The sequence below is a fragment of the Chroococcidiopsis sp. [FACHB-1243] genome (assembly GCF_014696895.1).
Taxonomy (GTDB): domain Bacteria; phylum Cyanobacteriota; class Cyanobacteriia; order Cyanobacteriales; family Chroococcidiopsidaceae; genus Chroococcidiopsis.
Window position 1 is genome coordinate 57,672 of the sequence record NZ_JACJQX010000003.1, and the last position, 56,614, is coordinate 114,285.

59 protein-coding genes, 1 tRNA gene and 3 pseudogenes (1 of these 63 running past the window's edge) are annotated in these 56,614 nt (G+C 44.5%); 34 read left to right on the forward strand and 29 right to left on the reverse strand.

Annotated features, from left to right (window positions below):
• Together H6G17_RS02895 and H6G17_RS02900 are read left to right on the forward strand one after the other, a co-directional pair.
• A protein-coding gene (locus H6G17_RS02895; RefSeq protein ID WP_192154290.1) for an NINE protein crosses the window boundary here: on the forward strand, nt 1-180 show its end. 258 nt of this gene lie to the left of the window's left edge; 180 of the gene's 438 nt are visible here — the last part of the coding sequence; the start codon falls outside the window, past its left edge; its stop codon occupies nt 178-180.
• A gap of 134 nt (nt 181-314) precedes the next feature.
• Nucleotides 315-830, forward strand: a complete 516-nt coding sequence (locus tag H6G17_RS02900) for a ComEA family DNA-binding protein (RefSeq protein WP_015153158.1) — start codon at nt 315-317, stop codon at nt 828-830.
• A gap of 17 nt (nt 831-847) precedes the next feature.
• On the opposite strand, the gene H6G17_RS02905 is transcribed toward H6G17_RS02900, so the two are convergent.
• The 3 genes from H6G17_RS02905 to H6G17_RS02915 all read right to left on the reverse strand — a co-directional run bounded on the left by H6G17_RS02905 (nt 848) and on the right by H6G17_RS02915 (nt 4,074).
• Nucleotides 848-2,254, reverse strand: coding sequence for a cytochrome P450 (locus tag H6G17_RS02905; protein ID WP_192153985.1), 1,407 nt, complete (start codon nt 2,252-2,254; stop codon nt 848-850).
• A gap of 296 nt (nt 2,255-2,550) precedes the next feature.
• Nucleotides 2,551-3,642, reverse strand: a complete 1,092-nt coding sequence (locus H6G17_RS02910; RefSeq protein ID WP_192153987.1) for a spore photoproduct lyase family protein — start codon at nt 3,640-3,642, stop codon at nt 2,551-2,553.
• A 75-nt stretch (nt 3,643-3,717) separates the two neighbouring features.
• Nucleotides 3,718-4,074: a hypothetical protein gene (locus tag H6G17_RS02915; protein WP_015153152.1), complete on the reverse strand. Its 357-nt coding sequence runs from the start codon at nt 4,072-4,074 to the stop codon at nt 3,718-3,720.
• A 215-nt stretch (nt 4,075-4,289) separates the two neighbouring features.
• Here H6G17_RS02915 and H6G17_RS02920 point away from each other — a divergent pair, with 215 nt between their 5' ends.
• The 3 genes from H6G17_RS02920 to H6G17_RS02930 are packed head-to-tail and all read left to right on the forward strand — an operon-like array spanning nt 4,290 to nt 6,857.
• Nucleotides 4,290-5,516 (forward strand): acyl-CoA dehydrogenase family protein, encoded by a 1,227-nt coding sequence (locus H6G17_RS02920; RefSeq protein WP_192153989.1) that lies wholly within the window; start codon nt 4,290-4,292, stop codon nt 5,514-5,516.
• A complete protein-coding gene (locus H6G17_RS02925; RefSeq protein WP_192153991.1) occupies nt 5,500-6,276 on the forward strand; it encodes a PIG-L deacetylase family protein in 777 nt (258 codons plus the stop codon). The genes H6G17_RS02920 and H6G17_RS02925 overlap by 17 nt, the downstream gene beginning before the upstream one ends.
• Nucleotides 6,273-6,857: an SAM-dependent methyltransferase gene (locus H6G17_RS02930; protein ID WP_192153993.1), complete on the forward strand. Its 585-nt coding sequence runs from the start codon at nt 6,273-6,275 to the stop codon at nt 6,855-6,857. The genes H6G17_RS02925 and H6G17_RS02930 overlap by 4 nt, the downstream gene beginning before the upstream one ends.
• 108 nt (nt 6,858-6,965) lie before the next feature.
• On the opposite strand, the gene H6G17_RS02935 is transcribed toward H6G17_RS02930, so the two are convergent.
• From H6G17_RS02935 to H6G17_RS02950, 4 genes are all read right to left on the reverse strand, one after another.
• Nucleotides 6,966-8,633, reverse strand: coding sequence for an alpha-amylase family glycosyl hydrolase (locus tag H6G17_RS02935; protein WP_192153995.1), 1,668 nt, complete (start codon nt 8,631-8,633; stop codon nt 6,966-6,968).
• A 160-nt stretch (nt 8,634-8,793) separates the two neighbouring features.
• Nucleotides 8,794-9,684, reverse strand: coding sequence for a cyanophycinase (locus H6G17_RS02940; RefSeq protein WP_192153997.1), 891 nt, complete (start codon nt 9,682-9,684; stop codon nt 8,794-8,796).
• 198 nt (nt 9,685-9,882) lie between these two features.
• Nucleotides 9,883-10,086 (reverse strand): hypothetical protein, encoded by a 204-nt coding sequence (locus tag H6G17_RS02945; RefSeq protein ID WP_192153999.1) that lies wholly within the window; start codon nt 10,084-10,086, stop codon nt 9,883-9,885.
• 147 nt (nt 10,087-10,233) lie between these two features.
• Nucleotides 10,234-10,398, reverse strand: coding sequence for a hypothetical protein (locus H6G17_RS02950; RefSeq protein WP_199316419.1), 165 nt, complete (start codon nt 10,396-10,398; stop codon nt 10,234-10,236).
• Between H6G17_RS02950 and H6G17_RS02955 the strand changes: the two genes are divergently transcribed.
• Nucleotides 10,383-12,293 carry an acetate--CoA ligase family protein gene (locus tag H6G17_RS02955; protein ID WP_192154001.1) on the forward strand — a complete coding sequence of 637 codons (1,911 nt, stop codon included), beginning with the start codon at nt 10,383-10,385 and terminating at the stop codon, nt 12,291-12,293. The two genes, H6G17_RS02950 and H6G17_RS02955, sit on opposite strands and share 16 nt — an antisense overlap.
• A 161-nt stretch (nt 12,294-12,454) precedes the next feature.
• Complete coding sequence (locus H6G17_RS02960; protein ID WP_192154003.1) at nt 12,455-13,312, forward strand: SDR family oxidoreductase; 858 nt, start codon at nt 12,455-12,457, stop codon at nt 13,310-13,312.
• Nucleotides 13,313-13,517: 205 nt separating this feature from the next.
• Here H6G17_RS02960 and H6G17_RS02965 read toward each other — a convergent pair whose 3' ends face one another.
• The gene (locus tag H6G17_RS02965) at nt 13,518-14,906 is read right to left on the reverse strand and encodes a hypothetical protein (RefSeq protein ID WP_192154005.1); all 1,389 of its coding nucleotides are present in this window, start codon (nt 14,904-14,906) and stop codon (nt 13,518-13,520) included.
• A gap of 57 nt (nt 14,907-14,963) precedes the next feature.
• On the opposite strand from H6G17_RS02965, the gene H6G17_RS02970 reads away from it, so the two are divergent.
• The 5 genes and pseudogenes from H6G17_RS02970 (at nt 14,964) to H6G17_RS34490 (ending at nt 20,928) form a co-directional block, all read left to right on the forward strand.
• Nucleotides 14,964-15,557, forward strand: coding sequence for a chromophore lyase CpcT/CpeT (locus H6G17_RS02970; protein ID WP_192154007.1), 594 nt, complete (start codon nt 14,964-14,966; stop codon nt 15,555-15,557).
• A 177-nt stretch (nt 15,558-15,734) separates the two neighbouring features.
• Nucleotides 15,735-15,806: transfer RNA gene (locus H6G17_RS02975), tRNA-Cys, on the forward strand.
• 166 nt (nt 15,807-15,972) lie between these two features.
• The gene (locus tag H6G17_RS02980; protein WP_192154009.1) at nt 15,973-17,190 is read left to right on the forward strand and encodes a site-specific integrase; all 1,218 of its coding nucleotides are present in this window, start codon (nt 15,973-15,975) and stop codon (nt 17,188-17,190) included.
• A gap of 180 nt (nt 17,191-17,370) precedes the next feature.
• On the forward strand, nt 17,371-17,625 hold the full coding sequence (locus H6G17_RS02985; RefSeq protein WP_199316422.1) for a DUF1349 domain-containing protein: 255 nt from the start codon (nt 17,371-17,373) through the stop codon (nt 17,623-17,625).
• Between the two features lie 191 nt (nt 17,626-17,816).
• Nucleotides 17,817-20,928, forward strand: a pseudogene (locus H6G17_RS34490) (HAD-IC family P-type ATPase).
• Nucleotides 20,929-20,931: 3 nt separating this feature from the next.
• Here H6G17_RS34490 and H6G17_RS02995 read toward each other — a convergent pair.
• Nucleotides 20,932-21,222, reverse strand: a pseudogene (locus H6G17_RS02995) (phosphate ABC transporter ATP-binding protein); the annotation flags it as partial.
• A 44-nt stretch (nt 21,223-21,266) separates the two neighbouring features.
• Here H6G17_RS02995 and H6G17_RS34495 point away from each other — a divergent pair.
• Nucleotides 21,267-21,518 carry a zinc ribbon domain-containing protein gene (locus H6G17_RS34495; RefSeq protein ID WP_192154010.1) on the forward strand — a complete coding sequence of 84 codons (252 nt, stop codon included), beginning with the start codon at nt 21,267-21,269 and terminating at the stop codon, nt 21,516-21,518.
• A gap of 245 nt (nt 21,519-21,763) precedes the next feature.
• A complete protein-coding gene (locus H6G17_RS03005; RefSeq protein ID WP_192154012.1) occupies nt 21,764-22,090 on the forward strand; it encodes a DUF1825 family protein in 327 nt (108 codons plus the stop codon).
• Here H6G17_RS03005 and H6G17_RS03010 read toward each other — a convergent pair.
• The gene (locus tag H6G17_RS03010) at nt 22,078-22,332 is read right to left on the reverse strand and encodes a hypothetical protein (RefSeq protein ID WP_192154014.1); all 255 of its coding nucleotides are present in this window, start codon (nt 22,330-22,332) and stop codon (nt 22,078-22,080) included. The two genes, H6G17_RS03005 and H6G17_RS03010, sit on opposite strands and share 13 nt — an antisense overlap.
• A 59-nt stretch (nt 22,333-22,391) precedes the next feature.
• Between H6G17_RS03010 and H6G17_RS03015 the strand changes: the two genes are divergently transcribed.
• Complete coding sequence (locus tag H6G17_RS03015; RefSeq protein ID WP_192154016.1) at nt 22,392-23,366, forward strand: isoaspartyl peptidase/L-asparaginase; 975 nt, start codon at nt 22,392-22,394, stop codon at nt 23,364-23,366.
• A gap of 52 nt (nt 23,367-23,418) precedes the next feature.
• Here the strand turns inward: H6G17_RS03015 and glmU are convergent, their stop codons facing one another.
• Complete coding sequence (gene glmU, locus H6G17_RS03020; protein ID WP_192154018.1) at nt 23,419-24,801, reverse strand: bifunctional UDP-N-acetylglucosamine diphosphorylase/glucosamine-1-phosphate N-acetyltransferase GlmU; 1,383 nt, start codon at nt 24,799-24,801, stop codon at nt 23,419-23,421.
• Nucleotides 24,802-24,997: 196 nt separating this feature from the next.
• Here glmU and H6G17_RS03025 point away from each other — a divergent pair, with 196 nt between their 5' ends.
• Nucleotides 24,998-27,085 carry a heavy metal translocating P-type ATPase gene (locus H6G17_RS03025; RefSeq protein ID WP_192154020.1) on the forward strand — a complete coding sequence of 696 codons (2,088 nt, stop codon included), beginning with the start codon at nt 24,998-25,000 and terminating at the stop codon, nt 27,083-27,085.
• Between the two features lie 493 nt (nt 27,086-27,578).
• On the opposite strand, the gene H6G17_RS03030 is transcribed toward H6G17_RS03025, so the two are convergent.
• The 8 genes from H6G17_RS03030 to H6G17_RS03060 form a co-directional block, all read right to left on the reverse strand.
• Nucleotides 27,579-27,866, reverse strand: a complete 288-nt coding sequence (locus H6G17_RS03030; protein ID WP_192154022.1) for a hypothetical protein — start codon at nt 27,864-27,866, stop codon at nt 27,579-27,581.
• A 34-nt stretch (nt 27,867-27,900) separates the two neighbouring features.
• Nucleotides 27,901-28,641 (reverse strand): DevA family ABC transporter ATP-binding protein, encoded by a 741-nt coding sequence (locus H6G17_RS03035; protein WP_192154024.1) that lies wholly within the window; start codon nt 28,639-28,641, stop codon nt 27,901-27,903.
• A gap of 17 nt (nt 28,642-28,658) precedes the next feature.
• Nucleotides 28,659-29,174, reverse strand: a complete 516-nt coding sequence (locus H6G17_RS03040; RefSeq protein ID WP_192154027.1) for a DUF2721 domain-containing protein — start codon at nt 29,172-29,174, stop codon at nt 28,659-28,661.
• A gap of 13 nt (nt 29,175-29,187) precedes the next feature.
• Complete coding sequence (gene devC, locus H6G17_RS03045; protein ID WP_192154294.1) at nt 29,188-30,348, reverse strand: ABC transporter permease DevC; 1,161 nt, start codon at nt 30,346-30,348, stop codon at nt 29,188-29,190.
• A 182-nt stretch (nt 30,349-30,530) separates the two neighbouring features.
• Nucleotides 30,531-30,656 carry a hypothetical protein gene (locus H6G17_RS33860; protein WP_277875918.1) on the reverse strand — a complete coding sequence of 42 codons (126 nt, stop codon included), beginning with the start codon at nt 30,654-30,656 and terminating at the stop codon, nt 30,531-30,533.
• A gap of 22 nt (nt 30,657-30,678) precedes the next feature.
• Nucleotides 30,679-31,842 (reverse strand): ABC exporter membrane fusion protein, encoded by a 1,164-nt coding sequence (locus H6G17_RS03050; protein WP_192154029.1) that lies wholly within the window; start codon nt 31,840-31,842, stop codon nt 30,679-30,681.
• A gap of 59 nt (nt 31,843-31,901) precedes the next feature.
• A complete protein-coding gene (locus H6G17_RS03055) occupies nt 31,902-32,462 on the reverse strand; it encodes a TetR/AcrR family transcriptional regulator (protein ID WP_192154031.1) in 561 nt (186 codons plus the stop codon).
• Between the two features lie 232 nt (nt 32,463-32,694).
• Nucleotides 32,695-33,897 carry a phosphoglycerate kinase gene (locus tag H6G17_RS03060; RefSeq protein WP_192154033.1) on the reverse strand — a complete coding sequence of 401 codons (1,203 nt, stop codon included), beginning with the start codon at nt 33,895-33,897 and terminating at the stop codon, nt 32,695-32,697.
• Between the two features lie 90 nt (nt 33,898-33,987).
• Between H6G17_RS03060 and H6G17_RS03065 the strand changes: the two genes are divergently transcribed.
• Together H6G17_RS03065 and ylqF are read left to right on the forward strand one after the other, a co-directional pair.
• Entirely contained in the window at nt 33,988-34,386 is a 399-nt protein-coding gene (locus tag H6G17_RS03065) for a universal stress protein (RefSeq protein WP_192154035.1), read from the forward strand.
• A gap of 119 nt (nt 34,387-34,505) precedes the next feature.
• Complete coding sequence (gene ylqF / locus H6G17_RS03070) at nt 34,506-35,363, forward strand: ribosome biogenesis GTPase YlqF (protein ID WP_192154037.1); 858 nt, start codon at nt 34,506-34,508, stop codon at nt 35,361-35,363.
• Between the two features lie 97 nt (nt 35,364-35,460).
• On the opposite strand, the gene H6G17_RS03075 is transcribed toward ylqF, so the two are convergent.
• A complete protein-coding gene (locus tag H6G17_RS03075) occupies nt 35,461-35,592 on the reverse strand; it encodes a photosystem II reaction center protein Ycf12 (protein ID WP_199316430.1) in 132 nt (43 codons plus the stop codon).
• A gap of 231 nt (nt 35,593-35,823) precedes the next feature.
• Here H6G17_RS03075 and H6G17_RS03080 point away from each other — a divergent pair, with 231 nt between their 5' ends.
• The 10 genes from H6G17_RS03080 (at nt 35,824) to H6G17_RS03125 (ending at nt 45,244) form a co-directional block, all read left to right on the forward strand.
• Entirely contained in the window at nt 35,824-36,177 is a 354-nt protein-coding gene (locus H6G17_RS03080; protein WP_192154039.1) for a YkgJ family cysteine cluster protein, read from the forward strand.
• A 185-nt stretch (nt 36,178-36,362) separates the two neighbouring features.
• Entirely contained in the window at nt 36,363-36,797 is a 435-nt protein-coding gene (locus H6G17_RS03085) for a TMEM165/GDT1 family protein (protein WP_192154041.1), read from the forward strand.
• A gap of 162 nt (nt 36,798-36,959) precedes the next feature.
• A complete protein-coding gene (locus tag H6G17_RS03090; RefSeq protein ID WP_039715780.1) occupies nt 36,960-37,262 on the forward strand; it encodes a TMEM165/GDT1 family protein in 303 nt (100 codons plus the stop codon).
• A gap of 155 nt (nt 37,263-37,417) precedes the next feature.
• Nucleotides 37,418-38,614, forward strand: coding sequence for a Coenzyme F420 hydrogenase/dehydrogenase, beta subunit C-terminal domain (locus H6G17_RS03095; protein WP_192154043.1), 1,197 nt, complete (start codon nt 37,418-37,420; stop codon nt 38,612-38,614).
• A gap of 227 nt (nt 38,615-38,841) precedes the next feature.
• Complete coding sequence (locus H6G17_RS03100; RefSeq protein ID WP_192154045.1) at nt 38,842-39,558, forward strand: sigma-70 family RNA polymerase sigma factor; 717 nt, start codon at nt 38,842-38,844, stop codon at nt 39,556-39,558.
• Complete coding sequence (locus H6G17_RS03105) at nt 39,494-40,486, forward strand: DUF1822 family protein (RefSeq protein WP_192154047.1); 993 nt, start codon at nt 39,494-39,496, stop codon at nt 40,484-40,486. Before H6G17_RS03100 ends, H6G17_RS03105 begins: the two co-directional genes overlap by 65 nt.
• A gap of 66 nt (nt 40,487-40,552) precedes the next feature.
• Nucleotides 40,553-42,931, forward strand: a complete 2,379-nt coding sequence (locus tag H6G17_RS03110; RefSeq protein ID WP_192154049.1) for a CHASE2 domain-containing protein — start codon at nt 40,553-40,555, stop codon at nt 42,929-42,931.
• Between the two features lie 9 nt (nt 42,932-42,940).
• On the forward strand, nt 42,941-43,726 hold the full coding sequence (locus H6G17_RS03115) for a DUF928 domain-containing protein (protein WP_192154052.1): 786 nt from the start codon (nt 42,941-42,943) through the stop codon (nt 43,724-43,726).
• A 118-nt stretch (nt 43,727-43,844) separates the two neighbouring features.
• Nucleotides 43,845-44,366, forward strand: coding sequence for a MarR family transcriptional regulator (locus tag H6G17_RS03120; protein WP_192154054.1), 522 nt, complete (start codon nt 43,845-43,847; stop codon nt 44,364-44,366).
• Nucleotides 44,363-45,244 carry a DMT family transporter gene (locus H6G17_RS03125; RefSeq protein WP_192154056.1) on the forward strand — a complete coding sequence of 294 codons (882 nt, stop codon included), beginning with the start codon at nt 44,363-44,365 and terminating at the stop codon, nt 45,242-45,244. Before H6G17_RS03120 ends, H6G17_RS03125 begins: the two co-directional genes overlap by 4 nt.
• Here H6G17_RS03125 and H6G17_RS33865 read toward each other — a convergent pair.
• Nucleotides 45,231-45,359 (reverse strand): hypothetical protein, encoded by a 129-nt coding sequence (locus H6G17_RS33865; protein ID WP_277875919.1) that lies wholly within the window; start codon nt 45,357-45,359, stop codon nt 45,231-45,233. The genes H6G17_RS03125 and H6G17_RS33865 overlap by 14 nt on opposite strands.
• 24 nt (nt 45,360-45,383) lie before the next feature.
• Here H6G17_RS33865 and H6G17_RS03130 point away from each other — a divergent pair, with 24 nt between their 5' ends.
• A complete protein-coding gene (locus H6G17_RS03130; protein WP_192154058.1) occupies nt 45,384-46,181 on the forward strand; it encodes a PhzF family phenazine biosynthesis protein in 798 nt (265 codons plus the stop codon).
• Nucleotides 46,182-46,305: 124 nt separating this feature from the next.
• On the opposite strand, the gene hypA is transcribed toward H6G17_RS03130, so the two are convergent.
• From hypA to rpmB, 5 genes and pseudogenes are all read right to left on the reverse strand, one after another.
• Nucleotides 46,306-46,647 carry a hydrogenase maturation nickel metallochaperone HypA gene (hypA, locus tag H6G17_RS03135; RefSeq protein WP_192154059.1) on the reverse strand — a complete coding sequence of 114 codons (342 nt, stop codon included), beginning with the start codon at nt 46,645-46,647 and terminating at the stop codon, nt 46,306-46,308.
• Nucleotides 46,629-47,108: a hydrogenase maturation protease gene (locus tag H6G17_RS03140; RefSeq protein ID WP_192154061.1), complete on the reverse strand. Its 480-nt coding sequence runs from the start codon at nt 47,106-47,108 to the stop codon at nt 46,629-46,631. The genes hypA and H6G17_RS03140 overlap by 19 nt, the downstream gene beginning before the upstream one ends.
• A gap of 81 nt (nt 47,109-47,189) precedes the next feature.
• A pseudogene (locus tag H6G17_RS34500) lies at nt 47,190-48,641 on the reverse strand (Ni/Fe hydrogenase subunit alpha).
• 166 nt (nt 48,642-48,807) lie between these two features.
• Nucleotides 48,808-49,353, reverse strand: coding sequence for an oxidoreductase (locus H6G17_RS03150; protein WP_192154063.1), 546 nt, complete (start codon nt 49,351-49,353; stop codon nt 48,808-48,810).
• A 307-nt stretch (nt 49,354-49,660) separates the two neighbouring features.
• Entirely contained in the window at nt 49,661-49,897 is a 237-nt protein-coding gene (rpmB, locus tag H6G17_RS03155) for a 50S ribosomal protein L28 (protein WP_192154065.1), read from the reverse strand.
• A 101-nt stretch (nt 49,898-49,998) separates the two neighbouring features.
• On the opposite strand from rpmB, the gene H6G17_RS03160 reads away from it, so the two are divergent.
• Nucleotides 49,999-51,354: an inorganic phosphate transporter gene (locus H6G17_RS03160; RefSeq protein WP_192154067.1), complete on the forward strand. Its 1,356-nt coding sequence runs from the start codon at nt 49,999-50,001 to the stop codon at nt 51,352-51,354.
• Here the strand turns inward: H6G17_RS03160 and H6G17_RS03165 are convergent.
• Entirely contained in the window at nt 51,317-52,333 is a 1,017-nt protein-coding gene (locus H6G17_RS03165) for a hypothetical protein (RefSeq protein ID WP_192154069.1), read from the reverse strand. The two genes, H6G17_RS03160 and H6G17_RS03165, sit on opposite strands and share 38 nt — an antisense overlap.
• A gap of 213 nt (nt 52,334-52,546) precedes the next feature.
• Complete coding sequence (tsaD, locus tag H6G17_RS03170; RefSeq protein ID WP_192154298.1) at nt 52,547-53,602, reverse strand: tRNA (adenosine(37)-N6)-threonylcarbamoyltransferase complex transferase subunit TsaD; 1,056 nt, start codon at nt 53,600-53,602, stop codon at nt 52,547-52,549.
• Between the two features lie 352 nt (nt 53,603-53,954).
• On the opposite strand from tsaD, the gene H6G17_RS03175 reads away from it, so the two are divergent.
• From H6G17_RS03175 to H6G17_RS03190, 4 genes are all read left to right on the forward strand, one after another.
• Nucleotides 53,955-54,458, forward strand: coding sequence for a Photosystem I reaction center subunit III (locus tag H6G17_RS03175; RefSeq protein ID WP_192154071.1), 504 nt, complete (start codon nt 53,955-53,957; stop codon nt 54,456-54,458).
• Nucleotides 54,459-54,498: 40 nt separating this feature from the next.
• The gene (locus H6G17_RS03180; protein WP_132866728.1) at nt 54,499-54,633 is read left to right on the forward strand and encodes a Photosystem I reaction center subunit IX; all 135 of its coding nucleotides are present in this window, start codon (nt 54,499-54,501) and stop codon (nt 54,631-54,633) included.
• Between the two features lie 219 nt (nt 54,634-54,852).
• Nucleotides 54,853-55,008 carry a photosystem I reaction centre subunit IX / PsaJ gene (locus H6G17_RS03185; protein WP_015153889.1) on the forward strand — a complete coding sequence of 52 codons (156 nt, stop codon included), beginning with the start codon at nt 54,853-54,855 and terminating at the stop codon, nt 55,006-55,008.
• 360 nt (nt 55,009-55,368) lie between these two features.
• A complete protein-coding gene (locus H6G17_RS03190; RefSeq protein ID WP_192154073.1) occupies nt 55,369-55,902 on the forward strand; it encodes a photosystem I reaction center subunit XI in 534 nt (177 codons plus the stop codon).
• Between the two features lie 71 nt (nt 55,903-55,973).
• Here the strand turns inward: H6G17_RS03190 and gmk are convergent, their stop codons facing one another.
• Complete coding sequence (gene gmk / locus H6G17_RS03195; protein ID WP_192154075.1) at nt 55,974-56,588, reverse strand: guanylate kinase; 615 nt, start codon at nt 56,586-56,588, stop codon at nt 55,974-55,976.
• Nucleotides 56,589-56,614: the final 26 nt, after the last annotated feature.

A 56,614-nucleotide genomic window follows, 5' to 3' on the forward strand; every position in this document is an offset into this window, starting at 1 on the left:
AGCGTGACTAATCTTGCCAATTTTTCCATTTTATCTAAGCGCCCCTCAACTACAGTCATGCCAGCCCGAGTGAGCGCGATCGCATCTGCTATGAGAGAATTAGACGATCTCCGCCAAGAGGGGTTAATCTCCGAATACGAATTTGAGCAAAAACGTCGCCAGTTATTAGAGCAAATATAATTTTATTGGTAATGGGTAATGGGTAATGGGTGATAAGCAAACCCGACTCCTGTACGGGCGGGTTCAATTATAGGACTATTTATTCCAGTACAGTTATCTTCAAAAAACCCGCCCCTACAACTCCCGACTCCCCAATGCTCAGTTGGCTGCAAATTCAAACGATCCGCAATCGATTGCTAAACGATCCCTATTATCGGTTGCAATCATTAGAAGAAATTGCTGTGGCGGTGTCTTTAGGAATTCAGATTGATGTCAACCAAGCAACGGTAGATGACTGGTTAAGGCTACCGGGACTTTCCATACATCAAGCGCGATCGCTCGTTCAACTCAGCCATGCTGGGGTACAGTTTTATTGTATTGAAGATATTGCCGCTGCTTTGAGCGTTCCCGTACAACGCCTCGCACCCTTGACACCAATCCTCAAATTCTGTTACTACGATGCAGAGACTTCTCCTCTGATTCGCCTCAATCCCAATACAGCGACAGTAGAAGATTTAATCCAAATTCCCACTATGGATTTGGCATTAGCGCAAGCAGTTGTAGAAAATCGTCAGATGGCTGGTGCTTATCGAAATTTAGTTGATTTTCAAAAACGATTGTCCCTTCCAGGTCAGATTATTTCTCAGTTAATGCATTATTTAAGTTTTTGAGTCTCATCTTAAGTCACTTAGCGATTGCTCGTCAGCAATACTTTTGAATTTTGACTTTCCACTTTTGACTTTTGCTCCACAATCATTTTCATATTAGCTGGAGGAGCAACTGTTAAACCGCGACGAGTTGGTTTGACAGGACGGTTACTTGCTAATTTGAGATCGTAATTTGAAAGGATATTTGCTAATACTAATTTCATTTCAAATAAGGCAAAAGCTGCACCGATACAGCGGCGATTACTACCACCAAATGGCAAATACTCGTAAGGAGAAAATTGCCGTTCTAAAAACCGTTCTGGAATGAATTGTTTAGGTTGAGGATAGAGATCCTCGCGCTGATGGGTGAGATAAATAGAAATCACCACAATCGATCCCAATTCAAATTGATAGCCACCAATGTCCATTGGGACTTTCAAAATGCGCGGGAAAGGACTAATCGCAATTGGATAAATGCGGAGGGTTTCGCAACAAACAGCATTCAAGTATGGTAGTTTAGCGATCGTACTCGGATCGGGATTGTCTCCTATCGAGTCAATTTCTGATTGTAACTTTTCTTTGACTTCCGGCAGGCGATCGAGCCAATATAATGCCCAGGCAAGTGCTGAAGCAGTTGTTTCGTGTCCGGCAAATAATAAAGTTAGCAGTTCGTCGCGCAATTCTTCATCGGTCATAGGTTGACCTGCTTCGTCTCGCGCTGCTAGTAGTAAAGAAAGAATATCATCGCGCTGTGGAGACGTTGAATGCGAAATTTCTGCACGTCTTTGTTGAATTTCTGCAATTAGCAAGTCATTAATTTGCTGTTTCATTTGCAAAAACAGTCCCCAAGGACTCCACTTTCCCCAATCTTTTTGTAGGGAAGGGAAGAATAGTACCATCGAACTTACAGGGGAACTGACAGTTTCTAACAGAGAGGTTAGCAGTTTTCGTAGGCGATCGCAGCGTTCCCCGCCATCCAAACCAAAAACAGCGCTGAGGATGACGCGCATCGAGATTTCTTGTGTCGCAGCACGAACGGTTATCGATTGTCCTACTTGCCACTGACTGGTAACTTGTGTAGTAATATCCCAAATAGTTTGTCCGTAAGTTCGCAAGCGATCGCCGTGAAAGGGTGGCATTAATAACTTACGCTGACGCTGATGTTTCATCCCGCCGAGTAAAATCAGCGAATTAGCTCCTAATAACGGTAGTAAAATATCATTACCGCTATTAGTATCAAAAAACTCTGGATTTGCACCTAAAACTTGCTCGATCGCGGCTGGATTGCTCAAATATACCATCGACGGTGAGGCATTCTTGGCGATCGCAAAAATATCTCCATACTTTTTCGCCCGTGCCTCCATCACCTCAAACGGGCGTAAGATCCAATTAATAAATCTCAGTCTCCGCAGCCAAGGCGAACCACTGGGACCATCGGGTAATCGCATACTAGGGGTTAGGGGTTAGGGGGACAAGGAAGACAAGGGGGACAAGGAAGCTATTCTAACCATCAGTCACCAATCACTGTTTTATTCTAATGCTCTTATAGCTGTAGCAGTTAGCTCATCTAAGGCGATCGCACCTCATACACAATTGACTCCAATTACAATACACTTCTAGCAGAAGAAGTGAGTAGCGAGCAGTGATGAATATTGACTAGTGCGCGATAGCAGTGGTGCATGACAGCTCCAACCCTAAATCTTGCGTCAAAACCCACCCGTACAGAAGTCTCACAAATGACAAATTAAGTCCAATACAAAACTTTTGCTTGAGGAAAACGCTGTTGAATCTGGCGCTCGAAAAATCTGCGTAACTCTCTCATCGTGTCGGTATCGTATACGTATTTCGTGCCACCAAACTTATTGCGCTTGACGCTGCGCTTTGACTCGTCCATGTCTAACTTGGTTTGAGGATACCAAGAAAGCAAAACCTCTTTGGAACCTGGAGTAAAGCGGTGAGAAATCAACTCAAAAGTTAAGTCGCAATCGAAATCTAATGCTGCGCTAATCGCATCAAATAACTGAGTGTAATGCGATTCCCAGTCTTCCATATCCATAATGGGTGCAATGACTAACCCCACAGGATAACCGCCACCACCTTGCGATCGCGGTAATGCTAGCTTTCTTAACGCCTGCAATCTCGCGCCTACAGAAGCCGTACCACCCTCAAATCTTCCCGATATAGGTGCGGCGTTAACGCTGACACGACAGCGCGTATGACCGTTGTGAGGCAGCTCTAACAAGCTATCTACATTATCAAATTTCGATACCCAACGCAAATATCCATCTTGGCGCGTCCCGAAGTGGCGGATGCACTCAGCCAAACTACCCGTGAGATGCTCGATTCCCAGAGGATCGGTGTAGCAACTCACCTCAAAACTAGTCGCTTTACTTTGCTGCTCGTATGATGCAGTATTGGCTAAAATCTGCGGTAAATTGGCAAAAACGCGAATGACTGGTGGACCTTGCAAGCTTCCAGCTAAATAACAATATTGACAATGTGCTGGACAACCTTCAGCCAGATGAAACTGCCAGTCAGCCGAAGGAGGAATAGGACTGAGTTTCAAAGCACTTGGTGGTGCGGTGACAACGGCGAGGGTGCGCTTGGCAATATCGTAGGTTTCGCGATCGCTCTCTCCTCTCAAATTTGTCAAACGGTTGCGCGGTAATTCTTCTACTGGTAGGTTGAGCGCCTGTACCCGTGCTAAAATTTGCTGAGCGTAGGGTTCCGCTAAAGCTGCGGGAGTAAATATGACCCGTTCTGGCATCCACAATCGCGCCGAACGGACTTGCATTTGCGCAGACGGTTGATTGAATTTGTCTTGTGCGATCGTCATGCGAGAAAAATCACGATATAGTTTGCATCTTGTAGAGACGTTACATGTAACGTCTCTACACGAGGTTGAATGTGTCTATTCTTCGATCGCTCCCTTAATCCGTCGTTCTAAGCGATCGAGATCTAACTCACCTTCATCGCGGACAATCCGACGAATCGTCGGGTTGATGTTTTGCAGATCGATGAGTAAATCCTGCAAAATCTCTTGTTGCTGGCGAGACTGGGTAATGTCGCGTGGCTCTTGGACTAAATCCCGTACGATCGAGTCTTCTGCACGCGAAGCCACAACCGGATCGACTTGCCCTTCAAGGTGTACGAATGTCCGCCGTCCTGGTCCCCGATCTTCCTCAATCGGTACAATCGATGTCACTTGGTCGGAACGGACGTACTTGCCATAGCCGAGGTGTACTAACACCGATGACTGTATTTTCATGTAGTGGATCTAAAGCTGTCTGATGTGATATATCTATTATGACAAAGGTAGGATGTGCCTTATCTGTACCTATAGAGCGGGTTTTACGAGTTTTTAGTAGTATTAGCCGTTAAGCAATAATTCTTACTTAAGTCACTGACAAAGCGTGTCAGAAGACAGATGTTTTCTCATAAAATTGCCAACATCATCGTTATAGATGTTTGCAGAAAGAGCCAGTGAGGAAAGTAGATACGATCGCGTCACTATCAACCCAAGAAATCAGCCCCCAAAAATTATCTCTGGCTGAGTTACTGGTACGGGCTGAGGAAATTGCCGATTTCTGTGCAAGTAACGCTGCGGCAATTGATGTCAATGGAGCCTTTCCAGTCAAAGAATTTGAGTCGATCGCCCAAGCTGGTTTACTAGCAGCACCTTTACCACCAGAATTAGGTGGACTGGGGTTAGGAATTGACTCTAGCCGCACTTGGGAAACGTTGCAATTGCTCAAACAGATCGGACGCGGGAATCTTGCCGTGGGGCGAATCTATGAGGGACACGTTAACGCCTTACAATTAATTCAAACATTTGGGACGAAAGCACAAATCGAAGCATATGCCAGCGATGCCCGCGATCGCCACAAAATATTTGGCGTATGGAATGCTGAAGCTAGCGATGGCGTGAAAATCTTCCCAATGGGAGATGGCAAGTATCAGTTGCAAGGGTCGAAAACCTTTGCTTCTGGTTCTGGCTACGTAGAACGTCCTTTTGCTAGCGGTGCTTTGCCAGATGGCAGCTGGCAAATGTGTATCGTCCCGATGGAAGAAGTTGCTACAGTCAGCGATCCGGCTTGGTGGCAACCTTCAGGAATGCGGGCAACAGCAAGCTTTAAGGTAGATTTCAGTGGGGTAGAACTGGATGCTGGGGTGCTAATTGGCAAACCAGGAGACTACTACAGACAACCTTGGCTGACAACAGGAGTGATTCGGTTTGCTGCCGTACAGCTAGGTGGGGCAGAGGCATTATTTAATGAAACCCGCAAGTATCTCGACAAATTAGGCAGAACTCTCGATCCGTATCAACAGACGCGGGTGGGGCAAATGGCGATCGCCATTGAAAGCGGTAATCTGTGGTTGCGTGGCGCAGCAGATTTAGTCAAAGCATACGCCCCTACTTTTGCTGGTGATGCCAATACCTCCAACGAACAAGCAGATAAGTTAGTTGCCTATGCCAATATGGTACGCACGGCGATCGAGCAAACCTGCATGGATGCAATTCAACTGTGCGAACGCTGTGTTGGGACGCGGGGTTTACTACCACCAATTCCAATGGAACGGATTATTCGAGATCTGACATTGTATCTGCGTCAACCTGCATTTGATGCAGCGATCGCTAATGTCGGACAGTATGCCCTATCTGAATCCTCACCTGCAAATTCTCTCTGGTGTTATGAGTCAGACGACTAATCAATCGCTATTTAGCAACCCGACTATTTTACCTTGGCGTAGCGTGGCTGAAATTGCCACAGGGTCTATTTTAGTCATCGCACCCCATCCCGACGACGAAACTTTAGGTTGTGGGGGTGCGATCGCCCTATTAAAGTCTTTAGGCAATCGGGTAAACGTATTAGTTATCAGCGATGGTACGATGTCTCACCCGCGATCGCGCCAGTATTCCACAGCCAAATTGCGATCGCTGCGCGAAGCCGAAACCCGCACTGCTACAGCGACTTTAGGCGTAGAGGCATCTGCGGTAGATTTTCTTAGATTACCAGATGGGGCAGTACCCACTCCAGAAATACCCGATTTTGCAGCAGCAGTTGAAATGTGTCGCGATCGCATCACAGCCATAAAACCCGATATAGTGTTCCTACCCTGGCGATTCGATCCTCACTCCGATCACCGCGCTACTTGGCAGATCGTTCATTATGCCATCGTGGGGGCGCACGGCTATGCGCCCCCACATCCCCAAAATTCGCCTCGATTCATTGAATATCCGATTTGGGATTGGGATGAAACGCAAAGAAGAGATCTAGCAACAAGCGATCGCATTACAGCATGGCGGTTAGATATCAGCGATGTTGTCGAAGTGAAAAAACAGGCGATCGCGGCGTATCGTTCTCAGACAACGAATCTAATTGACGACGATCCAGAAGGCTTTCGTCTCACGCCAGAAATGCTGGCAAATTTTACCCGTAATTGGGAAGTGTATGTGGAAGAACTATGAAACAATCCTTACCAGCCAGTTACTTTGACAATCTTTACACCGCCGATCCCGACCCATGGAAATTTGAAACCAGCGAATACGAAGCAAATAAATACGCTGCCACGATCGCCGCTTTATCCAGATCGCGCTATCATTCTGCATTTGAAATTGGCTGTTCGATTGGAGTCTTAACCGCAAAATTAGCCAATCGTTGCGATCGCCTGCTATCTGTAGACTTATCGCAACCAGCCTTAAACCGTGCTATAAAACGTTGCGAATCTCTCCCAAATGTCCGCTTGCAACTGATGGGAGTACCGCAAGAATACCCCGATGAAACCTTCGATCTAACTCTAGTTTCCGAAGTCGGATATTACTGGTGTTGGGAAGACTTGAGAAAAGCACAACAACTGATTCTGTCTCACCTAGAACCAGGCGGACATTTACTTTTAGTTCACTGGACTCTCTACGCCAAAGACTATCCACTCAGCGGCGATGAAGTCCACGAAGCATTTTTAGAACTAGTCCCTACTCAACTACGCCATCTCAAAGCACAAAGAGAAGAACAATATCGGCTCGATTTATTTGAGAAAGTTGGTAGTTGATAGTTGGTAGTTGGTAGTTGGTAGTTGCTCATTTGTGAGTTATCAGTCGATCTATGACTTGTGACTTGTCTTCCTGATATGACTTTCCTTCTGCCCTCTCCCATAGAATTAGCTCGACAAGATAAATACTTTCGCTGCATATTCTGCTAGATCGACAGTCGCACCCTTATCGGTGGCTTCAATCTCATAATTATGAGTCCACTCGTACCACTTACCCGTAGCGGGAAACTTGGTAACTTGATAACCAGCTAAAAACTGGTTAGAAAAGTTAGCTACAACTACAACTCGATCGCCTGCATCGTTCCAACGCACGTAAGCCAAAACTTTCGCATCTGAGTTTTCATGAAAAAATTCGATATTGTTACTTTGGACGGCAGGATGTTCTTTGCGTAAGGCAATTAAGCGCTTGTAGTATGACAATAAATCTTGATTGCGATCGCTCTCTAATAAAGACCAGTCCAGTTTATTCGGTCGATTAGGGGTTTGACGAGAAGGCATCCCGAATTCTTCCCCCATCCAAATCATCGGTATGCCTACTGCTGTCATGAGTAAAACTGCTGCCAATTTCACCCGTTTAAACGCAGCATCATCAAATATACCGCGATCGCCTAACTCTGCCATTAGATGGTTGCGATCGTGACTGGCAAGGTAATTTACCATATTGGTAGCATCTTCATAACCTTGGGGCTTGCCATCCAATACTTCTTTGAGTTTGTTTAAATCGAACTGTTCGCCACTAATGTAAGGCACAATAAAATAACGAAAACTTTCGTGCCAACAGCCATCCATTGGTCCCTTTAAGCCAACAAGATCGGGCGATTCGGGAATGCGTTCGCCCACGTTGTAAAAAGGTTTTGAACTAGCAACGTTTCTAGCTTCCTGAGTAATCCAATGAAAAAAATCGTTGTTATTTAACTGGGCGACGGCATCAAACCGAATACCATCAAGGTGAAACTCTTGAACCCAGTAGCGCACCACATCGCCGATAAATTTCCAAGCCGGACGAAGATCTAAATTGTCGTCGGATTTTTCGTAATTAAACTCGGGTCCCCAATAATTACTAGAATCGTTAGGATTTTTCGCTGAGGGGTAATACCAGTAATTGCGATCGATGAGTAATAACGGACATTCTTCATCAGAATGGTTGTAAATGCCATCCATGAGAACGCGCATACCTCTAGCATGGCATTCATCAATTAACTGCTTGTATTCATAACTAGAGCAATAACTAGATTCGGTAGCGAAGAAATGGCGGACTTTATAACCCCAGCTATAATCCCCAGGAAATTCATTCACAGGCATGAATTCAATTGCATTGATTCCCAGTTCGCTGAGATAATCTAGCTTTTCCATGACATCTTGAAATTTACCGTGATTTTGTTCGTCACCTTCTCCCCCGGAAAAATCAGCAATATGAAGTTCGTAAATAATTAATTCGCGATTGGTTGGTAAAGGTCGATCGTCGTGTTGCCAGACGTAATCATCGACAATTTTTTTCCCGTCTTTAATCCGTACGATACTATTATGGTTGTCGCGATCGACATCTGTAGCGTAAGGATCGACCGCCTCTATCCATTCATCAGGTTCAAAGTTAGGACTTTTGGTTTGCAGGCGAAATTTATATTGATACACCCCGTCTTCTAATTCTACTTGGGTGCGGAAATATCCGTCCTCGCCCTTCGTCATGGGAATCTCTTGCCAGTTGGAGAAAGACCCAATTAAATTTGCTGCATTATTGTAGGGAGCAAAGAGCGAGAATTCTTGATGATTTTTCATTACCTTGCCCGATTAACTGCTGCGGATGACAAAATACGACAATTTTCTCTACATATATCGGGCGATCGCCTCATACCAGAGAAGGAATGAGGTACGTACATATGTAGGGGCGCACAGCTAGCTGTGCGCCCCTACATATGTATTACACCTACATATAATTTTAGACAGTTGCCTGACTAGCTGCTACGTTGCCATTAGTCACCCCGTTATTCGAGGTTGAACTTTCCAAAGTTGAGTTATTCGAGGTGAAATTTTCCAGAATTGGCTTACGAGTTTTCAGATCGAACTTGTAACCGTGGGGCAGAATGTGCAATCTTGAGCCACATATTGCCAGCGGTTCATCTTTTAAGATCTCGCTTACGTTAGTGTAGGTTGCTTCTGATTCATCAACTATAGTGACAGAACCTTCGCCAATCACTTCAAATTGACTATCGGTTACTACCATAGCAGTATTTTCGTCAATCCCAAATCCTAGAACGGCTGGTTGCTGTGCTAAGGCAGAAATTAAGCGCCCTAACCGTCCCCGTTGAGAAAAATGCTGATCTATCACCACTCCTGGTAAAAATGCCATTCCTGGTCCCAATTCCACCGTATCCATGCGGGGATGAGTTTCTCCGTCTCCTTCAACAATCATCACATCTGGCATCACCGCTGCACCCGCACTCGTACCTCCTACGACTACTCCTTCGCCAAAACGCTTGTGAATCAGTGCATCTATATCTGTATCTTTGAGAATATCGGTGATCCGGGCTTGGTCGCCGCCAGTAAAAAAGATTCCCGTAGCTTTTTCGATCGCTTCTAGGGCAGTAGAGGATCTAGCATCTTCACGGGTTTCGGTGTCAATTATACGAGCATCTTCCGCGCCCAGACGCTCAAATACTCTGATATAGTTTTCTCCTACATCTCTCGGTAATTCCGTGGCTGCCGTCATAATCACAATTCGTGCTTTTGTTCCCCCAGCGCGGCGGACGAATTCCCTTAAAACTTGGCATTCACCTTCTTTGTCTTCTGCACCGCCAATAATGACTAGCGCCCCCCGATTGTTACTCATACTCGTATCCATATCATACTTTAAGTGAGTATTCTCAAGAAAACACAACAAATATTCTAGTTAAAACCGTCTTCTGGTAGATTCCGATACAGAATTATAAAAATTAACATAGTAAGCAGATTTGGGTGCGATCGCCACGGACAAAAAAAGACCCCTCGTAAAGGGTCTACGTCCAGTAATGTAATTTAGTACTTAGTTTTAATTGCGATCGCACCGAGCGACTAAATCGCTGAGAAAAGAGAGTGCTTGTGCCAGAGAAAGATGTCGAGGCTTACCATTAAATACAATTTGGTACTCTTTTTCATTCGCACCGTCACCATAGCCGGAAATCAATTTGCGGTGAAAAGCTTCCTCCGCCAGATATCGGACTTCGTTTCTTAGATCGGTTACTGTACCTTTCATATGTCAACGATTCCAAACAATTTATTTATTCTTTTAGTTATATAAAATTTCTGCTTGCCCTCACACCTTTCCAAAGTTGTATTTTTCGCTACCGTATTATTTGCTATAAATGGCAAGTGGGAGTATACCAATCGGATGATACTGTGGTTATTTGTCATTGGTAATTGGTAGTTGGTAGTTGGTAGTTGGTAGTTGGTAATTGGTAGTTGGTATTTTCTCCCCCATCCTCCTCTGCTCCCTGCTCCCTGCTCGTCCCTGCTCCCTGCTCCCTAATAACTGAAAAAAGGAGGATAAAAATGGTAATAGATACAAGTACTGATGTCGTGCGCGTTAATGCTAGAAAGACCGATATATTCGATCTATTCAACTTCAAACATTCCATTGGTTCTAATCCCGATTTAAATAGGGCAGCATGTACTTTTGATTTTGCTTTGACGGGATATCGAGAACCACTAGAAATTGCAGATTACATAGAAAAAATAAGCGATCGCTATCCTCACCTGCGCGAGGAAAAATATGAATCTCACGCTCATTTGTTTGCACGGACATTATCAGAAGTTAGCAAACTAGATATGGGTTTGCACTTCCACTGTTGGAACGTAAAACCGTTAGAACGAGGGGCAAGAATTAGCGTTCAGTCGCTCCATACTAGAACGACGCGATCGGTCATTTACTTCGTCTGGGACTGGTTTGAAGCCATGACATTAGATGAAGAAATTGCGTTTGACGAACAGATGCGTAATCTACAAAATATCTTTCGTCGGTCTGTTTATGGTGGTCCTACCGTCTACTCGCTCTTGCGCAAAGCTAACGAAAAAGGTATTCCTGCTTTTTATTTGTGGGATGAAGGACTGATGCAATACGGCTACGGTCGCAAGCAAGTGCGTGGCATAGCAACCACATTTGACGGTGACAGTCATATAGACTCGGACTTTACCACCCGTAAAGATGACTGTAAAGCTTTTCTAGCCACCCTTGGCTTTCCAGTTCCAGGCGGAGAAATCGTCACTAGTCGCGAGGGAGCTTTAGATGCAGCGGAGGATATTGGCTATCCCGTCGCTATCAAGCCTGTTGTCGGTCATAAAGGGATTGGCGTAACCGCCGATGTCAGAGACTCTGAGGAGCTAAGAGCTGCTTTTAATCGCGCTGTCAAAGCAGTTCCAGAAGAACAGCCAATTCGGATCATTGTCGAAAAAAGTATTTCTGGTGCTGATTTCCGCTTGCTGTGCGTCAACGGTCGATTTGTCGCGGCAACCGAACGCCGTCCCGCTTCAGTAGTTGGGGATGGATATTCAATGATTTCAGAACTGATCGATCGCGAAAACCGTTCCGATGCACGTAGAGACACGCCAACTTCTGCCATGAGTAAAATCCAGTTGGATGAAGCAATGGATATGTATTTGGAGGAGCAAGGCTTATCTCTTGACAGCGTTATTAAAGAGGGACGGAGAGTGTATTTGCGTAAAGTTGCCAACCTTTCCTCTGGTGGTGTAAGTATTGATGCCACACCTACAGTTCATCCTGATAATATGATTCTGGCGCAAGATGTCGCCCAGCATTTTCGCCTCACTTGTTTGGGAATCGATGTCATTTCTGAAGATTTGGCAAAATCTTGGAAAGATAGCAGCTTTAGCATTCTCGAAATTAATGCTGCGCCTGGGATTTTTATGCACCTTAACCCCGCCGTAGGCGAGAGTGTTGACGTACCTGAAAAGATTTTAGAAACCTTTTTTGACGGAGGAACTGAAGCGAGAATACCGATAGTTACCTTTAACCGAATTAAGGTAGCGGAACTACAAACAACTATCGATCAAATTTTATCTCACCACCCCGATTGGGTCATTGGTGCTGCGTGTCGAGATGGCGTTTATATCAATCGTGCAGAAAAGATTTTGCATCGAGATTACAATACAAACGTTCAAAATTTGTTGCGCAATCCCAAACTCGATCTATTAATAGTTGAGTATGAGGAAGATGTTTTAGCAACTCAAGGGATGTTTTATTACGGCAGTAATATGGTTGTTTTAGATAATCCCACAGAAATTGAAATGATGTTGGCGCGAGATGTTTTTGAAGATTCTACCATAATCATCAAGCAGGGAAATAATGTTTCAATTCGCCGCCAGGGATTACTCGAACAATATACTTTGGGTGTAGATGAACCATTTAGCCGAGTCTATTTGAAGGAGATTCCGACAATTTTGTAGTCGATCGCTGATGCTAATTTACTTTTTGACTGCGAAGAAGATCCCCCAACCCCCTTAAAAAGGGGGCAATAGTTTACTCCCTTAAAAAGGAAAGTTGGGAGACTATTCTGAATTAGAAAGTTTTATACTGGAAGCGATCGCCTGCTGATTCGGAAGCATAAATGAAATCTATCGTCATTACAGGAGTTTCTACAGGGATTGGGTTTGGTGCAGCAAAAGAATTTGTGACTCATGGCTATCACGTATTTGGTAGCGTGCGACGAGAAGCCGATGCTACAAGGTTAAAAGCTGACTTAGGGGATAATTTCACGCCGCTGATTTTTGATATTACTGATATAGACGCTGTACGATCTACGGCTTGCCAAGTAGAAAAAATTCTTGGCGATCGCAATTTGAATGGATTAATTAATAATGCGGGAATGGCTACGAGTGGTTCTTTAATGCATCAACCACTCGAAGAAATTCGGTTGCAGCTTGAAGTTAATGTTGTCGGGCAAATTGGCGTGACTCAAGCCTTTTTACCTTTATTGAGAGCAAGAGAAAATAACGGTTATAAACACCAACCTGGTAGAATTATTAACATCAGTTCTGTGTTGGGAAAATTAGCCGTTCCTTTTCTTGGTGCATATGTTGGGAGCAAACACGCCTTTGAAGGAATTTCCCATAGCTTACGCCGAGAATTACAATTATATGGTATAGACGTAATTATTATTGCGCCTGGAGCAGTTAGCACAGCAATTTGGGATAAAGAATCAGCCCAAGATATTAGCAAATATCTGACGACTGACTATGCGGAATCAGTAACGACTTTTCAAAAGCATTTCGTCCAACAAGGTAAAAAAGGTTATCCTCCAGAGGTCTTTGGTAAATTTATTCGCAAAGTTTTTGAAACTCCCAAACCGAAAACTAAATATGCGATCGTCCCTAATCTTTTACTAGATTGGATAATTCCTAATATTTTACCCGCTCGATGGCTGGATAGAATCATTGCCAAAAAAATAGATTTATTCCAGAAATAAAATTCATTCAAGTATTAAGTCTTAGCCATGACAATATCATCACACCAAGTTGCGATCGCAAACAGAATATCCCAGCGCGATCTTCTTTGCGCCTACTCTTCAAGAAGCCGCTTTGCGTCTTTGCACGCCAGTTGCTACAACGGGGGAAACCCCCGCAACGCACTGGCTCGTCTTTGCGCGATCCAAAATCCTACTTTGTAAAACTTTAATTAGTCCGTTGTCGATTAATTTGTTGAATCTGTTGGGTAAAGTAATCTTGTTGATATTTCAACTGTTGTGCCAGTTCTAAACCTTGTTGAAATGCAGTTAAAGCTCGCTCATAATTACCGCGAGCGAGATTAATTTGCCCAATTTGGTCGTAAGTATTCATCATGCCATAAAAATTAGCAGCAAGGCGATCGCTTTCTAAAAGAATCTGACTAGTTTGCAAAGCAGCATCAATTTGTTGTTGAGAGCGATAAAGTCGAACCATTTGACGTAGTGCATCGCTAGCTTGGGCATATTGTTGCAATTTCCAGGCAGTAGTATAAGCTTGTTGATAAGTAGTAAAAGCTTGTTTCAACTGCCCGATTGCTTCATAATTTGCACCAATATCTAACTGTAAAGCAGGTAATAAATCGTTTTGTTGTTGTTCCTGGTAGAGCGCTCCTAACCTTTTTTGAACTGCTAGTGCTTGCTGGTATTGTCTAGCTTGTTCGTAGATATAATTCAACTGTTGTAAGTAATTAATTACCTCTAGGCGATCGCCCCGCTGGGTGGCATTTTGTAATAGTTGTTCGTATGCAGCTGCGGCTGGAGGGTAGTTAAACCAGCTCAGATGTAATTCGGCGATCGTTCTTAGAGTAGTTTCTACTGCAACGGCATCTTTCTGTTGACGATGAGTAGCCAAAATCCTCTCATAAACCGCGATCGCGCTTTTTGGTTCGCGCACCTGTTGGAACGCTATCCCTAAACTATTCAATACTTCTAAGTTAGGTGAAATGAAGACTTGAGATTGCTGCCGATCTTCCTTTTTCTGTTTATCTGGTGGTAAAACTTGAATTTGCTGCCCAATTTCCTGCAATCTCCGCGTAATTGCATTCAACTCTAAACGGCGGTTTTCTTGCCAAGCAATCTCTCCTACTCTCCCCAAAGCCGGAATTTCTGCCGTAATCCCCAAAAATCTTCTCAGCCTAAGCTCTCGACTCCAAATCGCAAATGCTTTTTCCGTATTTCCTGCGGCGAAACTGGCAGTCGCTTGCTGGTTTAATTTATCCAATGCTGCTCTGAGTCTTAGCTTTTCTGGAGTCGATAGGGGACGGATAAGTTGAGGTAGTAGCGGATCTGGGGTCGTAATCTCTAGAGGATTATAGAATTCTTGCTCTTGTTGCTCTGGTTCTGGTTGACGATTCTGCGCCAAACTAGGGACGCTACTGCACAACCAGAGAATGCAAAGAATAGGGAGTAGGGGGGAGAAGAGAGCTGAGGGAGCTGAGGAAGCTGAGGAAGCTGAGGGAGAAAAAATACCACGCATCACGCACCACGCACCACGCACCACTCTCTTTTCTGGCTCTTGTTTTGACTTTTGACTTCTGACTTTTAACTTTTGAGACATAGGAAGTTTTAAAATACTGGCAATAGTAAGTCGTTGGCTTTCGAGTAATTTCTACTAATGACCCATTCTACGGATATTAAGACACTAGCTCGCTGGATGGCAGCTGATTTTAGCAATCAAGCGCAAGCTTTTGAAAATCCTCCTTTTTTTGCCCATATTCGCGTTTGTATGCGTCCTCTTCCCCTGAATCTATTATCTGGGGTTAGCTTTTACGTAGAACAAGCCTATGATTACATGCTCGGCAACCCATATCGGGTACGAGTATTAAAGTTATTGCAGGCAGGCGATCGCATTGAAATTGAAAATTACACCATTAAGCAAGAAGAAGAATTTCACGGTGCATCCCGCGATCTCAAACGTCTGCAAGCATTATCAAGCGATCGCCTGGAAAAGCTACCAGGATGTAACATGATTGTCCAATGGGTAGACAATGGCTTCAAAGGTACAGTTGAACCAGGTAAGTGCTGTATGGTCGTGCGTAAAGGTAAAACTACCTATCTCGACAGCGAATTTGAAATTGATGGCGATAAATTTGTCAGTCGCGATCGCGGACGCGACCCCGAAACTGACGAACACGTATGGGGTTCAGTGGCGGGACCATTTTACTTTGTTCGCTGGCACAGCTATGCTGATGAGGTAAAAATTGCCTAAATTCAAAATTGCGTCAAAAGTTGCGTAAGGATCGAGCCTTACGGTAAGGTAGGACGAGGTTGATGCGGCGGCTCTTGCTTGCCCGACTGAGATCTCGTCACTTTCTGGCACAATACCAAACCGCCAGTAGATCCAAAGTTCTAAAAAGTGATATAATATAATGCCTGTCAAGATGTCGGCGACATAGCCAAGTGGTAAGGCAGAGGTCTGCAAAACCTTTATCCCCCGGTTCAAATCCGGGTGTCGCCTCTAGAAAATTAGTTTAATAACAAGGGTTTCCAGGTTACTCCTGAGTATTTGTAAGGGGTAGGTTGAGATAGTTTTGGTGCAATTGAGAGCAATATATGGTGTAAGTTTGGTGTAAATTTTTAGTATAGTAAAGGTATTTACACCATTAAGTTACCTAATTATTTCAATGCAAGCTCAAACTGGGAAAGCTAGAAATAGCAAAGGTTCTGTATCTGTTTTAATTTCTAATGGTCGCTTGCAACTCAGGTTTTACTACGCTGGCAAGCGACACTATCTTTCACTAGGACTGCCAGATAATAAGGTTAATCGCAAAGCAGCAGAGGCTAAAGCTAAACTAATCGAGTCCGACATTGCTTTTGACAGGTTCGATCCGACGTTGGTAAAGTACAAGCCGCAAACAGCACTTAGTACGGTTACACCATTTACACTATCAAGTAAACCAGTAGAGTCTTCAAAGTTAACGCTGACCGAGCTTTGGGATCGCTACACCGAGTACAAACGCCCTCAAGTTAGCCAGTCAACAATTGCGGTTGACTACCGGAAGTACCGCAATCATATTGCTAGCCTACCTACCAAGTCATTAGAGGAGGCGATCGCAATTAGGGATTATTTAGTGTCACACTTATCGCCAAATGCAGCTAAGCGCGTACTAACCAATCTATCTGCCTGCTGCAACTGGGCAAAGGAATCGAGATTGATAGATACTAACCCATTTGCTCAAATGGCAGCAGGGATCAAACTTCCCAAAGCTGAGAAGAGGGAAAAATATGACATCCATCCATTTACAAAACAAGAAAGGGACACAATTATTCAAGCATTTGAAGAAGACAGGTATTACTCTTTCTATACCCCATTGGTTAAGTTTCTTTTCTATACGGGATGCAGACCTAGTGAAGCCATAGCACTACAGTGGAAGCATATTGGAGAAAAATTTATTACCTTTGAGCAAGCCATTACTATTAGCCCGAAAGGTCTCGCCCTCAAGGAAGGCTTAAAAACTCAAGACCAACGTAAATTTCCGGTCAATCCTCAACTGCAAGCAATTCTTCAGTCAATTAGAAATGAGAACTATCAAAAAAACGACTTTATTTTTCTTGGCAAAAAAGGAGGTATGATTGACTTTGGTGATTTTTGTCGCCATGCTTGGAAAGGTTACAAAAATCGTCATGGAAAAATGATCGAAGGCATTGTTACACGACTTGTTAGAGAAGGAAAAATTGACGAATATCGGAGACCTTATCAGTGCAGGCATACGTTTATCACGCTTTGCTTGGAATCAGGTATTGACTGTAAAGATGTTGCCAAATGGGTTGGTAATTCGCCAGAAGTGATTTATAGGTACTATGCTGGTAATCGTAGAGACTTACAAGTACCTGAGCTTTAAACTTGAAGGGCAAGATGAGAAGCCGATAAATATTGAATTTGGCTCTCGTTTCTCTGCATCTTTCAGGTAATACTAACTCGACCCGTGCCGTAAAATCTGCTAGGACTTTCGCAAGTGCTATTTGTTTTAAATCAGGATCGATGCCTACCACACTATTATCTATTTTTAATTGCAGCGGTTTTGCATAAAGAAAGTTCTGCTTGCTTGTGGCTACGATTGCAGCGACAAGATGCCACTATAGAAGTACAATATTCGTTCAACGGTGAAAATTATACTTTACTGAATACGGCATATTTATCCACCAAGGAATCGTTACAGGTGGGATTAGTGTGTGCTTGTCCAGAAGATGAAAGCTGTCAGATCGCCTTTGAGAATTTTCTGATTGAAACTGAAAGCGATCGCTGTGGACAAAGATTGAGCAATAGCACTAATTAAATTCATAGTTTTGCATAAATATGGAATGAATTGGCGATCGTTAATTTCAAATTGAGCAAAATCATCCCGTGAATTAACAACATACAAACTAGGTGTGTAACAGCCGATCTAGCCCTCACAATTTCCTCAACATATTTTTCTATAATTAGCCTTGAAGTATTACTTAGAGTCAAAAAATAGCTAAGTAAAAAATGAACGGTGATTTTAGTAAAAACTTTAACTCTCCTCCTTTGGTTCAAGCGATTCATACTGCTGTCAAAGGACGAGCGAGATATAAAGTGCAGAGATTGAAACATTCAGAATATCTCAAAAAATACCTAGAATTTGAATTGTTAACTCACAAGGGAATACAGCAAGTTCGTGCTAATCCTGACACGGGAAATGTGCTGGTGATTTTTCAGCCAAGTTTTAGTCCGAACGCGATCGCTTTACCGATCGAAAAAATTGTCATAGAGTACAGAAAACAGAGCAAAAAACCACCTGTAATAACGGTGCGTGCAGGTTCAGTGTTAGAAAAAGTCACGAATCCATCGATCAACAAAAGAAAACTACAGCAGCTGAAAACTTCAGATCGAGAACAAAAAAGTTTACCTTGGTATCTTTTAGAGACAAATGCGGTAACTTCGGAGTTTAATACCTCGGCTGTAGCGGGTTTATCTCGTACAACTGCCGAAAAAAACCTGCAACTCTATGGCGCAAATGTTCTCCCACAGACTAGCAGACGTTCCAAGCTGAGTATGTTTGTCGAACAATTTACAACTCTACCAGTAGCACTTTTAACAGTTGCAGCTGGGCTATCTGTCGCGACTGGGGGATCGATCGATGCTTTAGTCATTATGGGCGTTGTCTCAATCAATGCGGCGATCGGTTACACCACAGAAAGCCAATCTGAAAAAATTATTAACTCCCTCAAAACCTTAGTCAAACCCTCAGCATCAGTCATTAGAGATGGGAATTTACCAGAAATTAGTGCCTCTGAGGTTGTGGTGGGAGATATTTTAGTTCTTAAACCAGGCAGTTACGTACCCGCCGATGCCAGATTGATTGAGGCGAATCATCTTAGTGTAGATGAAGCTGCACTCACGGGTGAAAGCTTGCCAGTTACCAAAATTACTGAAGCCCTAACAGTACAAGACGTTCCGCTTGGCGATCGCCTCAATATGGTTTACATGGGAACATTAGTCACGGGTGGACAAGGTTTGGCTGTGGTTGTCGCCACTGGCAAATTTACAGAAATGGGCAAAATCCAAACCCTTGTTTCGCAAGCAGTCATGCCAGAAACCCCGATGCAGAAACAACTCGATCGAGCTGGCAATCAACTCGTCTTTGTATCTGGGGCGATTTATGCCGGTGTGTTTGGTATCGGACTGTTAAGGGGATATAGTTTACTTCAGATGTTGAAAACATCCATATCTCTAGCAGTTGCAGCTGTCCCTGAAGGATTGTCCACGGTTGCTACTACTACTTTGGCGTATAGCCAACATGAGAAAGCACAACGTCCTGATTCGTCGTCTGGATGCAGTGGAAACTCTGGGTTCTGTACAAACAATTTGTCTCGATAAAACTGGGACAATTACAGAAAACAAGATGTCAGTCGTAGAAGTATATACAAATAACAAATCTCTGAAAATATCTTCTGAGGGCAAATTTATCAACAAAAAAGAAAACATCAACCCCTACATTTGTAGCGAACTCTTAAAGCTGATTCATATCTTAGTTCTTTGCAATGAAAGTGAAATTAGTGCGGGGGAAGATGGCAAATATATTCTCAAAGGATCGGCAACAGAAAATGCTTTAATTTACATGGCGATTAGTGTTGGTGTAGATATTGGTCAACTCAAAGAAAAACATCCATTACTGGCAACGACTCATCGCTCCGAAAACCATAATTTCATGAGTACGTTGCATCTATCTCATGACAACCAAAAACTCGTTGCTGTAAAGGGAAGTCCAGCAGAAGTTTTGAAAATGTGCGACTGGCAGGAGAAGAATGGCGAGATCGTTCCACTGACGGAGGCAGAAAAAACGGCGATTGAAATTGCCAACGAAATGATGGCAGGTAAAGCTTTGCGAGTCTTGGGGGCAGCTTATACGAATAGCATTGACATCGCAGCAGAGATAAATCCCCATCAAAACTTGATTTGGCTTGGTTTAGTTGGGATGGCAGATCCGATCGGAAACGGTGTCCAAGATTTGATGCAAGTTTTTCATCAGGCGGGAATTAATACAGTCATGATTACGGGCGATCAAAGTGCAACAGCCTATGCCATCGGCAAGGAATTGCATCTCAGCCAGGGCGAACAATTGGAAATTCTCGATTCTACTCACCTCGATCGCATTGAGCCGGAAATCTTGAAAGGATTATGCGATCGCGTTAATGTTTTTGCAAGGGTTAGTCCTGCCCACAAGTTACAAATTGTCCAAGCCTTACAAAGTGTAGGTCAAGTCGTTTCCATGACGAGCGATGGGATTAATGATGCCCCTGCTTTAAAGTCCGCCGATGTTGGCATCGCAATGGGACATACAGGCACAGATACAGCCCGTGAAGTTGCAGATATTGTCTTGGAAAATGACAACCCAGAAACTATGATTGTTGCCGTCAGTCACGGACGGACAATTTATAACAACATTAGAAAATCCGTTCATTTCCTGCTGTCTAGCAACTTAAGCGAAATTATGGTGATGCTAATTGCTACTACAGTTGGGATGGGTCAACCACTGAATGCGATGCAGCTATTGTGGGTCAATTTAGTCACAGATATCTTTCCTGGTCTTGCCTTAGCATTAGAACCACCAGAACCAGATATTTTGAGTCAACCTCCGCGCAGTCGGGACGAGCAAATTATCAAAAAATCTGACTTTGCCAGAATCATCTTTGAATCAGCTACGATTTCCACCAGTTCTTTAGCTGCCTATGGCTACGGCATCGTGCGTTATGGCTTGAGTCCCCAAGCCAGCACCATAGCTTTTATGAGTTTAACCATGTCGGAGTTACTCTACGCTTTCAACTGCCAATCGCCCAAACACAGTATTTTTAGCTGCGAAAAACTACCAACTAATTATTACTTAACTCTGGCTTTGGTAGGCACTTTTGCTTTACAGATGTTGGCTGTATTAGTGCCTGGTTTAAGAGGACTTCTGCAACTTACATCTATTAGCCTTGGGGATAGTACAGTCATTGGTGCAAGTGCTTTGTTGCCATTTGTAGTTAATGACGCAACCAAGCAATTACCCCCAGCAAAAGTATCAAATTATAATTTGATTGCTTGTTGTCTATGTAAATGTAGCAATCTTAAAAAATAGAATTCATCCAAAACGTCCTGTTACATATTGATAGGTTACTTCCTGAGCTGGATGATTAAAAATTACAGGGGTTGTATCATATTCAACTAATTCGCCAATCCGATTTCCTACTTCTAGTTCAACATTGAAAAATGCTGTCATCTCAGAAATTCTTGCTGCTTGCTGCATATTGTGAGTCACAATTACAATTGTGCATTGTTCCTTGAGCTGATGCATCAATTCTTCAATTTGCTGAGTTGATAATGGGTCGAGAGCAGAACACGGTTCATCCATTAAAATTACATCTGGTTGCACGGTAGTCTTTCTACCAGTTGCGCGTATTTCTGACCTACAAGTGCTTGAAACTTGGAATCAAGCTGATAACTGTTCCTCCCGCTTACACGTCGAAATCTTGCGCGTCCTGCCTCCGAATTGGAAACAGGAACGGCAAGTCTTTTAAATGTGAGTGTGGGTGGAAGTGCGATGCTGACCATAACGCGAGTATTGTAATTTCTAAACTTGGGGGCGTAGTAAATCGCCCTGGAGGTTCTCGGGTCTTTTCTGTTCTCTGGATAGAGATGACTCAGGACTGCGGACAGCCCACGCTGTAACCCGAAGGGTTTAGCGCTGGGTAGTTTACTCCCTTATCAGTTATCGGCGATCGGTTAATTCCGACTTACGACTTACGACTGTACGGGCGGGTTTACCTGAAATATTTGTCAGAGTCAGATTTCTTTTGTGAACCCGCCCCTACGACTTACCGATGACTGCTGTATTAAATTGTCGTCTAAACTAGAATGATATTAGACGTACCTATAAAAACTCTGAGTGCCTCACTCAAATAATTACAAGCGCTATGGGATTTTTTGATTCTGATATAGTTCAACAGGAAGCCAAACAGCTGTTTGAGGATTATCAAGCACTGATCAAGCTGGGGAACAGCTACGGCAAATTTGACCGCGAAGGAAAAAAGCTATACATCGATCAAATGGAAGCCATGATGGAGCGCTATCGGATTTTTATGAAGCGCTTTGAACTTTCAGAAGATTTCATGGCACAAATGACGGTAGAACAACTTAAGACTCAGCTCAATCAGTTTGGGATCACGCCGCAGCAAATGTTCGAGCAAATGCATAATACTTTGGAGCGGATGAAAGCAGAGCTAGAGAGTCAGTCCCAATGAGGTGTTGGAGAGTTGGGAGTTGTAGGGGCGGGTTTTGACCAAAAATTGTCGGCTGGAATGGTCAAGCTATCTGCTAAACCCGCCCGTACAGGAGAGTCGAGAGTTGTAGGGGCGGGTTTTGACCAAAAATTGTCGGCTGGAATGGTCAAGCTATCTGCTAAACCCGCCCGTACAGGAGAGTCGGTAATTGGTAGTTGGTAGTTGTGTAGTTGACGGTTGACTGCTTCGTGTCCTCCTTTCATCTAGGACTTATCGGTCGCTGTTCTAACCTCTTTGTGGTACTTTTAAGCACGGAGACGAAATGGAGTTAGAAGTGCAACCAAAAGTCATTATTCATGGTGGTGCAGGCAGTTCGCTACACGGCAAAGGTGGAGTGGAAGCAGTGAGGCGATCGCTCTACCCAGTTATTGAAGATGTTTATGCTTTACTGCTAGAAGGAAAGAGTGCTTGCGAGGCAGTGGTACGCGGTTGTCAAATGTTAGAAGACGATCCCTTGTTTAATGCTGGAACGGGATCGGTACTGCAATCGGACGGACAAATTCGCATGAGTGCGGCGCTGATGGATGGTATTGCTCAAAGATTTAGCGGTACGATCAATGTCTCGCGAGTCCAGCATCCAATCGAACTAGCATTATATTTACAAAACTCCCCCGATCGCGTGTTGTCAGACTTTGGGGCAGCAGAACTATTGCGAGAACTGCAACTGCCTAGCTACGATCCGATTACAGAGCGTCGTCTCAACGAATGGCTGCAAGAAAGGCAGGAAAATTTTACAAAGACGATGGCGGCGGTAGTGGCAGAAGTCGGGGTAGGAGACGATGCAGACACCGCAGTTGTCGATACGAGTGCTAGACGGGGAACAATTGGCGTAGTCGTGCTAGATAGCCAAGGAAAGCTAGCATCTGGTACATCTACAGGTGGTAAAGGGTTTGAACGCATCGGACGTGTCAGCGATTCTGCCATGCCTGCGGGAAATTATGCTACAGCACACGCTGCTGTAAGCTGTACGGGAATTGGCGAAGACATCATCGATGAGTGTTTGGCAGCGCGGATCGTCGTCCGCGTCACGGATGGCATGTCTTTGTTAGACGCGATGCAACGCACGTTTACTGAAGCTAGCGATCGCCAGCGAGACTTAGGGGCGATCGCCCTTGATGCTTCTGGGGCAATCGCTTGGGGCAAAACCAGCGATGTGATTCTGGCTGCTTTCCACGACGGCAACAAGATTGCTGACACTTTGGAATTGCCCGTAGGGACGCAGGTTGGTTGTATATGATAGTTGATAGTTGTTAGTTGTTGGTTGATGGCAACCAACAACTAACAACCAACTATTCCTTCGACTTCAACCTCCAGCCAGGTTTGACGACCTGACGCGATCTGGCAATAACCAAACAATCGTCGGGTACGTCTTCGGTAATCGTCGAGCCTGCGGCAATGTTGACATCCTGTCCGATCGCGATCGGAGCGACGAGGACGCTATCAGCACCCGTTTTACTGCGATCGCCAATTTTAGTGGGATGCTTTTTTACGCCATCGTAGTTAGCTGTAATCGTACCGCAACCGATATTAACGTTTTCTCCAATTGTGGCATCGCCTAGATACGATAAATGGGCGGCTTTAGTTTCTGCCCCTAATTTCGTATTTTTCAATTCCACAAAATTGCCAATCCGACAACCCGCACCAACTTCAACCTGACCTCGTAGATGAGCGTAGGGACCGATTTGAGTTTCAGCACCAACAACGCTGTTGCTGACGACAGAATACATCGCCGTGACGTTTTCGCCAATCCGACTATTTTCTATGAGACTGCCTGGTCCAATTCGACAACCAGAGGCGATCGCGGTTTGACCCCGTAGGTGGGTTTGTGGCTCAATGACAACATCTGGTTGAATCTTTACCGTGTCGTCAATTGTGACACTAGCTGGATCGATTAGCGTCACTCCTGCTGCCATCCAATAGGACTTGATGCGTCTTTGTAAAATCTCGTAGGCAGTTGCTAATTGTTCGCGATCGTTGACTCCCAAGATTTCTTGTTCGTCTTCGATATCAACTGCCATTGCGGGTTGGAGCAAATTTACGGCATCTGTCAAATAGTATTCTTTTTGGTCGTTGTTGGCTTGTAGTTGCGGTAGTACCTTTGCTAAATCTTGCCAGCGAAAACAGTAGACCCCAGCATTAACGCGACGATTTTGCTTTTGAGCTGCGCTACAATCGCGATCTTCAATAATTTGCTGAACGATGTTTTGACCGTTACAAAATACCCTTCCGTAACCTTGAGGATCGGAGAGTTGAGCGGTGAGAATGGTAGCAGCATGTTGGTGCTGTTTGTGGGTCTGAATCAGCCGTTGTAGAGTTTGGGGTCGTAACAGGGGAACGTCGCCATTCAACACCAATAAATCCCCTTGAAAGCCTTCTAAATGTGGTAGGACTTGCTGAATTGCGTGACCCGTGCCTAATTGCTCGGTTTGTTCGACAAACTCCAGTTTTGGCAAGGAATTAGAGACAAGCGAACGGTTGGGATCTAAAAGAGCTGTCTTCACTTGCTCAGCTTGATATCCCACAATCACCAAAACTCGCTTGGGAGAGATTTCTAGACTACCCAGGATCGCTCGTTCGATCAGCGATCGCCCTCCGATTTGATGTAAAACTTTGGGCAACGTCGATTTCATTCGCGTACCGCGCCCAGCTGCCAAAATTGCTACCGCTACCATATGTTTAGACTTGGCTATCTGCTATTCGCCTATTCAAGGATAAAGGAATCGGTGACTAGTGACTAGTTATCAGGGAGCAGGGAGCGATTGAGCAGTGACCAGTGACCAATGACTAATGACTAATGACTAATGACTAATGACTTGACATTAACATTGATGTCAAGGTTTAGGGTGAGAGGGTGTATATGCAGTTGCTATGACTTACTTCGCGATTACCCGTTTCAAAACCTTATCGAAAACTTTATTTCGAGTTTTCAGTCGAGAACATCTAGATGCGATCGCCGCTTTTGTTTGCGCTGTATTGGTACTTTTGGGCTGGATAGCGCTCCAATTAGGTTGGCTCGGGCTGGGATTGTTGTTACTACCAGCAGCATACGTTATTGGCGGGTATGAGAGCGCGAAGGAGGGGCTGACAACTTTGTGGCGAGAAAAAGAGTTGGATGTGGACTTACTGATGATTGTCGCTGCTTTAGGGGCGGCGGGATTAGGTGTGTGGCGGCGGGAATATTACTTAATTGTCGATGGGGCAGTTCTAATTTTAATTTTTGCTATCAGTGGGGCGCTGGAAGGCTATGCAATGCAGCGCACGGAACGAGATATTCGCAGTTTGATGAGTCTGAGTAGCGATACAGCTAGAGTACTGGATCGCGGACAGGAAAAGTTGGTTGATGTCGAGCGGTTACAAGTTGGCGATCGCATTTTGGTTAAACCTGGGGAACTCATTCCCACCGATGGCATCATTCAAGCAGGTTACAGCACTCTCAACGAAGCAGCAATTACAGGGGAGTCTTTACCAGTAGAAAAGACTGTAGGGCATGAAGTTTTTGCGGGAACTTTAAACGGTAACGGAGCTTTAATTCTGCAAGTGCATCAGCCGCCAGAAAGTAGTCTGATTCAGCGCATCATTCAATTAGTCAAACAAGCCCAAACAGAAGCGCCTCCTTCACAAATGTTTATCGAACGTTTTGAGCGCGGCTATGCCAAAGTTATCGTTCTTACTGGGATTTTATTGGCAATTTTACCTCCTTTTATTTGGGGTTGGAATTGGGAAACGACAATTTATCGCGCCTTAATTTTTCTCGTTGTTGCCTCTCCTTGCGCGTTGATGGCTGCAATTATGCCGACATTGCTATCGGGAATTGCTAACGGTGCAAGACAGGGAATTTTATTTAAAAGTGGGGCGCAGTTAGAAATGATGGGAAAAGTGCGAGCGATCGCATTTGATAAAACTGGAACTCTCACCACAGGTAAATTAGCAGTCACAGAAGTTATCCCTACTGCTGGGCATTCAATCGATGAAGTTTTACAAATTGCTGCTGCTTTAGAAGCTTATTCCGAACATCCTATCGGACAAGCGATCGTCACCGCTGCCCAACAAAAACAAATCGCGCTCGTCCCTGCTGTTGGTGTATATTCTCACCCAGGACAAGGAATTATTGGCGAAGTCTGTCAACAGCAAGTCCTAGTAGGAAAAGCTGATTTTTTAATTCAAAATTCAAAATTCAAAATTCAAAATTTGGAATTAACTAATAACTCCTCTGTACGGGCGCACAGCAGTGCGCCCCTACCGACTCCCAATTCCTCTGTACGGGAGGGTTTAGCAGATAGCTTGACAATTCCATCTGGCGATTTTTGGTCAAAACCCGCCCCTACAACTCCCGAACTATCCCAACACCTCGAAGCCGAAGGCAAAACCGTCATCTGGGTAGCACGAGAAAGTGAAATCATCGGGATTGTGGCTGTAGCCGATGCCCTTCGCCCCAAAGCTGCGGAAGTCATCAAGCATCTGAAACAATTAGGAATTGAGGAAACAATCGTCTTAACGGGCGACAATCAGCGTACAGCCGATCGCATTGCCCAATCTGTCGGGATCGATCGCGTTTATGCTGAATTATTACCTGAAGATAAAGTCAAAGTTATTCGTCAGCTTCAGAGCCAATATCAAACTGTAGCTATGGTAGGGGACGGGATCAATGACGCACCAGCTTTAGCTCAAGCATCGGTAGGGATTGCTATGGGTGTAACTGGTAGCGATGTTGCTTTAGAAACTGCCGATCTGGTTTTGATGGCGGATCGTTTAGAAAAGTTAGTAGTAGCAATTCATTTAGGTCGTCGTTCGCAAAGAATTATCAAACAAAATATTACCTTTGCTCTCAGCTTTATCGTGTTATTACTCATTGCTAATTTTACTGGCAACATGAATATGCCAATTGGTGTCATCGGTCATGAAGGATCGACTGTCATTGTGACTTTGAGTGGTTTAAGATTGCTAAGAAATTGGTAGTTAGTAATTGGTAATTGGTAGTTGGTAGTTGCTCCTCAGTTCCGCGACTCTCTCTTCCCCGACTCCCTGTACGGGCGGGTTTTGGAAGAAGATTTACGGTTGAGACTGTCAATCTATTTGCGCGCACCCGCCCCTACGACTCCCGACTCCCTAATAGAGATTGCTAAATTAACGAGAAAACTAGAATCCAAATTAGAAATATTAAACATGAAATAATTAATCTTGGTTCAGAGAACATAATTAGCGCGATTAAACCCAGACATCCTAAAATAGTTCCGTAGACAAGACCCATTTCAAACAGATGCTTATATTCATCTTCGCTTTTTCTGGTCATGGCTAAGCTATTAGTAGAAATATTGAGTTTTAGAAATATCGAACTGTAGACGCGATCGCACTTGACTTTGATAAATTAATTAATTCAAATGCTTTATTTATACTACGTATTTGCTACTGAGTCTAGTCAGTTTGTCACGCTCATCACACATATCATTGTCTACTTAACCTTAATAGATAACATTCGCTCTAGCAGTGCAACTTTTTGCAAACGGGCAAATGCTTTATTTCTCTGCTGCTGAAGATGATAGTGTCGGCGTAACTTTCTAGTCACGAGTATTGATACGAGCATAAATATTGGTAATACTACAATTGCCGATGGAATCAGCAAATCGTTGTGACTGGTTTGCGTGTCTGCATTAGATTTGCTACAAGTCTCCTGCCAAGTTTTAGTATTTGCCCAAGCTTTAGGCGTTTGGCAGATATTAGCAGCGTATAAATGATCCACTTTTGATTCTCCTGGGTAGTGACTCCATATATATCTACTCACCCAAGACAGCTGAATTCGGATTATTGGCTAAACAACCATCTTCCATGTAAACAATGCGATCGGCAATGTCGAGAATGCGGTTATCGTGGGTGACAAGCAGGATGGTGCAACCCTGTTCCTTTGCCAAACGCTGCATAATCTCTACCACATCACGCCCAGATTGTTTATCAAGGGCGGCTGTCGGTTCGTCTGCTAGAACAATTTTAGGATGACTGACTAACGCACGGGCGATCGCCACCCGTTGTTTTTGTCCTCCTGAGAGGTTTTCTGGATAATAATCGACTCGATTTCCCAAGCCAACGCTTTCTAGCATGGCTGTGGCTTTAGCATTTAAATCTTCAGCAAGATAGCGATCGTGTAATTCTAAAGACATTCTTACATTTTGTTTTGCAGTTAAGAATGACATCAAGTTATGTGCTTGAAAGATATATCCAATTTGGCAGCGTAACCGAGTTAATAGTTGCTTGTTTGCCCCACGAATTTCCTGTTCAAGTATTTTCAAACTACCCTCTTGAGCCGATCGCAACCCTCCCATTAAGGTTAATAATGTTGTTTTACCTGAGCCAGAAGGACCAGTCATAATAATAATTTCTCCTGACATAATCTCTAAATTAATATCAAATAAAACTTGCTTTTTCAACTCTCCATGTCCAAAGTAATGATTGAGGTTTTGAATTGAGATGACTGGTATATTTAGTTCTGTTATTGATGTGTTATGCGATATCACTTGCATGGTTTATCCTTTTTGTGTTAACGCGAATCAAACCGAGTTAATTGCGATTTAAGTGACATGACTTGCTTGACTTCAAAATTAATAGCTTGATCGGAGTTTTGGATTTCTATGTAAAGTAAAATAACGCCCAAAAAAAGCAATATTGTTCCTGATACAAATAAACCAATGACTACTACGGTAATTGTAGATATACTCAAGATTCTTGCTAGCGCTATTGCTATCATCGTAGCTAGAAAGCTAAGAATAGCAAGATATATTGTCAGAATGGCATTTCGTAATAATAGATGGCGACGACAGAGTAATATAAGTTGTGTATCGACAATATCTAAAACCTCTTCTAAAGCATCGTCAGATAACTTGTCATACATCGAGAATTCTAAAGCTTCTGCACGTTCGCGAGTTAGCGTCCGAATGCGAGAACCAATGTTTGCATAGCGTCCTAGCGCACCACCTTGAATCAGCGTGCAAGCTGTCACCATGACAGTAGGAGCGACAATAAGCTGGATTATTTGTGTCACAATTTCAATAGTCATATTCGTTCAGCATTTAGAAAACATCTGCTGGATCGGCAGAACGAAGTTTTTGCATCGCGATCGCCCCAGATACACTACACATAACAAACGTAATTGCTAATACAAAGATTGCTCGTTCTATATTCATTCCAATTGGCATTAAAATTGCAGCAGCGGCAATTTGATATAGTCCTAAAGAAATCAGAAAACCAGGAATATATCCCAAAATTGCTAATATCAGTGACTCCTGAATCAAAACACCTAATAAGTAGCGATCGCTATATCCCATTGCCTTAAGTGTGGCGTATTCTGGCAAGTGATTGGCAACATCGGTGTAGAGAATTTGGTAAACAATGACAATGCCTACAATAATTCCTACAATTACACCCAGTCCAAAGATAAATCCAATTGCACCTTGGCTTTCCCAGTAGTATTTTTCTACTTCTGCAAACTCTTTTGGTGTCATAACTCTAACATCATTTGGTAGGTTTGTTGTTAATTGTGCTTTAACACTTTCTGAATTTACTCCTGGCTTGAGTTGAATTAATCCAATTTCAATTTGATTCGATTGGCGATCGGGAAGTAGTTTTAGGAAAGTCGAATTGCTGACTATTACATTTCCATCAGCAGCAAAAGATGCACCAATTCTAAACAAACCAATTGTGCGAATATTTTGCTTGTTTAGTTGGACTTCCACACTACCTTGTTTTTCTACTATCTCTGCGATCGCCCCATATTCGGGACGAGAAGCACGATCGAATAAAGCCGTATTTAAAAGTTGTAAGCGTTTCGCATTTTGTTGAATTTCTGGTACGGCAAAGCTAGGCGCATTCGGATCGATACCCCAAATTAAAATCGTGCGATCAATCCGCGTTACAGGATTTTTCCACTTACCGTCACCAATATAAATTGAACTAACAGAAGACACGCCATTATATGCCAATGTTTGATACAATCTTTCTCTTGAAAAACTTTGTAGCGTAGACAGCGATTCAAATTGCCGATTAATCATCACCAAATCTGCTTGTAGCAAACTATGTGTCTGTGTCGCACTGTCGTAAAGAGAATCGTTGAATCCCAGTTGAATAAAGATCAGCATATCAGCAAAACCAATTCCCGCGATCGCCACTAGCAACCGCGTCTTTTCTTTCATTAATTGATGCCATGCGAGGGGAATTTTTTTCAGCCATTTCATAGTTTTGGTTAGTAATTGGTAATTGGTAATTGGTAATTGGTAATTGATGGCGTACATTCATTACTTGTAGGGGCGGGTTTATCGACATGCTTAGTTCAAAACAGATTTTCTTGGTAAACCCGCCCTTACCTTTATCGCAGTCAATTCAATTCGTTCGGTTATCCGTTATCCGTTATCAGTAACTAATTAATTCCGACTTCTGACTCCTGTACGGGCGGGTTCACCAAACGTCTCTGACTTAAACACATATGGCTGATAAATCCGCCCCTACGATTTTTGACTTTTCCTCGGTTTTTTATACCGAACATGCGTTATGCATTGAAGTAAAATCTATAGTTGAATTACTGTTTCTACCTGTAAATTTGTCAACCCAGCTACCCGTTGACTAGCTTCTGGAGTTAGGCGAATCTCAACCTCTACTATGCGCCGATCTAGATTTTCTCCAGGCTGGTTGCTAAACACATTTTGTCGATCGACTTGTAAACCGATTTGGGAAACCTTACCGCGCAACTGTCCTGAAATTGCTTGACTGGTAATGACGGCTGGCTGTCCCAACTTAACTTTACCGATATCAGTCTGATAAACTTCGGCGACAGCAACCATTTGAGCCGTTTGTCCCATTTCCACAATGCCCGAATCGCTAATTTTTTCTCCTTCTCGCGTGCGAATCTTGAGAATTTGCCCAGACATAGGGGCGCGAATATAGGCTTCTTGTAGCTGCGTTTCGGCTGTTTTCGTTGCGGCGATCGCAGTATCCACTTCTGTTTGGGCTGCATCCACATCTACCGGACGTACCTCGGCAATCCGATTCAGGGTAGCTTTGGCTTCTTGTAGTTGAGCCTGTAAAGTTTCCACCGTGCGGTTTTTCCCCGAAAGCGCTTCCTTTAATTGTGCTTGAGCGGTTTCTAGGGTTAATCGCCTGCTATCTATGTTCGATGCAGAGATCGCACCTTGACGATATAATTGTAAAAAACGATTATACTCTGCTAGGGCGTTGTTGACTTCTGCTTGATAGCGAGTAATAGTAGCATTTTGAGTTGACGTTTCTCCAGCAATTTCTGCTTGTATCCGGGTAATAGTCGCTTCTTGCGCCTTAATTTCTCCGGTTTTTGCCCCTGTTCTCACCTGTGCCAACTTAGCTTGGGCAACTCTGACTTGTTCGCGTGCTTGTGCCAAAGCATTTTGCAAGCGATCGCGAGAATCTAAAATTGCAATAGTTTGTCCTGCTTTAACGCGATCGCCTTCTTTAACTAATAATTGGTCTACGCGATCGCCATCCAATGCAGATGGGGCAAATAAGCGAATTGCTTCTGTTTCTGGTTCCAGTCGTCCCAAAGCTGTAACTTGCGTCACTGGGGGAGTTGTCGCCACAGGAGGAGAAGGCTGAGAAGATTGAGAAACGACATAAAAGCCAGTTGCACCTGTGATAGCAGTTACCGTCAGAATTATCCCAGCTATCCAGCGATTTGAAGGTTTTAAAATTTCATTTGTCATTGGTAGTTGGTAATGGGTAATGAGTAATGGGTAATTGCTCCCTGCTCCCTGATAACTGATTATTTCAGGTATGCTACAAGAATTTTGCTGAGTAATGTTGCTTGTTCTGAATAGGAAATTGTTTCAGTTTCAAATATTCCTCGCATTAATAAACCGTAAAGATAGTTCAGGACAAAATCCGCGATCGCTTTATCTGGTACTTGCAAATAGTCGGCGATCGCCTGCGTAGTCTTATCCCAAGAGCTGTGAAAAGCATTATTTTTGGTCAATTCCGCTTTTTCCTGCTGGTAGAATTCCACCCAAAGTAAAACTTGCTTGCAAAAATTATCTTCATTTTTAGCTACAAAATTGAACATAGTTTCAATTCGCTCTGTTAAGGTGGGTGGATTTCCCGCCTCCGCCAAGAAGTTGAGCAAGTCTTGTCTGTCTAGTTCTTCTACCAATTGAAGAAATAAGGCTTGTTTGCTGGGAAAGTAATGATAAAGCGTCCCTGTAGACACGCCCAATCCTTGAGCTAACTGTCGCATGGTGATCGAACCGTAGCCTCTTTCGGCAAATAGATCGAAACTCTTGAGCAACAGTTCTTTACGATATTGGTCGTGGTCTACAATCTTGGGCATCGGGATAATTAATTTGACTCCATATTAAATCGAACGTTTGATATAAATAAATATAAAACAAACGTCCAATATAAATCAAGTAGGAGCGGGTTTGTTTTACAGCAAATATGTCAAGTAACAAATACATTTGCTGGCAAACCCGCCCGTACTTTAATTTCCCCCCTTTTTAAGGGGGGTTAGGGGGGATCGAAATCTCGCTTCTTCAACTGCGGATCTCCTCTCAATCTCCGAATCAGGCATCATCCAAAGCAGCAATACCCGGTAATTCCTTACCTTCAAGTAACTCCAAGCTAGCACCGCCACCAGTTGAAATATGGCTCATTTGCTCAGCTACACCGACTTTTTCCACCGCTGCTACAGAGTCACCACCACCGATGATGGAAGTTACGCCTTGCTTGGTAAGATCGGCAAGAGTACGAGCGATCGCTTCTGTGCCTACAGCAAACTTGTCAAACTCAAATACACCCATCGGACCATTCCAAATCACCGACTTGCACTCAGCCAGTGCTGCTTGGAACGTCTTGACCGAATCTGGACCAATATCCAAACCCATGCCATCAGATGGCATATTATCTACGCTAACAGTTTGAGCGTTGGCATCAGCAGCAAATTTATCTGCTACCACCACATCTGTAGGTAACAGCAAATCGACACCACGTTCTTTTGCCTTAGCTTCCAAAGATTTAGCCAGTTCTAGCTTGTCTTCTTCCACCAGCGACTTACCAACATTCAAACCCCTTGCTTTGTAAAAGGTGAAAATCATCCCACCACCCAACAGCAGCTTATCGCACTTGTCCAACAGCGTTTCGATTACGCCAATCTTACTGGAGACTTTTGAGCCACCAATAATTGCTGCTAGGGGACGCTGAGGATTTTTGATCGCGCTTTGGAGATACTGAAGTTCCTTTTCAATCAAATAACCTGCTACCGAAGGGCTGAGGTAGTGAGTTACGCCCTCAGTTGAAGCATGGGCGCGGTGAGCCGTACCAAAAGCATCATTTACGTACAAGTCCGCATTTGCAGCTAACTTTTGAGCAAATTCTGGATTATTCTTTTCTTCCTCAGGATAGAAGCGAACGTTTTCCAGTAGCAACACCTGACCGTTTTGCATTCCTGCAACTTTGCCAGCAACCTCATCACCGATACAATCGTCGCACTTAATAACCTCTTGACCGAGTAATTCGGAAAGGCGCTTAGCAACGGGAGTCAGACGCAATTTATCATCTACACCTTTGGGACGACCGAAGTGACTAGCCAGGATGACTTTAGCACCCTTTTTAATTAAATCTTGAATTGTCGGCAGTGCAGCACGAATGCGGGTATCATCGGTGATATTGCCTTGGTCGTCTAGCGGTACGTTAAAATCTACCCGTACTAACGCCCGCTTCCCAGATAAATCTGACGAGGATAAATTTGCTAGAGTTTTTTTGGACACAGCGTCAACCTCCTAATTGCCTTTTTGGTTTAGTCCATCATTTAGCGCCGTCCACATTTTACCGAAGCATGGGTATCGGAGTTACCACAAATGTTTAAGACTGTTCTGTTTCCGATCGATCGCAGCCGCGAGACACAAGAAGCCGTAGGAGTCGTAGTTGAAATCGTGCAAAAGTATGGTAGTCGTCTAATACTGCTATCGGTAGTAGAGGCATCAGAAGATGCTGGCGAGGGCATGGAATCGCCTGATGTCGTAGCCAGACTTCTCGAAGATGCTCAGTCTGTCTTCAAGCAGCAAGGCATTCAAACAGAGGCGATCGAGCGACAGGGCAAACCAGCATTTGCGATCTGTGATGTAGCCGACGAAGTTAGTGCCAACTTAATTGTCATGGGTTGCCGAGGACTAGGATTAACAGAAGAAGGAGTCACCGAAAGCGTCACCAACCGCGTAATTAATTTATCTCCCTGTCCGGTTTTAGTTGTCCCTTAATGAGGGAGCCGAGAGCGAGGAGTGAGGGGGACAAGGGGGACAAGGAGGACAAGGAAGCAATTCCAGCCAACTACCAACTACCAACTACCAACTACCCATTCACAAATGACCAATGACAAATGACAAACGAAATTCAATGGTATCCAGGTCACATTGCCAAAGCAGAAAGAGCGCTTGCCGAACAACTGAAGTTGGTTGATGTGGTATTGGAGGTACGGGACGCACGGATTCCACTAGCGACCCACCATCCGCGCGTGCCAGAGTGGGTAGGCAATAAAACACGAGTATTAATCCTCAACCGCGTCGATACAATTCCGCCTGCGGTGCGGCAGTTGTGGCAGCAGTGGTTTAAGACACGGGGAGAAACAGTTTACTTTACCAATGCTAAAGATGGTAACGGTGTAGGACAAGTATTGCAGGTAGCGCAAAGAGCAGGTGATGAGATTAATCAACGCCGCAAAAATCGCGGCTTGTTAGCCCGTCCCGTGCGGGCAGCGGCGATTGGATTTCCCAACGTGGGTAAGTCAGCACTGATCAATCGGCTGTTGAAGCGGCGGATTGTCGTCAGTGAGGCTCGTCCTGGGGTAACGCGCCAGTTGCGCTGGGTCAGAATTTCCGATCGCGTCGAATTGTTAGATGCACCTGGGGTAATTCCGACTAAGCTAGAAGACCAAGCAGCAGCAATTAAGTTAGCTATCTGCGATGATATTGGTGATGCTGCCTACGATTCTTACCAAGTGGCTGTGATCTTTATCGATTTGCTGCAAGATTTAATGGCAACTGCTCCCGAACTCATGCCTGACAATCCCCTATCTCGCTACAAAATCGATTCGTTGGGCATGACAGGAGAAGAATTTGTCTATGAGTTATCGGCAAAACGCGATCGCGGTGACTTGGAACGCACGGCGAGACAGATACTGATAGATTTTCGCAAAGGAGTTTTGGGGACAGTTCCCTTAGAGTTACCACCGAATTAATTTTTGTAACTTTTCTTTTCATCCAAATAAACCAAAAGAGGGAAAATAGCTCAAAGCTACTCCCTCCCTTATCCATTGATGGTATCTCGTATGAGTTTTAGAGATCGCCGTTGCGAAAGGCAAGGACAAAAATAACTGCTGGACCAGCTATCATAATCAGGGCAACGCTTACTAGTTGAAACAGAGTTTCCCACTGAAAACTACCGATTGCATCAAAAATTCCAGACATAAGATTTATCTCTCCTCCCAGCTTGTCTATTGAACGTCGATTTCTTACATAAAAATCCGCACCTTATTTTACCTAGAGGAGAATTACCGGATTTAATTAACTTAACAAATCTATAACAAACCACAAATAAACCCTTGTTGCTCTCATTTTAGTGATGGGGTAACTAAAATCGCTAAGCTTTAGTAGTAGGAACGCGATCGTCATCCAATCTGAATATTATGGCGACTTGAAATGGCAACTTGGAAATGTGTAAAGCAGTGTGGCGCTTGCTGTCATCTCGACCCAGAAGAACGTCCAGATATAGCAGAGTATTTGACACCAGAAGAGTTAGTACTCTATCTCAGCATGGTAGGAGAAGGTGGTTGGTGCATTCACTACGACCACTTAAAGCGAGAATGCAAAATCTATCCCAACCGTCCTCGCTTTTGCCGAGTCGAGCCAGAAATATTCTTAGATATGTACGGCATCGAGCCGGAAGAAGTCAACGATTTTGCGATCGAGTGCTGCGAGCAACAGATTTCCGGCGTTTATGGCGATCGCAGCCTGGAAATGGTGCGATTTCAGCGGGAAGTTGGCAATTGGTAGTTGTTAGTTGTTGGTTGTTTTTCTCCCTCAGCAACCTTGCGCAACCTTGCGCATCATAAGCTCTCTTCTCCCCTGCTCCCTGCTCCCTACCCCCTACTCCCTCACATACGGGGGTTGCCTTTTGTCATAATTTGGCAGAAAATGAAAGGAATATGAAAAACGTCGCGTCTTGAACTGAGTTGCCCGTGAAACTGGAATCTGCACCCCCTCAGCAATCTAGCTTGTCTGACCAAATAACAGCACTGGAGAAACAGGTTTTGGAAACACACAGCCAACCTGTTGTCAGTATTAGCGATTGCCCTCCACAACAGCAAAAACAACAGCCAAAGAAAACACAGCAGTCTTGGTGGGCAATATACGCCTCGACATTTTTAACAATATTCTTGGCAGAATGCGGCGATAAGACCCAACTTTCCACGCTCTTGATGAGTGCAGAGTCTCAATCACCCTGGATTGTCTTCGTAGGTGCAGCCGCAGCGTTAATTACGACCAGTTTACTAGGCGTACTTTTGGGTCAGTGGTTAGCAAAACACCTATCACCTAGAAAGTTAGAAATTGCCGCAGGGACGAGTTTACTACTAATCGCGATCGCCTTAGTAGGGGATATTTTACTCTCGTAGAGATCCCCCCTAGCCCCCCTTAAAAAGGGGGAACAATAGACAAATTTCCCTTTTAAAGGCGATATAGAAGCAGCTGAGGAAGCAATTCCAAGTCACAAGTCACAATTCATTCCGAATTCCGAATTCCGAATTCTCCTCACACACCCCTCACCCCTCAACTTCATGGACTGGAAACTACTAGGAATCACTTTTGTCACTGTATTTCTCTCAGAATTGGGAGACAAAAGCCAACTAGCAGCGATCGCTCTCAGTGGTGGTTGTAAATCTCCAAGGGCTGTCTTTTTCGGCACGGCTAGCGCTTTGGTATTGACAAGTTTGCTGGGAGTTTTAGCAGGTGCGGGTGCAGCCCAGTTGTTACCCGTAAAATTCGTCAAGGCGATCGCGGCTGTGGGTTTTGCCGTTCTTGCAATTCGGTTATTATGCTTTGGAGACAATTCTCAAGAAACTGAGGAAACTACGATCTAAAAGGTGCAAATTCTACCTGTTGTCAAATCAAGTATTAAATGCACTCTCTTGGTTTCAAGGTAGTGCGTTAATTAACGTACCTACTCGCAATTGTGAAATTCACGGCTGAAAGCGGTATTGTGTGAACAGGTATAAAAAACAAAGTTTTATGACTTATGACCGCCGTTCATCCCAATCATAAGAAAGCCAAAGCCCTCAAATCAGGAAGCCGCCGCCCAGCTAAAGAACTTTGTAGCGAGTGCGGCTTGTGCGACACATATTACATTCACTATGTCAAGGAAGCCTGTGCCTTTTTAAATCAGCAATTTGACCAATTAGAAACTCAAACGCACGATCGCAGCCGTAATTTAGACAATCCAGACGAACTTTACTTCGGCGTGCATCAATCGATGACAGCGGCGCGGAAAAAAGAACCGATTCCAGGGGCGCAGTGGACGGGTATTGTTAGTACCATTGCGATCGAAATGCTAAATCGCGGCATTGTCGAAGGCGTAGTCTGCGTCCAGAATACCAGAGAAGACCGCTTTCAACCGATGCCAATTATTGCCCGTACCCCAGAGGAAATTTTAGCCGCACGGGTAAATAAACCTACGCTGTCGCCTAACCTATCGGTGCTAGAACAAATAGAACAGTCAGGCATGAAACGGCTGTTAGTAATTGGTGTCGGTTGTCAAATTCAAGCATTGCGGGCAGTAGAAAAACAACTTGACTTAGAAAAGCTTTACGTTTTAGGAACTCCCTGCGTGGATAACGTTACCCGTGCGGGATTGCAAAAATTCTTAGAAACGACTAGTAAATCGCCCGATACGGTAGTACATTACGAATTCATGCAAGATTTCCGCGTTCACTTCAAGCATGAAGATGGTTCGGTGGAAACAGTACCTTTCTTTGGTTTAAAGACAAACCAACTCAAGGATGTATTTGCACCTTCTTGCATGAGTTGTTTTGATTATGTCAATTCCCTTGCCGATTTGGTTGTCGGTTACATGGGTGCTACCTTCGGTTGGCAGTGGATTGTTGTCCGTAACGATCGCGGTCGCGAAATGCTGGATTTGGTGCAAGATAAATTAGAGCTACAACCAGTCATATCGCAGGGCGATCGCCATCAAGCGGTACAGCAGAGTATACCTGCTTACGATAAAGCGGTGACTCTGCCCATGTGGGCGGCGAAGTTAATGGGTGTGGCGATCGAAAGAATTGGTCCGAAAGGGTTGGAATATGCACGATTCTCGATTGATTCTCACTTTACACGGAATTATCTGTACGTGAAGCGGAATTATTTAGAGAAGTTGGCAGCGCATGTCCCGGAGTTTGCTAAGCGGATCGTGGGGCAGTATAAGTTGCCGGATTGATGTCGCGCAAAGGCGCTTACGTCTTTGCGTGACATTTTTCTTGTTTTACTTACATAACTTAATAAAACTCGCCTGCATAATTTTTTTCCGTACCCCTGATAAGTAAATAGCGGAGGAAACACGCTATGTCTAGGAGGTGAGACAACAAGCAACGCGGTAGTGTTTCAGAGGATTTTTCCTCGAAAATAAACATACCCCTGCTGGAGAGACAAATCAAAAATACTGTTATGGAAGAATTTGAGGTGAGTCTGCGTCAATTGGTCGTAGAAACTTGTCAGCAGAAGATCGGTAGTCTCGATCGCCAGCGAGGTTTAACTAGAATTGTCCGCTCGATTGCCAAGTCTGGCAAGCTGTGGAAAGAAAATACTCCCGATTACGAGGATGCCTTACAACAAACCTGGCTGTATTTCTGCCGTAACCTGTGTGAAGCTACGACAGGCGATCGCTACGATCCCAGTCGTAGTAGTGTCACGACTTGGTTAAATGCATATCTGCGGCGACGGCTGCAAGACCTATACCTGCAAAGAAAGACTACCAATCACTCGACAATTAGACAAGTCTATTCTGTTGACGAGGTAGGGAAAGACACGATTGAAGCCTTGGAAGCTGCGCCCGATGTCCCACCAATTTTGGAAACGACACGAAAGTGGATTCAAACCGATCCTGATGGTGACCTCCGCCGTACTTACATCCAAGGTTATCCAGAGGTGAATTGCCAAGTTTTATTGTTACAAAGGCTGCCACCAGAGACAAGCTGGGAAGATTTGGCAGCGCAATACAAGCTGTCCGTTTCGACACTGAGTAGTTTCTATCGGCGACAATGCCTACCACGATTGCGTAAATTCGGCGAATCGCAAGGGTATTTAGAGGATACCTATCATGAATTATCAAGCACGAGAAAACGATCGCTCCCTTCCGTTACCAATTACTCAAGCCGCGAATAGCATTGCTTGGCAGTTTAGCCAGCAGCAGCCAACGTCACAAAAAGCAGAGCAAGTGCGACTGAATACCTTAGCTGTGTGTGCCGTCCGTGATTATTTAGAAATGATGGGCGTTCCGGTGAATTGGAGTGGGTGCGATAGTTGGAATTCTTTCATGCGTGCGTGTGTGGATACAGCAGACTTGGAGGTATTGGGTTTGGGTCGCCTAGAATGTCGGGCGATCGCCACTGATGCTTCTACCTGTTACGTGCCACCGGAGGTTTGGGAAGATCGGATCGGTTATGTTGTTGTGCGTTTGGATGAAGTAGAAAAACAGGTCGATATTCTGGGTTTTGTCCAGCAAGTTACCCAGGAGCAGTTGACCGTTAACCAGTTGCGATCGCCGGAAGATCTATTGTCCCACTTGCAAGACTTGAGCGCGATAACTTCGTTAAGCTTCGCTAACGCGAATCCTCCTACGAGTATGGTTAACTTGAGACAGTGGTTCCAAAATACGTTTGAACCAGGCTGGCAAACTGTCGTCTCGCTGTTAAATCCTGCCGAACACAATTTAATCTTTAGCTTTCGTAAAACAGAAGAACTGAATACAAATGAAGTGGATCGCCCTGAAAATTTTGTCAGACGGGCAAAGTTAATTGACTTAGGGATGCAGCTAGCAGGTCATGCAGTCGCTTTGGTCATGGAACTGCGTCCTGCATCAGAGCAGAAAACCGATCTGATCGTACAAGTGCATCCGACGGGGAGAGAGACGTTTTTACCGCCGTCGCTACAGCTAATCGTTTTGGATGAATCTGGTTCAGTTTTCTTGGAAGCTAAAGCCAGACGCGCCGATAATTACATTCAATTGCAATTTAGCGGTACTACCGGAGAAAGATTTAGCGTTAAAGTAGCTCTGGGGGATGTTGGCATCACGGAACACTTTATTATTTGAGTTACAACTTACGACTTACAACTTACGACTTACAACTTAAAATGACGTGCCTACAGGTGATAGATCGTGGGTAAGTTAGTTGTCCTGAAGTTTGGCGAAGGTAGCTTTGAGCAGGGATTTCCTGTCACGCTGCAAATTAGTGAGGATGGCGATCGCCCCGCTGTAGAACTTGCTGGCAGATTACCATCCCAGCCGGAAATTCCGCAACTCTACAGAAAATGGCAATCGGCTTACTACAGCTTGGGTTTGCGATCGCGTCTAGAAGCCGCTGCTGTCCAAATTACGAATGTTTGTGTTTTAGAAGACTGTTATAATGCCGCAGAATCCCTCAGCCGCAGTCTAAACAATTGGCTTTCCTCTCCATCATTTCTTGCTTTAAGGGATAAGTTTTTAGAAAAATTAATGCCTGCGGATGCAATTCGAGTTATTTTGCAAACTGAAGATTTACTATTACAGCGACTACCCTGGCATCGCTGCGATCTCTTCGCTCGCTATCCTCAAGCAGAAATTGCCCTGAGTACCCCCGCTTACGAAGAAATTGCGCTGAAAACGACATCCTCTCGCACTCAAATCAGAATTTTAGCGATTTTAGGTAGTAGTGCCGGAATTGACATTCAAGCAGACCGTAACCTGCTCGAAACCTTGCCAGGAGCAGATGTCAAGTTTTTGGTTGAGCCGTCACGTCAAGAGTTAGACCGTCAGTTATGGTCTACCCAAGGATGGGATATTTTATTTTTTGCCGGACATAGTGCCAGTCAAACAACTGCCTCACAGAATGAAGTTACAGGCAGAATTTATTTAAATCAAACGGAAAGTTTAACTATTGCCGATCTCAAACACGCTTTACAAACTGCGGTAGAAAATGGTTTGAGCGTAGCCATTTTTAACTCTTGCGATGGCTTGGGTTTGGCGCGGGATTTGGCAAGTCTACACATTCCCCAAGTAGTATTCATGCGCGAACCCGTACCGGATCGCGTGGCGCAAGAATTTTTGAAGAGTTTTCTCCAGGCTTTTGCTGGGGGAAAGTCTCTCTATTTGTCGGTACGAGAGGCAAGGGAAAGACTCCAGGGATGGGAAAGCGAATATCCTGCTGCTAGCTGGCTACCAGTCATTTATCAAAATCTTGCCGAAATTCCTCCAACTTGGCAACAGTGGATGCAACGTCTACGTCCACCACGACAACGGCTTTCTCTGCGGCGCGTCTGCTTCACCAGCACCATTGTCACGGCGGCGGTGGTAGGAATGCGGTTATTAGGATTATTCCAACCTATAGAATTGCAGGCTTTCGACCAATTGATGCGGCTGCGTCCTATAGAAAAAGCCGATCCGCGTCTGTTAATTGTGACGGTGACTGAGGAAGATTTGCAGCTGCCAGAACAGAAACAGAGAAAAGGATCTCTGTCAGATTTGGCATTGGAAAAACTGTTGCAAAAACTCGAACAACTACATCCGCAAGTTATCGGTTTAGATATCTATCGCGATTTTCCAGTCGAGAAATTACCAAGTCTGAAGTCAAGGCTCCAAAAAAGCGATCGCCTTTTTGCAATCTGTAAAGTCAGCGATCCAGAATTCGATCCGCGTGGCGTTCAACCCCCGCCAGAAGTTGCACCAGAAAGGGTAGGTTTTAGCGATGTCATTGCCGATCCAGATGATAACATCGTGCGCCGCCATTTGCTCAATTTCGATCCGCCACTGACATCCCGTTGTAGTGCTAATACCGCGTTCAGTTTTCAACTCGCCCATCAATATTTGGCAGCTAAAGGAATTGAAACTCGATTCACACCCAATGGTAACTTGCAACTCGGTAATGTCGTTTTTCCGCGTTTGCAACCTTTCCATACGGGCGGCTATCAAAGAATCGATACTAAAGGCTATCAATTGTTACTCAATTACCGTCCCTTTGACTCTGTAGACGATATTGCCGTAGCAGTGACGCTAGGAGATATACTGAGCGATCGCATTCCGCCCAATCTTGCCCGTACCCTCAAAGACAGGATTGTACTGATCGGTCTAGCGGCTCCTAGTACTGGTGATGCGTGGTCTACTCCCTACAGCATCGGTAGACAGGGGCTACAAAAACAAATTCCAGGTATTTATTTACAAGCTCAGATGGTGAGTCAACTCCTCAGTGCTGTTTTGGACGGACGGACACCACTGTGGGTTTTGCCTCTCTGGGGTGAAATTGCTTGGATTTGGGCTTGGTCGTTGGTGGGAGGAGTTGTTGTTTGGTGCTGGCGTTCTCCCATGCGATTGGGACTGAGTGTTTGCTTGACAATTGCAGCTCTATATGGGTCGAGTTGGATATTACTACTTCAAGGTGGCTGGCTGCCTTTAGTCCCTGCGGCTTTGGCTTTAGTCGTGACGGGAGGCAGAATTGCGGTCGTCAAGCGTTCTTTGCCCGATAGCAGCAATCTACCGCTCAAACCTACACTAAAGATAGATTGAGGTGAGATAATGCCCAAGCTTGCAGCCACAGCAGCGATCGCCCTAACATTGCTCGTACCCACAGCAGCGATCGCCATCCACAATAACAGTCAAAATCACACTCATCAGCAAGTCAGCGCTCAACCCCGTTACACGCCGCCGCCCTTTCCTACCTCTGGCACTCCCACCGGACGGACTAGAGGCGCAGCCGGACGAGGAGGAGACTGCGGCTTCAAGCTGCCGCTAACGGCGCTAGCACCTGCCGTAGAAAAGACTGTAGGCAAGGGTAAAGCAACGTATGTTTGGGGACAGACGATCGCCGAGTATCCTACTTTCTGGTTTTACATTCCTGCTGCCAACCCTTCACTCCGTTCTGTAGAATTCGTCCTACAAGACGATCGCGATAACGATGTCTATCGTTCTGCTGTCGAACTGCCAGCTAAACCAGGCATCATCGGCGTGCGTTTACCATCTACCCAACCGCCACTTAAGCTCAATCAGAACTATCACTGGTTTTTGAAAACAGAAATAGCAGCCAGTTGCGATCGCCAAAACTTCACTACTGTTAAAGATTCCGTCGAAGGATGGGTACAGCGCGTATTGCCAACCGCCACAATGCGATCGCAACTCAAAACAGCCACACCCGAACAACGACTCGATCTCTACGCTCAACAAGGCTTATGGTACGATGCGATCGCCACCATAGCCGAACAGCGCTTACAGCAGCCAGAAAATGCCGCTCTCAAGGCAAATTGGCACGGGCTTTTACAATCTGCCAATTTGAGCGATCTGATATCTCAGCCGCTTTTGCCATAGGACAGTGAGAAGTAGGGGCGCACGGCTGTGCGCCCCTACTATTTTGCTTCTCTTTACAATTTAAAAATATGTATAATGCATACATAAAACAAATAGATTCTCGTAGTGCAAATGTTCTATGGATGACGAAAGAACGTCAAATCTCTTGGGTGCGCTTGCACTCAGCGTTATGGATGCCTTTAATGCGGTTGTTGCAGCCAATGCTGGATATGGTGGCGAAACCCCAGCTGCTCTGGTGACGTTAGGTGCAGACCCTGGAGTGTCAATTAATCAGCTACGGCAAATTCTGAATCTCTCGCATCCTGGAACCGTGCGCCTGATCGATCGCTTAGAAAAGGAGGGTCTTGTCGAGCGGCGATCGGGGGCAGATGGTCGAACGCTGGCTTTGTTTCTTACAGATGCGGGGTCTGAACGACGGAAAGCCATTTTGTCAGAGCGACGACAACAATTGCAAATTGCCATTAACTCTTTAACGCCGAACGAGCGCCAGCAATTGACCGCACTTTTAGAAAAAATGCTGGCAGCCATGACGACGAACGAGCTACAAGCCTTTACTATCTGCCGCTTGTGTGAAGAGGAAGTCTGCCCAGGCGATCGCTGTCCAGTCGAACAAAAATACTGTCAAATACTAAAACAATGAAAACAGTAATCCTTGCTCTAAGCTACGCCTTTTGCTGGGGAGTTGGATTGACACTGACGAAAATTGCCCTTGCAGAGATTACGGCAACAACTCTACTGATTATTCAACTGATTGCCAGCGTTACATTTCTTGCCACAGTGTGTTACTTCAAAGAGCGTCAACTGCCATTCACATGGAGTCATCTCAAACAAGGCTTTGCAGGGATTTTTGAACCTGCTTTAGCATATATGATTGGAACCTTTGGCGTAAAGATGACAACTGCCAGCAACGCCACATTAATTGGTTCATCCGAGGTAATTCTTACCATTTTGTTAGCAGCAGTTTTCTTAGGTGAAAAACTCACGCGAGTCAAATTACTCCTCGCTGGCATTAGTTTTCTTGGAATGTCTCTGTTAATTTTGAAAGACTCTCAGGGTGCAGACCGTGCCTCACTTGTCGGCGATCTACTCGTACTGCTCGGTACGGTCTTCGCAGTATTCTATGTTCTCCTGAGTAAGAAGCAGATTGCAACAGCAAATCCTTTACAGCTCACCGCATCGCAGCAGATGGTTGGTTTGCTTGTAACTGTATCGTGTTTTAGCGTACTATCAATTCTCAATTCGAGCTATGAAGTGAGCGCAGCAGGTATTTCACTACAATTTTGGTTACTTGCAGTTATTTCGGGCATCATGCAATATGCTTTAGCGTTCTTACTCTATTTGATTGCGTTGCAGAATGTGGCTGTAAGTCAAGCTGCGTTTTACGTTGCCCTCATTCCCATTTTTGGTGTAGCAAGTGCAATTTTGGCGCTCGGCGAGCAACCCAGCTTTACACAGTGGGTTGGAGGGGTATTAATCGTTGCGTCGTCCTATCTTGCAAACAAACTCAAAACTGTGTAAAGAAAACCACGAGTAGTGCAACTAGCCTAGTACAAAAATGAAAAGAAATCAGTCCCAGCCGTGCGATCGCCTCTTGCCATCCCAACCATAAAATGAGCAGTGTATCCTCTGCCACGTACCACTCACCACGCTCTTAAATATGGGACAAGAAATTTTTCAGGTCGATGCTTTTACAAATAAACCTTTTGCAGGTAATCCTGCTGCTGTATGCGTTCTGCCGCGATCGAGAGATGACGCTTGGATGCAAAACGTCGCCAAGGAGATGAATTTATCGGAGACGGCTTTCTTACTCCGGCAAGACGATGGTAGTTACAATCTGCGGTGGTTTACCCCTGCTACAGAAGTTCCTCTGTGCGGTCATGCTACCCTAGCTAGCGCTCATGTGCTGTGGGAACAGGGTTATTTGCAGCCAGAGGAAACAGCTCGATTTCATACTCTCAGTGACTTGCTGACGGCAAAACGGATAGGAGAATGGATCGAATTAGACTTCCCAATGCAAGTTCCTGCTGCATCGGAAATACCTGCCGATTTGATGAAAGCTTTGGGAACCAAACCCAAGTACGTAGGTGAGACGAATAGAAATTATTTGGTGGAATTAGATTCGGAGGAGATTGTCAGAAATCTTCAGCCAGATTTTAGTTTACTGAAAACTTTGCCCGTACAAGGCGTAATCGTCACCAGCCAAGGGACAAACTCAGAGTATGATTTTGTCTCTCGCTACTTTGCGCCTAATGTCGGAATCGATGAAGATCCGGTGACGGGTTCGGCGCATTGTTGCCTTGCACCCTACTGGCGCGATCGCTTAGGGAAAGATAATTTTCTCGCCTATCAAGCTTCTGCTAGAGGTGGGGTAATTAAAGTTAGTTGTCAAGGCGATCGCGTTTTATTGGGAGGACTAGCTGTTCTCGTTTTACGGGGTGAATTGGTTGATGGTTGAGCGATGGTAATTTGCGATCGCAGTTCTCGATTGCGTGCGTGACGTTTGTAGGGGCGCACGGCTGTGCGCCCCTACAGATCGGCTGTTTTACCTAATTGAAGATCGCCATGAAGACAGCGATCGACTAGGAAACTTCTAAAAATGCCAGTTCAAACTCTTTACCCTGTCGTACCTCACAATATGGTTGATGGCATTCGGGACATTCGTAGAGTAAATCGGTGGGATGAAATTCAGTAGTGCAATTGGGGCAATAACAGACGACTGGTACGGACTCCACCTGAAGTCTGGCATCTTCAGCTATTGTCTCCTTTTTCACCACATCAAACGCCAATTGTAAGGATTCTGGTACTACCCCAGATGCCTCACCAACTCGCATTTGCAACAGGCGAATATGGCTTGCACCTTCATGTTTTGCACGTTCTACAGCAGTTTCGAGAACGTTTTGCATCATTCCAACTTCGTGCATAATTCTACCTTGCCTAATTGAATTAATTGTTTAATTTGTTTTAAGGCTGTCTGCATACCTCGTTCAGCAATGGGTGAAAGGCGATCGCCTAATTCAAAGTTCGTTCCTGGTATCGTTACCCACCAAGCATTCGGAACCCGATTGTAAAGCGCGTACGTCAGGGCTAGTAGCGATCGCGGATCGCCTGTATGTCCGCCGATCGCAGTAGAATTGGTAGATGCGATCGCTTGTAGTCGCACGTCTTCGCAGACACTTGCAAAACAGGCATCAATAAAAATTGCTAGGTCGGCTGTTGCCAAAAATGTAGCTAGTTCGGGTGTGAGTTGATGAACGCACAGCGATGTGACATCAGGTAATTCCTCAGAGGCGATCGCATTAGCTACTTTCTGCCCCACAGCATCATCACTACGTAAGTCGTTACCATAGCCAATTAATAAAATAGTTTTTGAGTTATTGCTCATGTTATTCTAGCTAGCTCTATCTTGAAGCTATGAGGAAACATTGAGGAAATTGTGAGGTATGGCAAATTCACCTAAAAACTTCTAATCCCGCCAAACTTCATTAACAACACTTCCATCTGTTCCTACTAATTGAACGTGCAATGGCATTTGTCCAGCTGCATGAGTCGAGCAACTCAAGCAAGGGTCAAAAGCCCGAATTCCAGCTTCAACACGATTCAACATTCCTTCAGGAATTTCTGCACCATGAATAAAATGTCGGGCAATTTGAGCCACCGTGCGGTTCATTGCGAGATTATTTTGCCCCGTCGCAATAATCAAATTTATCTTCTGCATTAAGCCGTTTTCATCAACTTTGTAGTGATGAAATAAAGTCCCCCGTGGTGCTTCACTACAGCCAACTCCTTCTAGCTGGTTAATTCCAGCTTCGGCACGGATTTTAGGAGATAACACCTGTGGATCGTCAAGCAACAATTCAATTTGCTCGATTGATGCCAAAATTTCAATCAGTCGGGCGTAATGGTAAAAAAAGGATGAGAGTACAGTCCCACCACCGCGATCGCGAAATTCGCTTAATTCTCGATCTGCGATCGCAGTGCCAATATGAGTACAAATATTTAATCGTGCTAAAGGTCAAACTCGATAAATCCCACTATCTAAACGACAGCGATCTTTTTGGTCGGGATATCCTAAAGGGCGATAATAGGGGAACTTGAGATAAGTATAAGATTCAACTGCCTCACCAATAAATTCTTGATAGCGAGTCGGATCGAGTTTGTCTGCAATAATATTACCAGCGCTATCGACAAACCGAATATATCCGTCGTAGTTTTCCCACAAACCATCAGATGTGACCAAACCCATAAATAAACTGGGAAAATTACCAAAAGTTTGAGCTTCCCTTTCATAGTCCTGAAGCAAGCGCTTAAACCTGTCTAGCGCATCTAATATTGTGGTTTTAGCTTCTGGAATGCGGCTTTGAATCTGCGTGCGTCCTGCTTGAGATAATGGTTCTCTCACGCCACCTGGAATTGCCCACGATGGATGAATCTTGCGCCCCCCTAATATTTCAATAATTTCTTGTCCGAATTGCCGCAGTCGAATTCCACCTCTGGCTAACTCTGGTTGAGCGGCAATTAACCCAAAAACGTTGCGCTTTTGAGGATCGCTATCCATGCCTAATAGTAAATCTGGGGCGCTGAGATGGAAAAAACTCAAAGCATGGGATTGGATAATTTGCCCTAAATTCATCAACCGACGCAATTTAGTAGCAGCGGCGGGAATAGTGACAGAAAGAATGCGATCGCCTGCTTTAGCAGAAGCTAGCAAGTGACTCACTGGGCAAATTCCACAAATCCGCGCCGTAATTCCTGGCATTTCCCACAAAGGACGACCTTCACAGAATTTCTCAAAGCCGCGAAATTCTGTGACGTGGAACCGAGCATCAGTCACTTGTCCGGCATCATCTAAGTAGATGGTAATTTTAGCGTGACCTTCAATTCGCGTGACTGGATCGATAACAATTCGCTGGGACATAGAATACTGCTCTTTTCGCGATGATTTTTTTGTAGAGACTCGATCCCCCAACCCCCTTAGAAAGAAGGCTTTGAATTTCTCACTTTTTCAGGGAAATTAGGGAGGTAAGGAGGCTGCCAGTTCCCCCCTTAAAAAGGGGGGCTAGGGGGGATCGAGATCTCAGCTTCTAACCAAACTTGATAAACTCGCGCCCTTCTAAATGCGGTTTTTCTCCACGTAGTAGCGATTCCAATACAGCTCGAATCCGCGCCGCTGGAGGCGGACAACCGGGTAAGTAAATGTCAACGGGTACTACTGTATGTACTGGCGTGACTCGATCTAACAAAGGCGGGACAATACCCGGTTCTTGGGGGATCTGTCCGCGCACATCTGCGATTTCAATGTAACAGCGTTGTAAGACTGGTTCGGCACTACCTAATGGATTGCGTAAAGCTGTCACGTTACCAGTTACAGCACAATCACCAAACGAGATCAGGAGTTGCGATCGCTCTCTTACTGTTTTAATCGTTTGCAAGTGATCTTCATTGGCGATCGCTCCTTCTACCAATACCACATCTACCCCTTCTGGATATTCTTTGGTATCCATAAAGGGACTGTAAACTAAATCTGCCCCAGCCGCTAGCTCGATCAGCCATTCGTCTAAGTCAAGAAATGACATGTGACAGCCCGAACAGCCGCCTAACCAAACTGTTGCTAGTTTTAAACGAGTCATTGTTTACTGACTCCCTTGCTCATAAAGAACTACAGGGGATAGTTGCCATACAGTTATGGTTATAAACAAATAACTTGAGGAAATTATGAGGGAGGAGGCGAGAATTTCCTAGAGAAGATAGAGAATTACTGGCTCAAGCAGGTATTGGCTGCGAACAAAGTAACGCCTAGCTGAGATGAATTCAGCCTATGAAGAGGAAGGCGAAAAGAGACTGCAAATAATTCTACTTTGTAGAGCCGCAAAATTTCACGGCTCTAGAAAATTAACCATTAAACCTAGTATGGTCAATAGAAAGTACCATCAAATCTTAATAATGGTTGAGGTTGATTCCGGCTTCTTTAGCCATTACTGATAAGCCTTTGAAGTTGAGAGTTTTGATTGCTTTAGTCGAAAGCTTCAGTCTCACCCAGCGATTACCTTCTTCCCACCAAACCCGTTTCCACTGCAAGTTGGCTTCTTGCACTTTTTTAGTCCGGCGGTGAGAGTGGGAAATGGCATAACCATTGTTTGCCTTTCTGCCTGTGAGCATACATTTACGGGACATAAGGATCTCCAGATCTTCGCGTTTGGGTATCTTGCACAATCTATCATTGTACCCGTAATTTTCCTGGGAGGATATGATGGCTGTGTTGAGAGCGAATAAGCATGATTCTTTTTTTAGTTGCGCTCCTATCCTTCTACGTTGCTTGGAACTTAGGCGCAAATGATGTTGCTAATGCAATGGGAACCTCTGTCGGCTCTAAAGCTGTGACTTTGCGTCAAGCATTAGTCATTGCAGGGACTCTAGAATTTACAGGTGCGGTGCTGTTTGGACATGAAGTTTCAGAAACTCTAGCAACCAAAATTTTCAATCCTGCCCTATTCATTTCTCAGCCAGAAGTATTGTTAGTAGGCATGATATCAGTTCTACTAGCTGGGGGAGTGTGGTTGCAAATTGCGACATCACAGGGCTTACCCGTGTCCTCTTCTCATGCAATTGTAGGAGCGATCGCGGGTTTTAGTGCTTGCGCGATCGGATGGGAAGCAATAGACTGGGCATCAATCGGTAAAATCACTTTTGCCTGGGTGATTACGCCGATAGTCAGCGGTGCGATCGCCTCTGCATTCTACAGTCAGGTAAGACACTGGATTTTGACTCAACCCGATCCTCTCAAACAGCTAGACGAGTGGATTCCTTGGTTAAGTGTGGCATTGATAAGTATTTTTGGTGTTATCGTCCTACCTACTGTCAGTCATCCAATATATACTTTGCTAACTCAACATTGGGGTTTACAACTTCCAGCCCGCGATTTACCTTTAGGGCTAGGAGCGATCGCATCTGTATCTCTAACTTTCTATGGTTGGAGACAACTAGCAAAGTCAAAAGTTCAAAGTCAAAATTCAAAAATCATTCCGACTCCCGACTCCTTTGTACGGTCGGGTTTTGAGCCAAAATCTATTGACGTAAGCCGTGAATCTTTTGCTAAACCCGCCCCTGCGACTCCCGACTCCCTTGTAGAAAAACAACTGGCACGCTTCCAATTATTGAGTGCTTGTTTCGTTGCTTTCGCACACGGTTCTAACGATGTTGGGAATGCGATCGCACCCTTGGCAGCAATCTCTTATATTATTCGTACTGCTAGTGTCCCTATAGATGGCATCGCAATTCCGTTATGGATTCTCGTACTTGGCGGTGCTGGTATTGTTGCAGGTTTAGCTGTTTGGGGTAAAAAAGTCATCGCCACCATCGGCGAGGGAATTATTCCCTTACAACCCAGTGGCGGCTTCTGTGCTGAATTAGCCACGGCAACAACTATTTTACTGGCTTCACGCCTGGGTTTACCCGTTTCTACATCCCATGCTCTAGTTGGTGGTGTGGTGGGAGTTGGTTTAGTCAGAAATTGGCAAACAATTCAGTTCCAAACTGTGCGAGGAATTGCCGCAGCTTGGATAATTACAGTGCCGATAAGTGCAGTTTTGGGTGCTAGCATCTTTGCGATTGCACGTCTAATCTTCCTCTAGTTGAAAGCTTGTCAGCAACTTTGTGCGCGACACAGTGTTTGTGAGCGTAAACTGTGCGATCGCCAATTTGACACTGTTGAATCCAATCCCAACCTAGTCTTACCATCGGACGGTGGCAAATACCGCAGACGTATTTATCAATCGTATCTAGTTCTGCACCAATTAAATATTGTTGTGCTTCAGGAAAAATTCCCGACTCTTTTAAAAATTCACAAATAACGCGATATGGATCTACTCGACACCACCAACTGGCGACATGATACATCTCAAAGCCTAGTTTTTCTAGATACTTTTCATTCCCTAAAGTTTTGCTGTGTCCTCCATTCAGAAAATGTTGTTCGCCAGCAACTTCTAAGCCTAATAATCTAACTTGGTTGCTGTTATGACTCGCTACCCACAGTTGGTCTAAAATATATGGGATAGAAGATTGATAACTAGAACTCGGTACGATAAATTGAGGAGAAATTAGTTTAATTGCTTTATAAAACTTGGCATAATTATACATAAAATTAGAGAAATTAGCTTTGTTAGACCAAATTCCTAATGCCTTACCATGCATAATTTCATGCATAGCAGAATAAGCTTCATACTGCCCGTAGCAAAACTGTTTGGTAGTTAAAAATTTCTCTGGAACTTGATAGCCTCTTTGTTTGGCAACGCGAAATGCTTGAGAGGAGTTCAATTGCTGAAAATACTTCTCTTTCGATACGGGAATTGTTGTACCGTTGGAACTGATATAATACCAGCCCGTTCTTAAAGCTTGCATCAGCAAATCGCGATCGCCAATTTCTTGATACAGTTGCTCGACATACTCGTAGCAAGGTTTATTGTGAGTTGGTAAGTCAAAAACAAGTTTAGTTTTCGGCGCACCCAGCATGATATCTGAGTTTTTCAGAGTTAATTTTGTTAGTTTTTCTAATTGTGAAATATAGTCGTGAATTCTAATTGCACTCTTAATTTCTTGCACATCTAGAGACATATAAATATTACTAATAAATTTCCCATGTATAAAACCATACTGGAATTTACTGATGATGTCTAACCTTCTCCAGGTATATTTATGAAAACTTTATTCAAATTACAAAAATAGTAAAGAATTAGCGTATAAATACAGAGAATGTAGGGAATAACAACGGGTAATTGGTGATGGGTAATTAGTAATTACTCCCTCAGTTCTCTTCTCCTCTGCTCCCTACTCCCTGCTTCCTGCTCCCTGATAAAGCTGCATCACATCTTTCAGAGATAAACGCGACTGCACGCCCAAAGTTAAAGGTGAGGTATGCCCTCGGTTAAGATGGTCGGCAGCAGCACAACCAATCATGGCAGCGTTATCAGTACAGAGCTTTAAAGGCGGAAATAACACGCGCAGATTATGACTGGCTGCTGCTACTTGCAGGTATTTTCTGAGGCTGCTGTTGGCTGCAACTCCGCCACCTACAGCGATAGTTTCTAAGCCATAGTCACGAGCGCAAGCGATCGCCCGTTTAGTTAGCGATCGCGCTACTGTTTCCTGAAAACTTGCCGCTACATCTGCCACTGGTACAGCACCATTCTGCTCTAGTTGCCGTACCAATCGCAGTACTGCTGTTTTCAAGCCGCTAAAACTCGAATCATAGGGATGATAACCACCCTGCGATCGAGAAATATTTCCCTCTGGCAAGGAAAAAGCTTGAGCATTACCTGTCTGTGCCAATTTGTCAATGATGGGACCGCCAGGATATCCCAATTGCAAGAGCCGTGCAACTTTATCAAAGGCTTCTCCAGCCGCATCATCGCGGGTTTCACCTAATGTCTCGTACACGCCGCAATCTTTAACGTAGATCGAGCTAGTGTGTCCGCCAGAAACTAACAAGCACAAAAATGGCGGTTGCAAACTCGGTTCGCTCAAGTAGTTAGCGTAAATATGCCCTTCTAAGTGATGTACGCCCAAAAAGGGCTTTTGATGGATTAATGCTAAAGTTTTCGCTGCTGTGATGCCCACCATCAAAGCACCAACCAACCCAGGCGCACAAGTCGCTGCAATCCCATCCAGATCTTGCCAGTTCATTTCAGCTTGCTCTAAAGCTAGGGCGATCGCCTGATTGATAATTTCTAAATGCTGGCGCGAAGCAACCTCTGGTACAACTCCCCCATACTGACTGTGTACTAGGATCTGGGAGTTAACAATACTGCTACAAACTTGATGATTCTTAACAATCGCCACCGCAGTTTCATCACAACTTGTTTCTATCGCTAAAACTGTAGACATTGTCGGAGGGTGTGGGGTGTGGGGTGTGGGGTGTGGGGTGTGGGGTGTGGGGTGTGGGGTGTGGGGTGTGGGGTGTGGAGAATTAATTGCGAAAAGGCGCGAATTGCGAATTGTGAATTGCTCGCTCAGCTCTCTTCTCTCCCTCAGCTCCCTCAGCATCATAAGCTCCCTCAGCTCTCTTTCCCCCTGCTCCCTACTCCCTATATTAAGTAGCTTAAACTTTGATTTGCTCTAACTTTACTAGGATCGCACGCGAGAGTATGATTGCTTCCAAGTGCGTGCAAACATACTGTACAAACTGATTCATTTTGTAAAATAAACTTTTTGTTTTGTAACAAAAGGAAATAATTCCATGCGTCGATTGTTTGCGCTGATTTTAGTTATCGGTGGACTGTGGTTTACATTGGCTCCACCAGCTCAAGCACAGCAAGCTAGTTTAGTACGTTGCAGCGACTCTCCTGCATTTGTTCAACGGGCAAAAGCAGCCCGCGATACGACTGCCGATCCGCAATCCGGCGAAAAGCGGTTTGAGCGCTACGCTCAAGCCATGTGCGGTCCTGAAGGTTTACCTCACTTGATTGTTGATGGTAATCTCAGTCGTGCTGGCGATTTTTTAATTCCTAGCATTATGTTTCTCTACATTGCCGGTCAGATTGGGTGGGCGGGACGTGCCTATCTGCAAGCTATTCAGAAAAAGTATGCTGGTGCAACTGAAATTAAAGAGGTCGTTCTTGACGTTCCTTTGGCATTTCAGAGCATGGTGTCAGCGTTTGCTTGGCCCCTAGCCGCCGTGAAAGAGTTGCTCTCAGGCGAACTCACCGCTAAAGACGAAGAAATCCCCATTTCTCCGCGCTAATTGAACGTTACTTTGTTTGAAATACTTGGGAGAGCTACAAATGCAACAAAAATATTTTCTGCAATATCTTTCTCTAGCACCAGTTTTGCTATTTGCATGGCTGGCTGAAACAGCTGTGTGGTTGATCGTGTTTAACTACTTCTTCCCCGATCTTCTCTTCCACCCTATGCCATAAGTAGGGGTGCTTGAGCTAGAGGTGAGGGGATAGAGCGGAGAGAATTGCGATCGTTGCTACTCTTTTTTCGTTCTGTTCTCTACCCTCTGGTTCTTAACAGCCTGACGGTCAATCGACCAAGCGAATGATGGCGGTTTGAAACTCGCAAATTACTATCAATTTAGTGCATAGCGCGTTTCATACTTGAAAAATCATTGACTGGTCGGGAGACCAAAATTCATGCAAAAACAGAACGAGAACGAACAAAAACACTATCTTCAGAGGTATCTTTCCTTAGCTCCGGTGCTGGCTGTGGTTGCTGTCTCGGTGGCTTTCACGACTTGGGCAATTTTTAACTACTTTTTTCCTGACTTACTTTTTCACCCAATGCCGTAAGCTAAGACTAATTAGTTCCTCACATCTAGCTAGAGTCTGAAATTTAAGCATGTAGCGCTACACGTAATAAGATCTAGAGATAGCCCAATATTATAGATTTTAATATTGAGTACTGAAATTATAATTCCAGCCTAAGCGACGCGCGATTGGTAGGTTTTACCTAGAAAAAATAGTTTTGCACAACGCAAAAAGAAGTATTTTTGCACAACACAAACAGAGTGAGAACTCGCGTGTTTGCTGCTTGCTATATGGCGGCGATCGCTAAATTAATTTTTTTTAACTTCTCTGTCTAAATTGATATTTGGCTACAATTATTCACCTAAAATGATGCCACGACCTTATTGATATCATACGGAGAATATGGCGCAAGCAATAGATGCATCTAAAAATAGACCCGGCGATCCTAGAAATCAAGAAGTTGTCTTTCCTGGTGGGCGCGATCCTCAGAATAGTAACTTAGAAACACCAGTAAATTCTTCCGGCTTGGTGAAGTGGTTTATTAATAACTTACCCGCCTATCGCCCAGGTATTACCGACATGCGGCGGGGTTTGGAAGTTGGGATGGCACATGGCTATTGGGTACTCGGACCCTTTACTAAGCTAGGTCCGTTACGCGATACAGATGTTGCCAACATTGCTGGATTGATCGGTACTTTAGGTATGGTGGCAATCATGACTGCTACTATGGCTTTGTATTCTGCTAGCAATCCACCTCAGCCTGTTGCTACGACTACCACTGGTGGTCAAGTTCCTTCTACTTTCAAATCACCAGAAAGCTGGAACAACTATATTAGTGGCTTCTTGATTGGAGGCGTTGGTGGCGCGGTGTTTGCCTACTTCGTGCTGACAAATATAGCTATCATCAAGAACGTTTTTGGTGGGCTATTTTCATAACGTAGTTTGGTAATGGGTAATAGGTAGTTGCTGTTTGTCAATTACCTATTACCCATTACTAATTTAATTTGTTAATATTTCCTAGAATCGGGAAATAAAATAGCTTCTATTTCTTGCAGTGCCGCTTCTCGATTATCGTTGATGACTTTGTAATCGAATTCACCAGCAGCATTAATTTCGGCTTGAGCGCGGCGCAGACGACGAGCGATCGCCTCTTCTGAATCTTGACCGCGACTGCGCAAGCGTTGCTCTAGTTCTTCCATTGAAGGTGGTAAGATAAAGATGCGTAGCACTTCAGGAAAAGAAGCGCGGATTTGTCTTGCTCCTTCTAATTCAATTTCTAAGATGGCAGTTTTTCCCTCGCCGATCTTTTCTGCCACTGGTTGACGAGGAGTGCCGTAGCAATTACCTGCAAATTCAGCCCATTCTAGTAATTCACCGCGATCGACCATTTGTCGAAATTCTTCACGGCTCACGAAGTAATAATGTTTGCTGTGAATTTCACCAGGGCGAGGGCTGCGCGTCGTGACTGAAATTGACAGGTAAAGCTGGGGGTGACGCTGCAAAAGCAATTGCATGAGCGTACCTTTGCCTACGCCACTAGGACCTGTGAGTACGATCAACCGACCAGCCTTCGAGCCTGGAATTACGGTAGGAGAAATTTGAGTAGGCAAACCTGTCGTCATCCGCGTTCCCAATTTTGTAGTGAAAA

Excerpts from the sequence above, each read along its gene's own strand:
- H6G17_RS03120 (WP_192154054.1), top strand. The coding sequence starts at position 43,845 with ATGGATGACGAAAGAACGTCAAATCTCTTGGGTGCGCTTGCACTCAGC.
- H6G17_RS02940 (WP_192153997.1), bottom strand. The coding sequence starts at position 9,684 with ATGAGTAACAATCGGGGGGCGCTAGTCATTATTGGCGGTGCAGAAGAC.
- H6G17_RS02945 (WP_192153999.1), bottom strand. The coding sequence starts at position 10,086 with ATGAAAGGTACAGTAACCGATCTAAGAAACGAAGTCCGATATCTGGCG.
- H6G17_RS03100 (WP_192154045.1), top strand. The coding sequence starts at position 38,842 with ATGGAAGAATTTGAGGTGAGTCTGCGTCAATTGGTCGTAGAAACTTGT.
- H6G17_RS03075 (WP_199316430.1), bottom strand. The coding sequence starts at position 35,592 with ATGTCTGGAATTTTTGATGCAATCGGTAGTTTTCAGTGGGAAACTCTG.
- H6G17_RS03005 (WP_192154012.1), top strand. The coding sequence starts at position 21,764 with ATGGGATTTTTTGATTCTGATATAGTTCAACAGGAAGCCAAACAGCTG.
- gmk (WP_192154075.1), bottom strand. The coding sequence starts at position 56,588 with ATGACGACAGGTTTGCCTACTCAAATTTCTCCTACCGTAATTCCAGGC.
- H6G17_RS03080 (WP_192154039.1), top strand. The coding sequence starts at position 35,824 with ATGGCAACTTGGAAATGTGTAAAGCAGTGTGGCGCTTGCTGTCATCTC.
- H6G17_RS03015 (WP_192154016.1), top strand. The coding sequence starts at position 22,392 with ATGGAGTTAGAAGTGCAACCAAAAGTCATTATTCATGGTGGTGCAGGC.
- H6G17_RS33860 (WP_277875918.1), bottom strand. The coding sequence starts at position 30,656 with ATGTTCGGTATAAAAAACCGAGGAAAAGTCAAAAATCGTAGGGGCGGA.
- H6G17_RS02930 (WP_192153993.1), top strand. The coding sequence starts at position 6,273 with ATGAAACAATCCTTACCAGCCAGTTACTTTGACAATCTTTACACCGCC.
- H6G17_RS03025 (WP_192154020.1), top strand. The coding sequence starts at position 24,998 with ATGACTTACTTCGCGATTACCCGTTTCAAAACCTTATCGAAAACTTTA.
- H6G17_RS03105 (WP_192154047.1), top strand. The coding sequence starts at position 39,494 with ATGAATTATCAAGCACGAGAAAACGATCGCTCCCTTCCGTTACCAATT.
- H6G17_RS02970 (WP_192154007.1), top strand. The coding sequence starts at position 14,964 with ATGACCCATTCTACGGATATTAAGACACTAGCTCGCTGGATGGCAGCT.
- H6G17_RS03175 (WP_192154071.1), top strand. The coding sequence starts at position 53,955 with ATGCGTCGATTGTTTGCGCTGATTTTAGTTATCGGTGGACTGTGGTTT.
- H6G17_RS03035 (WP_192154024.1), bottom strand. The coding sequence starts at position 28,641 with ATGCAAGTGATATCGCATAACACATCAATAACAGAACTAAATATACCA.
- devC (WP_192154294.1), bottom strand. The coding sequence starts at position 30,348 with ATGAAATGGCTGAAAAAAATTCCCCTCGCATGGCATCAATTAATGAAA.
- H6G17_RS03125 (WP_192154056.1), top strand. The coding sequence starts at position 44,363 with ATGAAAACAGTAATCCTTGCTCTAAGCTACGCCTTTTGCTGGGGAGTT.
- H6G17_RS03130 (WP_192154058.1), top strand. The coding sequence starts at position 45,384 with ATGGGACAAGAAATTTTTCAGGTCGATGCTTTTACAAATAAACCTTTT.
- H6G17_RS02925 (WP_192153991.1), top strand. The coding sequence starts at position 5,500 with ATGAGTCAGACGACTAATCAATCGCTATTTAGCAACCCGACTATTTTA.
- hypA (WP_192154059.1), bottom strand. The coding sequence starts at position 46,647 with ATGCACGAAGTTGGAATGATGCAAAACGTTCTCGAAACTGCTGTAGAA.
- H6G17_RS03160 (WP_192154067.1), top strand. The coding sequence starts at position 49,999 with ATGATTCTTTTTTTAGTTGCGCTCCTATCCTTCTACGTTGCTTGGAAC.
- H6G17_RS02955 (WP_192154001.1), top strand. The coding sequence starts at position 10,383 with ATGGTAATAGATACAAGTACTGATGTCGTGCGCGTTAATGCTAGAAAG.
- H6G17_RS02980 (WP_192154009.1), top strand. The coding sequence starts at position 15,973 with ATGCAAGCTCAAACTGGGAAAGCTAGAAATAGCAAAGGTTCTGTATCT.
- H6G17_RS03140 (WP_192154061.1), bottom strand. The coding sequence starts at position 47,108 with ATGAGCAATAACTCAAAAACTATTTTATTAATTGGCTATGGTAACGAC.
- H6G17_RS03180 (WP_132866728.1), top strand. The coding sequence starts at position 54,499 with ATGCAACAAAAATATTTTCTGCAATATCTTTCTCTAGCACCAGTTTTG.
- H6G17_RS02910 (WP_192153987.1), bottom strand. The coding sequence starts at position 3,642 with ATGACGATCGCACAAGACAAATTCAATCAACCGTCTGCGCAAATGCAA.
- rpmB (WP_192154065.1), bottom strand. The coding sequence starts at position 49,897 with ATGTCCCGTAAATGTATGCTCACAGGCAGAAAGGCAAACAATGGTTAT.
- H6G17_RS03165 (WP_192154069.1), bottom strand. The coding sequence starts at position 52,333 with ATGTCTCTAGATGTGCAAGAAATTAAGAGTGCAATTAGAATTCACGAC.
- ylqF (WP_192154037.1), top strand. The coding sequence starts at position 34,506 with ATGACAAACGAAATTCAATGGTATCCAGGTCACATTGCCAAAGCAGAA.
- H6G17_RS03090 (WP_039715780.1), top strand. The coding sequence starts at position 36,960 with ATGGACTGGAAACTACTAGGAATCACTTTTGTCACTGTATTTCTCTCA.
- H6G17_RS03185 (WP_015153889.1), top strand. The coding sequence starts at position 54,853 with ATGCAAAAACAGAACGAGAACGAACAAAAACACTATCTTCAGAGGTAT.
- glmU (WP_192154018.1), bottom strand. The coding sequence starts at position 24,801 with ATGGTAGCGGTAGCAATTTTGGCAGCTGGGCGCGGTACGCGAATGAAA.
- H6G17_RS02935 (WP_192153995.1), bottom strand. The coding sequence starts at position 8,633 with ATGAAAAATCATCAAGAATTCTCGCTCTTTGCTCCCTACAATAATGCA.
- H6G17_RS03050 (WP_192154029.1), bottom strand. The coding sequence starts at position 31,842 with ATGACAAATGAAATTTTAAAACCTTCAAATCGCTGGATAGCTGGGATA.
- H6G17_RS03040 (WP_192154027.1), bottom strand. The coding sequence starts at position 29,174 with ATGACTATTGAAATTGTGACACAAATAATCCAGCTTATTGTCGCTCCT.
- H6G17_RS02960 (WP_192154003.1), top strand. The coding sequence starts at position 12,455 with ATGAAATCTATCGTCATTACAGGAGTTTCTACAGGGATTGGGTTTGGT.
- H6G17_RS03095 (WP_192154043.1), top strand. The coding sequence starts at position 37,418 with ATGACCGCCGTTCATCCCAATCATAAGAAAGCCAAAGCCCTCAAATCA.
- H6G17_RS03010 (WP_192154014.1), bottom strand. The coding sequence starts at position 22,332 with ATGAAAGGAGGACACGAAGCAGTCAACCGTCAACTACACAACTACCAA.
- H6G17_RS02915 (WP_015153152.1), bottom strand. The coding sequence starts at position 4,074 with ATGAAAATACAGTCATCGGTGTTAGTACACCTCGGCTATGGCAAGTAC.
- H6G17_RS03150 (WP_192154063.1), bottom strand. The coding sequence starts at position 49,353 with ATGACTCGTTTAAAACTAGCAACAGTTTGGTTAGGCGGCTGTTCGGGC.
- H6G17_RS03055 (WP_192154031.1), bottom strand. The coding sequence starts at position 32,462 with ATGCCCAAGATTGTAGACCACGACCAATATCGTAAAGAACTGTTGCTC.
- tsaD (WP_192154298.1), bottom strand. The coding sequence starts at position 53,602 with ATGTCTACAGTTTTAGCGATAGAAACAAGTTGTGATGAAACTGCGGTG.
- H6G17_RS03190 (WP_192154073.1), top strand. The coding sequence starts at position 55,369 with ATGGCGCAAGCAATAGATGCATCTAAAAATAGACCCGGCGATCCTAGA.
- H6G17_RS02905 (WP_192153985.1), bottom strand. The coding sequence starts at position 2,254 with ATGCGATTACCCGATGGTCCCAGTGGTTCGCCTTGGCTGCGGAGACTG.
- H6G17_RS03115 (WP_192154052.1), top strand. The coding sequence starts at position 42,941 with ATGCCCAAGCTTGCAGCCACAGCAGCGATCGCCCTAACATTGCTCGTA.
- H6G17_RS02900 (WP_015153158.1), top strand. The coding sequence starts at position 315 with ATGCTCAGTTGGCTGCAAATTCAAACGATCCGCAATCGATTGCTAAAC.
- H6G17_RS03065 (WP_192154035.1), top strand. The coding sequence starts at position 33,988 with ATGTTTAAGACTGTTCTGTTTCCGATCGATCGCAGCCGCGAGACACAA.
- H6G17_RS02965 (WP_192154005.1), bottom strand. The coding sequence starts at position 14,906 with ATGTCTCAAAAGTTAAAAGTCAGAAGTCAAAAGTCAAAACAAGAGCCA.